The sequence below is a fragment of the Desulfarculaceae bacterium genome (genome assembly GCA_020444545.1).
Lineage (GTDB): Bacteria > Desulfobacterota > Desulfarculia > Desulfarculales > Desulfarculaceae > Desulfoferula.
Genome location: JAHLKT010000002.1, coordinates 287746 through 345416 on the forward strand (window position 1 = coordinate 287746; position 57671 = coordinate 345416).

General features: G+C 63.6%; 46 protein-coding genes and 1 tRNA gene (2 of these 47 only partly in view). 14 read left to right on the forward strand and 33 right to left on the reverse strand.

Going from position 1 to position 57671, the window contains the following annotated elements:
* A protein-coding gene (locus KQH53_05785; GenBank protein ID MCB2226171.1) for a hypothetical protein crosses the window boundary here: on the forward strand, positions 1-164 show its end. It extends 1084 nt beyond the left edge of the window; 164 of the gene's 1248 nt are visible here — the last part of the coding sequence; its start codon lies beyond the left edge, outside the window; its stop codon occupies positions 162-164.
* Between the two features lie 5 nt (positions 165-169).
* On the opposite strand, the gene KQH53_05790 is transcribed toward KQH53_05785, so the two are convergent.
* The 7 genes from KQH53_05790 to KQH53_05820 all read right to left on the reverse strand — a co-directional run bounded on the left by KQH53_05790 (position 170) and on the right by KQH53_05820 (position 12927).
* Positions 170-2833, reverse strand: a complete 2664-nt coding sequence (locus KQH53_05790) for a discoidin domain-containing protein (GenBank protein ID MCB2226172.1) — start codon at positions 2831-2833, stop codon at positions 170-172.
* A 3-nt stretch (positions 2834-2836) separates the two neighbouring features.
* On the reverse strand, positions 2837-5110 hold the full coding sequence (locus tag KQH53_05795; protein MCB2226173.1) for a hypothetical protein: 2274 nt from the start codon (positions 5108-5110) through the stop codon (positions 2837-2839).
* Between the two features lie 163 nt (positions 5111-5273).
* Positions 5274-7922, reverse strand: coding sequence for a hypothetical protein (locus KQH53_05800; protein ID MCB2226174.1), 2649 nt, complete (start codon positions 7920-7922; stop codon positions 5274-5276).
* A 5-nt stretch (positions 7923-7927) separates the two neighbouring features.
* Entirely contained in the window at positions 7928-10852 is a 2925-nt protein-coding gene (locus KQH53_05805) for an alpha-hydroxy-acid oxidizing protein (protein ID MCB2226175.1), read from the reverse strand.
* A 45-nt stretch (positions 10853-10897) separates the two neighbouring features.
* Positions 10898-11833, reverse strand: coding sequence for a methylenetetrahydrofolate reductase (locus tag KQH53_05810; GenBank protein ID MCB2226176.1), 936 nt, complete (start codon positions 11831-11833; stop codon positions 10898-10900).
* A 2-nt stretch (positions 11834-11835) separates the two neighbouring features.
* Positions 11836-12507, reverse strand: coding sequence for a methylenetetrahydrofolate reductase C-terminal domain-containing protein (locus tag KQH53_05815; GenBank protein MCB2226177.1), 672 nt, complete (start codon positions 12505-12507; stop codon positions 11836-11838).
* A 6-nt stretch (positions 12508-12513) separates the two neighbouring features.
* Positions 12514-12927 (reverse strand): hydrogenase iron-sulfur subunit, encoded by a 414-nt coding sequence (locus tag KQH53_05820; GenBank protein MCB2226178.1) that lies wholly within the window; start codon positions 12925-12927, stop codon positions 12514-12516.
* A 496-nt stretch (positions 12928-13423) separates the two neighbouring features.
* Between KQH53_05820 and KQH53_05825 the strand changes: the two genes are divergently transcribed.
* From KQH53_05825 to KQH53_05850, 6 genes are all read left to right on the forward strand, one after another.
* Positions 13424-14413, forward strand: a complete 990-nt coding sequence (locus tag KQH53_05825; GenBank protein MCB2226179.1) for a DUF128 domain-containing protein — start codon at positions 13424-13426, stop codon at positions 14411-14413.
* Positions 14410-15126, forward strand: coding sequence for a potassium channel family protein (locus KQH53_05830; GenBank protein MCB2226180.1), 717 nt, complete (start codon positions 14410-14412; stop codon positions 15124-15126). Before KQH53_05825 ends, KQH53_05830 begins: the two co-directional genes overlap by 4 nt.
* A gap of 142 nt (positions 15127-15268) precedes the next feature.
* A complete protein-coding gene (locus KQH53_05835; protein MCB2226181.1) occupies positions 15269-16726 on the forward strand; it encodes an efflux transporter outer membrane subunit in 1458 nt (485 codons plus the stop codon).
* A gap of 36 nt (positions 16727-16762) precedes the next feature.
* Entirely contained in the window at positions 16763-18058 is a 1296-nt protein-coding gene (locus KQH53_05840) for an efflux RND transporter periplasmic adaptor subunit (GenBank protein MCB2226182.1), read from the forward strand.
* A gap of 13 nt (positions 18059-18071) precedes the next feature.
* Positions 18072-21266: a multidrug efflux RND transporter permease subunit gene (locus KQH53_05845; GenBank protein MCB2226183.1), complete on the forward strand. Its 3195-nt coding sequence runs from the start codon at positions 18072-18074 to the stop codon at positions 21264-21266.
* Between the two features lie 11 nt (positions 21267-21277).
* Positions 21278-22207 carry a DMT family transporter gene (locus tag KQH53_05850; protein ID MCB2226184.1) on the forward strand — a complete coding sequence of 310 codons (930 nt, stop codon included), beginning with the start codon at positions 21278-21280 and terminating at the stop codon, positions 22205-22207.
* A 364-nt stretch (positions 22208-22571) separates the two neighbouring features.
* Here KQH53_05850 and KQH53_05855 read toward each other — a convergent pair whose 3' ends face one another.
* The 5 genes from KQH53_05855 to KQH53_05875 form a co-directional block, all read right to left on the reverse strand.
* Complete coding sequence (locus tag KQH53_05855) at positions 22572-24272, reverse strand: sensor domain-containing diguanylate cyclase (GenBank protein MCB2226185.1); 1701 nt, start codon at positions 24270-24272, stop codon at positions 22572-22574.
* Positions 24273-24423: 151 nt separating this feature from the next.
* A complete protein-coding gene (locus KQH53_05860; GenBank protein MCB2226186.1) occupies positions 24424-25113 on the reverse strand; it encodes a complement resistance protein TraT in 690 nt (229 codons plus the stop codon).
* 84 nt (positions 25114-25197) lie between these two features.
* A complete protein-coding gene (locus tag KQH53_05865) occupies positions 25198-26355 on the reverse strand; it encodes an iron-containing alcohol dehydrogenase (GenBank protein MCB2226187.1) in 1158 nt (385 codons plus the stop codon).
* A 119-nt stretch (positions 26356-26474) separates the two neighbouring features.
* Positions 26475-27692, reverse strand: a complete 1218-nt coding sequence (locus KQH53_05870; GenBank protein MCB2226188.1) for an OprD family porin — start codon at positions 27690-27692, stop codon at positions 26475-26477.
* A 76-nt stretch (positions 27693-27768) separates the two neighbouring features.
* Entirely contained in the window at positions 27769-28758 is a 990-nt protein-coding gene (locus tag KQH53_05875) for a DUF3089 domain-containing protein (protein ID MCB2226189.1), read from the reverse strand.
* A gap of 546 nt (positions 28759-29304) precedes the next feature.
* Here KQH53_05875 and KQH53_05880 point away from each other — a divergent pair.
* Positions 29305-30534 carry a site-specific integrase gene (locus tag KQH53_05880; protein ID MCB2226190.1) on the forward strand — a complete coding sequence of 410 codons (1230 nt, stop codon included), beginning with the start codon at positions 29305-29307 and terminating at the stop codon, positions 30532-30534.
* Positions 30535-30887: 353 nt separating this feature from the next.
* Here the strand turns inward: KQH53_05880 and KQH53_05885 are convergent, their stop codons facing one another.
* The 18 genes from KQH53_05885 to KQH53_05970 form a co-directional block, all read right to left on the reverse strand.
* The gene (locus KQH53_05885) at positions 30888-33476 is read right to left on the reverse strand and encodes a response regulator (protein ID MCB2226191.1); all 2589 of its coding nucleotides are present in this window, start codon (positions 33474-33476) and stop codon (positions 30888-30890) included.
* A gap of 204 nt (positions 33477-33680) precedes the next feature.
* Positions 33681-36425 carry a PAS domain-containing protein gene (locus KQH53_05890; protein ID MCB2226192.1) on the reverse strand — a complete coding sequence of 915 codons (2745 nt, stop codon included), beginning with the start codon at positions 36423-36425 and terminating at the stop codon, positions 33681-33683.
* 154 nt (positions 36426-36579) lie between these two features.
* Positions 36580-37947: a B12-binding domain-containing radical SAM protein gene (locus KQH53_05895; GenBank protein ID MCB2226193.1), complete on the reverse strand. Its 1368-nt coding sequence runs from the start codon at positions 37945-37947 to the stop codon at positions 36580-36582.
* Positions 37948-38106: 159 nt separating this feature from the next.
* Positions 38107-38604 (reverse strand): sel1 repeat family protein, encoded by a 498-nt coding sequence (locus KQH53_05900; protein MCB2226194.1) that lies wholly within the window; start codon positions 38602-38604, stop codon positions 38107-38109.
* A gap of 119 nt (positions 38605-38723) precedes the next feature.
* Positions 38724-39164 carry a hypothetical protein gene (locus KQH53_05905; protein MCB2226195.1) on the reverse strand — a complete coding sequence of 147 codons (441 nt, stop codon included), beginning with the start codon at positions 39162-39164 and terminating at the stop codon, positions 38724-38726.
* 111 nt (positions 39165-39275) lie between these two features.
* Positions 39276-39455: a hypothetical protein gene (locus tag KQH53_05910; GenBank protein MCB2226196.1), complete on the reverse strand. Its 180-nt coding sequence runs from the start codon at positions 39453-39455 to the stop codon at positions 39276-39278.
* A gap of 57 nt (positions 39456-39512) precedes the next feature.
* Positions 39513-39698 carry a DUF1328 domain-containing protein gene (locus KQH53_05915; protein MCB2226197.1) on the reverse strand — a complete coding sequence of 62 codons (186 nt, stop codon included), beginning with the start codon at positions 39696-39698 and terminating at the stop codon, positions 39513-39515.
* A 98-nt stretch (positions 39699-39796) separates the two neighbouring features.
* Positions 39797-40306 carry a hypothetical protein gene (locus KQH53_05920; protein ID MCB2226198.1) on the reverse strand — a complete coding sequence of 170 codons (510 nt, stop codon included), beginning with the start codon at positions 40304-40306 and terminating at the stop codon, positions 39797-39799.
* A 121-nt stretch (positions 40307-40427) separates the two neighbouring features.
* A complete protein-coding gene (locus tag KQH53_05925) occupies positions 40428-41378 on the reverse strand; it encodes a PAS domain-containing protein (protein ID MCB2226199.1) in 951 nt (316 codons plus the stop codon).
* A gap of 364 nt (positions 41379-41742) precedes the next feature.
* Positions 41743-42150 carry a hypothetical protein gene (locus KQH53_05930; protein ID MCB2226200.1) on the reverse strand — a complete coding sequence of 136 codons (408 nt, stop codon included), beginning with the start codon at positions 42148-42150 and terminating at the stop codon, positions 41743-41745.
* Positions 42151-42395: 245 nt separating this feature from the next.
* Entirely contained in the window at positions 42396-43916 is a 1521-nt protein-coding gene (locus tag KQH53_05935) for a PAS domain S-box protein (protein ID MCB2226201.1), read from the reverse strand.
* Between the two features lie 559 nt (positions 43917-44475).
* Positions 44476-44739: a hypothetical protein gene (locus tag KQH53_05940; protein MCB2226202.1), complete on the reverse strand. Its 264-nt coding sequence runs from the start codon at positions 44737-44739 to the stop codon at positions 44476-44478.
* Positions 44736-44963, reverse strand: coding sequence for a hypothetical protein (locus tag KQH53_05945; protein MCB2226203.1), 228 nt, complete (start codon positions 44961-44963; stop codon positions 44736-44738). Before KQH53_05945 ends, KQH53_05940 begins: the two co-directional genes overlap by 4 nt.
* Positions 44964-45191: 228 nt before the next feature.
* Positions 45192-45461, reverse strand: coding sequence for a hypothetical protein (locus KQH53_05950; protein ID MCB2226204.1), 270 nt, complete (start codon positions 45459-45461; stop codon positions 45192-45194).
* Positions 45462-45954: 493 nt separating this feature from the next.
* Positions 45955-48345: a DUF3987 domain-containing protein gene (locus KQH53_05955; protein MCB2226205.1), complete on the reverse strand. Its 2391-nt coding sequence runs from the start codon at positions 48343-48345 to the stop codon at positions 45955-45957.
* A gap of 2 nt (positions 48346-48347) precedes the next feature.
* The gene (locus KQH53_05960; GenBank protein ID MCB2226206.1) at positions 48348-48806 is read right to left on the reverse strand and encodes a hypothetical protein; all 459 of its coding nucleotides are present in this window, start codon (positions 48804-48806) and stop codon (positions 48348-48350) included.
* A gap of 2 nt (positions 48807-48808) precedes the next feature.
* The gene (locus KQH53_05965; GenBank protein MCB2226207.1) at positions 48809-49057 is read right to left on the reverse strand and encodes a helix-turn-helix domain-containing protein; all 249 of its coding nucleotides are present in this window, start codon (positions 49055-49057) and stop codon (positions 48809-48811) included.
* A gap of 389 nt (positions 49058-49446) precedes the next feature.
* A tRNA-Asn gene (locus KQH53_05970) sits at positions 49447-49522 on the reverse strand.
* 192 nt (positions 49523-49714) lie between these two features.
* Here KQH53_05970 and KQH53_05975 point away from each other — a divergent pair.
* Complete coding sequence (locus KQH53_05975; protein ID MCB2226208.1) at positions 49715-51316, forward strand: sodium:solute symporter family protein; 1602 nt, start codon at positions 49715-49717, stop codon at positions 51314-51316.
* 60 nt (positions 51317-51376) lie between these two features.
* Entirely contained in the window at positions 51377-52105 is a 729-nt protein-coding gene (locus tag KQH53_05980; protein MCB2226209.1) for a flavodoxin family protein, read from the forward strand.
* A 43-nt stretch (positions 52106-52148) separates the two neighbouring features.
* Here KQH53_05980 and KQH53_05985 read toward each other — a convergent pair whose 3' ends face one another.
* The 3 genes from KQH53_05985 to surE all read right to left on the reverse strand — a co-directional run bounded on the left by KQH53_05985 (position 52149) and on the right by surE (position 54221).
* Complete coding sequence (locus KQH53_05985; protein MCB2226210.1) at positions 52149-52766, reverse strand: hypothetical protein; 618 nt, start codon at positions 52764-52766, stop codon at positions 52149-52151.
* A 189-nt stretch (positions 52767-52955) separates the two neighbouring features.
* Positions 52956-53135, reverse strand: a complete 180-nt coding sequence (locus KQH53_05990) for a hypothetical protein (protein ID MCB2226211.1) — start codon at positions 53133-53135, stop codon at positions 52956-52958.
* Positions 53136-53453: 318 nt separating this feature from the next.
* Positions 53454-54221 carry a 5'/3'-nucleotidase SurE gene (gene surE / locus KQH53_05995; protein ID MCB2226212.1) on the reverse strand — a complete coding sequence of 256 codons (768 nt, stop codon included), beginning with the start codon at positions 54219-54221 and terminating at the stop codon, positions 53454-53456.
* Positions 54222-54340: 119 nt separating this feature from the next.
* Here surE and KQH53_06000 point away from each other — a divergent pair, with 119 nt between their 5' ends.
* From KQH53_06000 to KQH53_06015, 4 genes are all read left to right on the forward strand, one after another.
* Complete coding sequence (locus KQH53_06000) at positions 54341-54829, forward strand: GNAT family N-acetyltransferase (protein MCB2226213.1); 489 nt, start codon at positions 54341-54343, stop codon at positions 54827-54829.
* A gap of 51 nt (positions 54830-54880) precedes the next feature.
* Positions 54881-56260 carry a trypsin-like peptidase domain-containing protein gene (locus tag KQH53_06005; protein MCB2226214.1) on the forward strand — a complete coding sequence of 460 codons (1380 nt, stop codon included), beginning with the start codon at positions 54881-54883 and terminating at the stop codon, positions 56258-56260.
* A 391-nt stretch (positions 56261-56651) separates the two neighbouring features.
* Positions 56652-57203 carry a hypothetical protein gene (locus KQH53_06010; GenBank protein MCB2226215.1) on the forward strand — a complete coding sequence of 184 codons (552 nt, stop codon included), beginning with the start codon at positions 56652-56654 and terminating at the stop codon, positions 57201-57203.
* On the forward strand, positions 57200-57671 hold the 5' portion of the coding sequence (locus tag KQH53_06015) for an HD domain-containing protein (GenBank protein MCB2226216.1). 116 nt of this gene lie beyond the right edge of the window; the window shows 472 of its 588 coding nt (coding positions 1-472); its start codon is at positions 57200-57202; the stop codon falls past the right edge of the window. Before KQH53_06010 ends, KQH53_06015 begins: the two co-directional genes overlap by 4 nt.

The following is a 57671-nucleotide window of genomic DNA, read 5'->3' on the forward strand; positions in this document are numbered from 1 at the left end:
GCGTGGGGGCCATGCTCGAAGCGGGCCTCACCCGGCGGGAGCAAATCCTGGCCGCGCCCTGGGGAGGCCAGCCCCGCGACCCCGCGCGCAAGCTGCGCGCCGTGGGCCAGGCCCTGTGGGCCGGTCCGCTCAAGGGATTCCTGCGCGCCCGTTTGGGGCGCTGAGCAGCCTACTTTTCTTGGTACAACTTGAGGCGCAGGTTCGGAGGCAGGGGAGCCCCCGCGCGGGTCAGGCGCAGGCGCGTTGCCTCGGACGGGATCTCCAACTCCAAACGGGCCGGGCCCGGCCGCGCGGCCAGGGGCACAAGCCCGCTCCAGAACAGGCGCGGCGGCCAGAGGCCACGGACGGACGCGGGCAGGAAGGGGCCTTGCGCGGTGGCCAACTCCAGCTTGATACCAGCCCAACTCATCTCCGCGCCGGGCGGGGGGGCCAGCTCCAGGGCCTTTATGCGGGCCGCTCGGGGCAGCTCGGCCACAAGGCCCTCGCCATCGGGGCGCAAGGCCACTGTCTCCGAGGCCCCTCTTGATGCGGCCTCGGGCGGCACCGCCCTGAAAAGCACGTAGCCGTGCCGCTCCTCGCGGCTCAGCTTCCAACCCGCCGCGAAAAGGGCCGCCTCGGCCAGGGGGGCGCGCCCCGCCTCCGCCGCCACATACAGCGGCTTGCCGTCATCCAGCAACCAGGCGGGCTTGAGGGAGCGGGGCAGCCATTGGGGCCGGGCGTGGCGGCCGGGCTCGGGGCGCATATCCTCGGAGAGCCAGGCGGCCAGGGCCGGGCCGCACCATACCCGGGTTTCTCGTCCCAGGCGGCCGCGCAGCCAGGCGGCTGCTTGCTCGGGCTCGGGGCGCTGGGCCCCGGCCACGCCCACCATCATCTCGCGCACCGACCAGTTCCAGTTGGGCCGTTTGCCGGTCTGCTCCAGGCGCAGATAGCGCAAGGCCCGGGGGGTGAAGCGGAACTCCTGCCAGTTGTTCCAACGCAGGGCCACCAGGCTTTCGCCGGTCCAGGCAAAAGGCACCGGCAGCCCCTCCACCTGGCTGATCTCCTCCCAGGCCTGGCCGTCGCGGCTGCCCATGACCCTCAAGTGGTGAGGGCCGTTTTCGGCCATGCCGTTGAACAGGAGCAGGGAGCAGACCTGCGGCCGCACCTTGCCCAGGTCAACCTGTAGCCATTGCCCCGGCTCTTGGCCGCCGGGAGTGTGCCAGGCCAGATTGGCGTTGTAGTCCGCCGCCTGCCAGGCGGCATCCGGCGCGGGGGAGGCGCTGATACGCCAGCCTTTCGGCGAAAGGGCGCGGGGCACGTCCGGCGGCGGGGTGATGTCCCAGAACACGCACCAGGAGCCCACCTGCTTGCGCCGGGGGCGCGCCCCCAGGGCGGCTAGGTTGGCGGCCATGCGGTCGCCCTGGCTCTTGCCCGGAATGACCATGGCGAAGCGCTTGGCCCGAAGGATGGCCCGCTCGAACTCGGGGTTGCGGTCCTTGCGGCTCACCACGTAGACCACTTTTTGCTTGCTGTCAAAGGTGAGCAGCGGGGCCAGCCAATACTCGGGCAGATAGGCGTGGGTCACGCCGTGGGAGGACAAAAAGCCGGTGAGCTGCTTGGCGGTATCCATGTCGTGGGCGTAGCGCTGTTTCAGACTGGGATCACCCAGGGGCGAGACTTGATACACCCCCACGGCCAGCAAAAGGGCCACCGCGCCCAGGCCGCCCCAGGCCAGGAGCTTGGCCCAGCCGTTGAAGGCCATGAGCCGGTGGAAGGCCCAGGCGATGAGCAGGGGATAGACCGCGTACAGGGGCACCAGATAGCGGTGGGTGCCCGAGGAGGAGAGCCCCATCATCCCGAAGATAAGCACTACAGCGGCCACGAACAGGATGAGCAGCTCCGAGCCGTCGCCCTGGTCGCGGCGCGCCAGTCGGGCCAGCAGGTTTTTGCCCCAGGCCAACAAGGCCCCCAGGCCGGCCAGGCCCAGAAGCAGGCTGACCGCCTGGCTTAGCCAGGGCACCACCGCCGGGGCCACCTCGCGGCCCGCGAAATGATGCGCCCCGGTGAGCACCGGCAGGCTGTAGCGCCAGATGAAGCTGACGCTCTGCCAGAAGGGCTCCTTGGGCTTGGGGTGGAACATGAAGTAGTAGGTGGACCAATCGGTGAGCAGGTTGTGCACCCAAAAGGGCAGGCTGCCCAGGAAAAACGCGGCCATCATCAGGGCGAAGTCCGCCCGGATGAGCAAACGGGGATCGCGCCGCCACCAGAGCAGGGCGCAGGGCAGGATGAAGTACACCGCCAGCATGTGGCCCCACAGGGCGAAGCCGGTCAGGAGCCCGAAGGCCATGCAGAGCCAGGGATAGCTCGGCGCTTCCGGTCCCTTGCGCAGGGCCTTGAGGGTCAGCCACATCAGCCAGACCCCGGCGGCCAGGGTGTCGATGTAGATGGCGCGGGGCAGCACCGAGTGCCAGATAAGGTAGAAGGGCCCCAGGGCGGCGATGAACAGGGCGCAGAGCCCGGCCCGGCGGCCCCACAGGTCGCGGCCCAGCAGATACACGGCCCACAGATAAAAAAAGGACATGAAGGTGGGCGAGAGGTACAGGCTTTGGCGGCTAACCCCGAACAGGGCGAAGAAGCCCGCCGCCACGATGGACTCCAGGCTGCCGCCGTAATCCTGGCCCCAGAACATCAGGGGTAGGTGCCCCTTAAGGATGTCCATGCCCATGAGCCCCACCACCGCCTGGTCCGCGTCCAGTGTAGGGTAGATGAAGAACAGGGCGCGCACCGCCGCGGCCAGGAGCATCAGCCCGGCGACGCCCCAGGCGACGGTTTTGGAGGTCAGCTCTCGGGTCATTGCTCAGCGCAGTTCCAGATAATCCAGCCCCAGCACGTCGCGGCCGTTGTGGCTCAGCATACGCAGCTCCAGGGTGTGCACCCCGGGGGGCAAGGGCGCGTCCAGGCGCACCAGGCTCCATTTCAGACCGGTGATGGGTAGGCGGCCCAGCTCCTTGCCGTCCAGGAACACGCCCAGCACCGGCGGCGGCTGGTCAAAGGGCGGCCCGGCGTGGCTTACGATCTTGATGTCCAGTCCCCGCGCCCCGGTCGGGATCACCACCCGGACCCGCCCCACGTCTTTGGTGGAACGCAGCACCAGCTGCACCGGCTGGTCGTAGATGTCGCCGTATAGGCGGCTCTGGCTGGTCAGCAGGTTCTCGGCTTCCAGGTGCCCGCTGCTCACCACGCGGCCGGCCAGGGAAAGACATATTACCACGGCCAGCAGGCCTCCGGCGGCCGCCAGACCGGCGCGCCGCGGGCTCCAGGAGCGGGCTCCGGGTCGTGGCTCCCGCCATAGATACACCGCCGCCGCCGCGATAAAGGCCAGCCAGATAACGGCGGGGAGCATGGGCTGCCAGGCGTGGTCGTTGAACGAGGGCAGGAAGTGGTAAACCACGCCGTTGATCTGGTCGCCCCACCAGGCCAGCAGGTTGTTCATGCCGGTGCGGCGGTGGAAACGCCATTGGGGGATCAGGGTGAAGACAAAGGCCAGGCCCAGGCTGAGCATCCCCAGCCAGGCCAGGACCACGCGCCAGGCCCGGCCCGCCCGGGCCAGGGCAGGCAGGGACCACAGGGCCAGCACGGGCAGCAGAGGCGCCAGGAAGCGGCCCGGCGGGGTGAAGCCGCCGAACCATTGCAGCCAGCGCCAGGCGATCACCGCCAGGAAAGCCACGCCCCCGGCCAACAGGGAGTAGAGGAACAGGCGCGGGTTGTCGCGGCCGAAGCGCGCCGCCCCGGCCAGACCCAACAACAGCCAGGGCGCAAAGGCGATGATTCCGAACTGCTGGTCCAGGAGCATGGCCGGCAGGGTAAGGGACATCAGGCCCAGGTCCAGAGGCGGCATGTTGCGCAGCTCGTGGCCCACCCGCCACAGCGCTTGAGGGCCCACTCCCCAATAGGCGGCCAAGATTATGGCGGCGCCCAGGGCGCCAATCAGGGCCGCGCCGAGCCCGGTCCAGATGCGCCGCCGGGGCAGCTCCAGGTAGAGGCTAACCACGGTGGCCATGATCAGGCCCAGGACGGCCGGGGCCAGGCGAAGCTTGATGAGCACCAGGGCCAGCCCCAGCCCAGCCAGGCCCGCCAGTCGCCAACCGGCGCGCTGGGGCAGCCCGGCCAGCAGCACCAGGCCGCAAACCACCCCCAGCACCCCGAACACGCCGGGGTACACATGCTGGGTGAGCTGCATGAGCGGCAGGGTGAAGCCCAAGAGCCAGGTGGCGGCCAGGGCCACCCGGGCGCGGTAGCCCAGGCTCAGGGCCAGGGAGCAGAACAGGCCCAGGGACACGGCCCCGGCCAGGCCCAGCACGGCCAGGGCTCCCAGGCGTCCGGCCACCAGCCAGCCGGGAGCCAGGATGAGGCGCAGCAGCCAGGCCTCGCTCAAGGGCGCGGCCAGGGCCTTGCTCCAGCCGCCCCAGTAAAATGCCAGGCGGGCGGCGGGCTGGGCCGCGTTGCCGGCCGAAAGGCCGCAGGCGGCCAGCAGCCGGTCCACGTCGATCAGGTAGATCGTCTCGTCGCCGCAGGTGCTCACGGCCTGTACCACCCAGGCGGCCAGGGCCCAGAACAGGGCCAGGCCCAACAGGGCGCTGCCCCAGGCCAGCAAACGGCGAGGCGCCGAGGGCGCGGCCCCTGCCTCCCAGAGCAGCCCGGCGCATAGCCAGGCCTGGTAGGCGATGGCGGCCAGATAGACGGCCCCGGCCAGCAGGGACCACAGGTGGGTGGCGGCGTGCAGGGCCGTGCAGGCGACGAGCAGGGGCAGGGCCAGATAGGCCCCCCAGTCGCGCGCGCCCAGGCGGGGGCCGGTTTGCGCGGCCGCGCCTCCGGCCCAGCGGGCCAGCAGGTGCCCGGCGGTGCTCATGCCCAGCAAGCCCAATGGGGCCAAGGTGGCCAGGAACTTCCACCAGAAGCCGGGGCGGTCCAGGCCGATGAGCGGGGCCAGCTCCGTGGCCGGCGAGTCGGGCAAGCCCAGGCCGGGCAGGAGCAGGCGCAGGGCCAGCACCCATAGCACGGCCAGACCGGCCTTGGACGGCCAGCCCGAGAGACGGAAAGGACCAAGGTTGTAGGGCAGAGACAGGCTCATTTCCCAAGGCCTCGTAAAAAGGCACGGATATCGGACCCCCCGGGCATAAGATACCAGCCAGGCCTCGGGGGCGGCAAGGGAAGCGCCTCCCGGAGGCGGGGCCAAAAAGACGGCCCGCCGCGCAGGATACGCGGCGGGCCGGTGGGGTCGGGTCGGAAGGGTCCTATTCGGGCACCGCCTCCTTGGCCAGCACGGCCAGCTTGACCGCGCCTACCTTGCGGTAGACCTCCAGGGGCGAGCGCTTCACGCCGTCCACGGTGAGCAGGTCGTCGATGCTGATGCCGAACAGGCGCTGGTTCTCCTCCAGGTAGGGCAGGATCAGATCCCAGTCCTCCTGGGTCAGGTCGAAGTAGTGGCCGCCGTTGAGCTGCTCGTCCACCAGCTTCTTGTGCGGGTCGCGCACGAAGATGGCCCCGCCGCTGGCCAGGGAGAACAGGTTGGAGCCGGGGTAGGGGGAGGGCAACTCGATCACCTTGCCCTCGGCGTCGAAGGTGACGCCGTTGAGCACCACGAAGCCGCCGCCGTTGTAGGGGTCGCCGGCCATGAAGGACTCGGCCAGGAAGTCGAGGCAGGTGCCGTTGATTACCACCCGGGGATGGCCCACCGCGTTGATCAGGGGGCGGCCCGCGCCGTTGCCCATGATGTACACCTCGCCGCCCTTGGCGCCGTACATGAAGGCCTGGCCCACGTCGCCGTGCACCACCAGCTTGCCTTCCTTCATGATCTGGCCCAGCTGGTCCTGCCCGTTGTCGTGGATCTGAATCTCCATGCCGTCGATGCCCGAGGCAAGGTAGTCGCCCGAGGCTCCGTAGAGGTCGAAGCGCACGTCCTCGGTGGCCGGTCCCAGGCCGCAGCCCTGGAAGCGCTGGCCTTTGAGGCCGTAGACGATGAAGCGCTTCCAGCCCAGCTCATAGGCCTTCACTTCCAGGCGGGCGTCGCAGTCGTCGCCCTCGGGCGGGAAGTGGTGGGCGTAGACCACCAGGACCTTTTCGTCACCGGCCGGGGCGCGCAGGTCGTCGCGGGTCTCCCAGTCGATGCGGGCGTAGCGCTTGCCCGCCTTTTCGGCGATGGCCGGGGCCGAGTCGAGGATGCGGTTGATGGCGGTGCGCAGCAGCTGCAAGATCACCGAGCGCTTCATTTCGCCGGTGGCGTAGCGCCGGTTGTTGAGCAGGCTCAACAGCTCCAGGGCCCAGTCCACGCCATCGTCGCTGGCCGCCGCCTTGGCCTCGGCCTTTTCGATGAGCCAGCGCACCTGGGCGAAGTTCCAGCCCTTGACCGCCGGGGCCACCGCGTCGAAGACCTCCAAGGGGCTGCCGCCGTCCAGCAGGGCCTCCAGGCCGCCGGGCTCGGCCGGGGCGCTGGTGGCCTCGGCCGCGTCGAAGCGCCACTGGCCCGCCTCGCCGGTGATGGCCTTGCCGAACTTGTCCTCGCAGCTTAGCTCGAAGCCGTTGCCGTTGCCCTGCACGTTGAACAGGAAGGCGCCGCCGTCGGTGTGGCTGCCGCCCCGGGCGTTCCAGTAGCGGTCGGCCACCAGGCGGAAGCGGGGGTCTTCCTCGTTGAGCGAGAGCAGGGTGGCGTCGATGGCCTGCTTCTCCGAGCCCACCAGGCCGATGGATACGTCGCCCTCCTGCAACGCAAAGACCTGGGGCCTGAGCATGGAGGTGTCGGTGATGCCCAGCAGCTGGTACAGGTCCTTGTCCGGGTTGGAGCGGGCGATGATGAAGAACCAGGGACCGTCCGGGCTGCCGTGCATGTGCAGGGCCTGGATGGCGCGATAGGTGGTCTGCCGCTCCGCGCTGAGCTGGGCGAAGTCCAACTCGGTGGTGGGGGCCATGGCCTCGATCACGTACTCCAGGGGGTAGTGATAGACCCGGGTCCACAGGTCGAACAAGAGGACCGCCACCTCGGTGTCGGTGAGGAACTGGGTGGCGATGCCGTGCTGCCTCAGGTACTCGCTCACGCTGAAGTAGTTGGCGAAGTCGCCGTTGTGCACCAGGGCCTCGTTCAGGCCGATGAAGGGGTGGCTGCCGCCGGGGTGCCACACGCGCCCCTTGGTGGGGTAGCGCTGGTGGGCGATCCACACCTGGGCCTTGAAGTCGTCCATGCCGTAGTACTGCACCACCGTTTCGGCGAAGCCCACGATCTTGAGGATGACCAGGTTGCGGGCGTGGCTGAGCACGAAGGCCCGCTTCTCGCCCAGGCTGGTGTAGAAGGTAGCGTTGAGGCGGTTGGTGTTGCGGTAGATGAACTCATCTTCCAGGGCGCGCCCCTCCAGGCCCACCAGGCCTTCCTCCTGGGCGAAGCGCTGCAGAGCGCCGTCCTTGGCCCGCACGAAGTAGCGCACCACGTCCGGAGGCTTGACCTCCAGGCCGAAGTCGCGGTAGTCGCCCATGGTCTGGACCCGCGCCTTGTGGTGCACTTCGAGGTAGGGGGTGATGCACTGCTGCTCGACCTCGGCCTCGGCCGAGTCGTCCAGCAGGGCCACCTGCAAGATGTAGTCGTTTTTCAAGGTCGCCGCGTCCACGCCCAGCTGCCCGGCGTCCAGGCAGGCCGCGGCTATGCCGCCGCCCTTGCCGTTGCCCCGGTTGTGCATCTGGATGGAGGGCTCGAAGATGTGACGGCCGCGCACCGGCACGGAGGCCGCGAAGCCCACCACCCCGCAACCGCCTTCTTCGGCGGCCTTCATGGGGCTGATGGGCGCCGCGCCCTTGATGGAGCGCCGGCGGGAGGCCATGATGGCCTCGGTCATGCGGGTAAGCTCCTCCCGGCTGGGGAGGCGGCCTTGCTTTATGCTTTGAGTCAGGCTGGCCATTTAAATCACGCCTTCTTCTGGTAGTCCAGGTGGGTGAGCAGATCGCTCCGGCCCACCAGCTCCCTGACACTCTTCAGGCCCAGGCGCCACAGGATTTCCCGCAGCTGGATGCCCCAGGAGCGGTACATGTTGATGACGCGCCGGGAGCCCCAATCCGAGTCGTAGTGCACCGACAGCTCGGGGTCGGTGGTGGCGATGCCGCGGGGGCAGCCCCGCCCGGACTCGCAGTTGGCGCAGCGGATGCACTCCAGGGCGATCATGTCGGCGGTGCCGGTGACCACCCCGTTGGCTCCCAGGGCGATGGCCTTGGCCACGTCCCAGGCGGTGCGCAGACCGCCGGAGACGATCAGGGTTATCTTGTCGCGGATGCCTTCTTCCACCAGGAAGCGGTGCACCATGGGGATGGCGTACTCGATGGGCATGGCGATGTTCTTCTTGGCGATGTCCGGGGCCGCCCCGGTGCCGCCGTAGCTGCCGTCCAGGTGCACGATGTGCGCCCCGGCGTAGTAGGAGCCCACGGCCACCATGTCCACGTCGATGGGGGTGGAGACCTTGACCGACACCAGGGTGGTGGGGTTGATCTGCTTGATCCAGTCGACGTGCTTTTTGTGGTCTTCCACCGAATAGACCGAGTGGAAGGGGAAGGGGCTGAACAGGGCGTTGCCCTCCACCGCCTCGCGCATCTTGGCCACGGCCGGGGTCACCTTGTCGCCCAGGAGGTGGCCGCCCAGGCCGGGCTTGGCGCCCTGGGCGTACTTGAACTCCACGATGCGCACCCGCTGGATCGTCTCCTCGCGCACCCCGAACAGGCCGGTGGCCACCTGGGTGATCACGTGGTCGGAGTAGTTTTCCAACACGGGCGGGAAGCCGCCCTCGCCGGTGCAGGTGAAGGAGTTGAGCGAGGTGAAGGCCTTGGCCCGGCTCTCCATGGTGGCGCCGCTCACCGAGCCGAAGCTCATGCCGCCGCCATACACCGGGAAGTCGATAGTCACCTTGGGGCGGCCGTCGTCGTCGCGGTGGTTCAGGTCGATGGACAGGTCCACGTCCTCGGGGCCGAAGCTCTTATCCGGCGGCTCGGTGGGGAACACGATGTCCATGCGGTCGAAGCCGCCGCCGCTGGCGCCCTTGCGGTACTCCAGGCCGTTCTCCGGCGGCTTGCCGGTTTCGGCCTGAATCCAGGTGCTCACCAACAGATCGGCCGGCCAGCGGGGGTCGCCGAAGGTGCGCCAGACGGGGTTGAGGCCCACGCGGATGGCGCTCACCGGGCAGGCGTCGCCGCAGTAGGAGCCGATGGAGCGGCAGTAGTCCGCGCCCCGGCAGTGCTCGCTCTTGGGGGCGAGCATCTTGTCGCCGCTCTTGAGGTGCACCCCGAACTGGCAGGTCTCGGCGCACTTGCCGCAGGCCACGCAGGTGGTCATGCGCTCGGCCTTGAACTTGGTCAGGGCGTTGCGGTAGCGGCTGGGGGCCTGGGTGATCTCGCCGCCCAGGTTGGCGTACTCGCCGGGAGCCAGCACCGGCTCCGGGGGAGAGGGCGCGGGCTCGTCGTCGTTGATGCGCTCGCCGAAGATGGGCGCGAAGCTCATCTTCTCCAGATCCTCGAAGATCATGGCCCGGCCCACCTCGCCGCGCAGGCGGCGGGTTTCGCGGATGCCCATGGCGCCCATGAGCTCGATGAGCTGGGAGTGGAAGGCGCCCATGAGGTTGATCACCCGGGACGATCCTTGCTCTTCGTCTATGGTGTCCAGGCCCACCGGGCAGTCGAAGCCCTCGGAGCAGGAGCCGCACATGCGGCACTCCATGGCCACGTTCAAGACCAGGTCCAGCCCCACGCCGTCCACGCCGCAGAGGATGATCTTGGCCACGTGCTCGGCCAGGGCGATGCCGCCGCTGGCCAAGAGGGTCACCTGATCGCGGCAGGCCTCGTCCACCAGGCGCAGGTGCACCTCGCGGACCAGCTTGGTGACGAAACGATCCGCCGCCTGGCCCAGGCCCTGGCCCTTGTAGCCGGCCTGGAGGTGAATGACCTCGGCGCCGGCCTTGGCCAGCTCGGCCACACGGTCGGCCGCGTTTTCGTCCAGGGCGGTGCGCACCGAAGTGACCATCTCCGGCATACGCGCCTTGAGGGCCGCGATCTCTTCCAGGACCGTGGGCGAGTCGATGAACTCGGCCAGGGCCGCGCCGTCCAGGGGCGAAAGGTCCTCGGGCACCCCGTCCAGGCGGACGATGAGGTGGTCCTTGAGGTCGGCCAACAGCTCGGCCGCCTCGTCATAGGTGGCCACGGCCAGGGTGTGGGAGGCCTTGGCGCCCAGGGCCACGGCCCGGCGGGTGCTGGGGCCGATCTTGCCCCAGGGGGCCATGTCCAGAATCATGGGCACCGGCAGTTCCACGAAAGGCGGAACGTCGATGGCCAGCTTGCCTTCTTCGTCGAACACCAGGCGCTCGGGGCGGCGGCCCAGCTCGATGACCGTGGAGATGTACTCACGGCCATGGATGCCGTCGCGGGTGGGCCGCACGATCTCGCTCATGTCGGTCCACATCTGATCGAAGCCCGGCCCGCTGAAGCGGCCGCGGTAGCCGGCCCCGGACACCGGGATCTTGCCGGTGGTGGCCTGCTTCCACAGGGTGGAGATGATGTCCGGCCGCCAGTAGTCGTCGCCCATGGCCTCGAACTGGGGGTTCATGGCCCGGGAGAGGATGCCCTTCTTGCACTCCTGCACGCAGCGCATGCAGTTGAGGCACATGGCGTCGGTGGTCTCCACCACTTGGTCGGCGTCGAAGGTCTTCTTGCGGTAGACCTCGTAGATGCAGGCGTCGCGCTTGACGCACTGCAAGCAGCCCAGGCACCCCTCGGTCTCCATGGCCGCCAGGCGGGCCACCGGAGTGAAGCGGGGGGCGCGGGGCGCTACTTCGACGTGATACTTGTCACTCATGATCTATCCCTGCTAGGGCGAGGCGGCGCGCCGCCGGGGGCCTTCCTAGACCTCCGGCCGCGGGCTCAGCCCGGCCTGCTTGATGATGTCGGGCAGAAGCTCTTCGGCTTCGATGGCCTGCAAGTGCACGCCCTTCACGCCGTCCAGCTCGCGGACCTGCTCGATGAGCTCCACGGTGACCTTGAGGCCCTCGGCCGCGGGATCGGCCGCGTCCTTCATGCGGGCGATCAGCTCGTCGGGCACCACCACGCCGGGCACGTTGTTGTGCATGTAGCGCAACATGCCCGCGCTGCGCGGCACGATGATGCCGGGCAGGATGGCGGTCTTCTCGGTCAGGCCCATGTCCACGGCCTTTTTCAGCTGCTCGGCAAAGGCCTTCACATCGTAGACCGCCTGGGTCTGGATGAAGTCGGCCCCGGCGGCAACCTTCTTGGCCAGGCGCAGCACGCGGAACTCGATCGGCGGTCCCAGGGGAGTCCAGGCCGCGCCGATGAAAAAGGCGGGCTTGCTGCTCAGGGTGTCGCCCCCGGCCTGCACGCCCTCGTCGCGCATGTTCTTGATGATGTTGATCAGCTGTATGGAGTCCACGTCGTACACGCCCTTGGCGCCGGGATGGCCCTTGAGCTTGCCGCTGGCTCCGGCCTGCTGGTGGTCGCCGCTGATGGCCAGGATGTTCTTGAGGCCCAAGGCGGCCGCGCCCAGCAGGTCGCTCTGCATGGCGATGCGGTTGCGGTCGCGGCAGGTCATCTGGGCCACCGGCTCCAGGCCCGCGTCATTGAGCAGCTTGGAACCGGCGATGGAGGACATGCGCACCACCGCGGTCTGGTTGTCGGTGACGTTGTAGGCGTCGGCCACATCACGCAGGACCTCGGCCTTCTTGAGCACCTCTTCGGCATCGGGGCCGCGCGGGGGGCCGATCTCGGCGGTGAGGGCGAACTCGCCCGCGGCCAATACCTTCTCTAACTTGCTTCCCGCTTTCAGGCTCATGACCGCAGATCCTCCCTAAGCATTCTCTTGGGGCCGCCCGCGGGGGAGTTGGACCAGTTCTTGGGCGGCTTCACCTCCACCAGGCTCTCAAGCTGGCCGCGGGCGGTGGCCCGCTCCACGATGAGGCGCCAGATGCAGGGGGTGTCCTCGTTGATTTCGCACATGCCATTCTCGCGGGTGCCGCCGCAGGGGCCGTTCATCAGGCTCTTGGCGCAGCGGGCCACGGGGCACAGGCCGAAGGTGAGGCCTAGCACGCAGTCGCCGCAAGCGGCGCAACGGCTGGTCCACAGGCCCGGCTCCTCGCGGATGGACAGGCTGGTGGTGTTGACCCCGGGGAACAGGGGGGTGTCGGCATAGGTGTCGGCGACCAGCTGCATGCCGATGCCACAGGAAACGCTCACGATGGCGTCGGCATCGGCTGCCTGGTCGGCAATGGTGGCCACGAACTCGGGCTCGCACTGCCGCTCCAGGGTGGCGCTGGTTATCTCGATGGGGTTGCCGTCGTTCTGCATAGCCATGGCCAGCAGGGGAGCCAGGGTCTCCACCTCGCGCTCTCCGCCGGCGGCGCACTCGGCCACGCAAGTGGCGCAGCCGATAAGCAGCACCTTCTTGTGGCCGCGCAGGTAACCCACCATCTCTTCAATGGGCTTCCACTCTGCGGTGATCATCGGCGCTCAAACTCCTTTCATGGGGTTGGGCCCCAGGGCCCGCACGGCTTCGGCGCGGCGGCCGGCCATTTGCAAAAGATCGTCCAAGCTCTGGCCGGCTCCCCGCTCCAGGCCCAGGCGCTCGGCGCCCATGCCAACGGTCTCCAGCAGGCTTTGTCCATATTTGATGCGGTTCTCGGCCCGGTTGCTGCCCACCAGGTGCTGGCAGGCGGTCTCGGGACAGGCGGCGATCTGCACCGCGTCGCTGCCCTTTTCCAGCAGGCGCATCAGATGGGGCAACTGCACCTTGCTGCTGCAGGGCAACACCACCAGGCGGGCGCTGAAGCCCTCGCCGGAGCGGCGGCCCTCTACCGGCTTGACCCCGGAGGCCAAACACTGCCGGCAGTAGAGCAGGGTTATTTCGGGTTGGAAGCTATCCATGGCTTGGTTCACCTTGTCTAAAGCGAATCTGCTCGGCCGGTCCCTGGCATGGCTGCTCGGGGCCGGCCCCTCGTGGACTTTTCAGGCAACCGTGGGCAAGGCCAACCGCGACGAAAACCCTCCCGCTTCGCCCCGAAGGGAAGCGGCCGAGGGCCTTTAGCGCGGATTGTAGCGGTCGTCCGCTTCGCGGGGAAGAGGACGGGGGCTGGAAGGCCCGTAACCAAAACGGCAACCGTTGCCTTTATGACAGAGGATTACCTTATTGTCAATACCTCTGCGCTCTCCAACGAAAAGGTGTAACCCCTTACCTGTATTGTATGGAGTCAAGTGTTGGATCGGGCAGGGCCAACAGGCGCGGCCCGGAAAAACCCGGCAAGGCGAACCCGGCAAAATTGCCGCATCAAGCCTTGACAATCCGGTAGGGTCCGGCTAGGTTGGGGGTCGATCCGCCCCCCTGGAGCGGAGAGCCAACCCGGCAGCCGTGGAGACATGCGAAGTGGACGAACGAAGCAGGCGCAAAATTATTGATGTTTTACGGGTGTTGGCCGAGTCGGAAAAGCCTCTGGGGGGGGCGCGCATAGCCCAGGCCCTGGCCCTGGCCGGCAAGGACATGAGCCAGCGCACCATCCGCTACTACCTGAGCTTCACCGACAACGAAGGGCTCACCGAGCAGGTGGGCCGCCGAGGCCGCCGCCTCACCGAGCTGGGCCGCCGCGAGCTGGAGACCGCCTACGTGGCCGACAAGGTGGGCTTCGTGGCCGCCCGGGCCGAGGCCCTTATCTTCGGCATGGACTTTCGCCTCCGGCAGGGCAAGGGCAGGGTGGTGGTGAACATGTCCACCCTGGACCAGGCCGACCTGCCCCGGGCCAAGGAGATCATGCGCCAGGTGTTCGCGGCGGGCTACTCCTTGGGCGACCGCCTGATCATCGGCCAGCCCGGCCAGCGCATGGGCAACTTCATGCCCCGGCCCCACGAGGTGGTGGTGGCCACGGTGTGCTCGGTGAGCGTCAACGGGGTGGCCCTGGCCGAGGGCATCCCCATGACCAACCGCTTCGGCGGCCTGTTGCAGATATCCGAGCACAAGCCGGTGCGCTTCACCCAGATCATCAACTATGACGGCACCACCCTGGACCCCCTGGAGATCTTCATCAAGGGACAGATGACCTCGGTGTGGCTAGCCGCCCAAAGCGGGGAGGGCGTCATCGGGGCCTCCTTCCGGGAGATACCCGCTCCGGCGGCGGAAAAGGCCCGCCGCCTGGCCGCGCGCCTGGAGCGCCACGGCCTGGGCGCGGTGCTCCTGGTGGGCCGTCCGGGCCAGCCCCTCTTGGAGGTGCCCCTGCCCCAGGGCAGGGTGGGCATGGTGGTGCGTGGGGGCCTCAACCCCATGGCCGCGGTGGAGGAGGCGGGCATCGCCACCAGCAACCGGGCCTTTGGCCAGCTCTTTCCCTTTGAACAGCTTCGGCCTTACCGGGAGGTGCTGGGATGAGTCCGTTGCCCAAGGAGGGGCCCAGCCGGCGGCGCTACCACATCCCCTGGTTCAAGTCGCAGCACTTGTGGCTCTTCGTCACCCTGATGATCTACTTCCTGGCGGTGCCCTTGGTGGAGCAGCTTTTCCCGCGCACCAAGACCCTGCTGGACCTGTTCATCGTGGCCGTGCTGGTGGCCGCGGCCTACGCCGTGATCCACCGCCGCCGCTCCTTCTTCGTTTCAGTCGTCTGCCTGCTGGGCGGCCTGGTGCTCACCCTGGGCGACTTCGGCATGCGCTCCAACAGGTTGGAGGTGCTGGGCTGCGTGCTGCTCATCGTATTTCTGATCATGGTGCTGGTGGGCATCGGGCGCGACGTAATGAGCACCGAACGGGTGACCTTCGACACCATCAGCGGAGCCTTGAGCGGCTATCTGCTCATCGGCATCCTGTGGGGCTTCGCCTTTCAGGCGGTGGAGATGGTCTGGCCCGGCTCCTTCGAGTTCAGCGACGGTGTGCTGACCACCATGAAGGCCAGCGACTACGCGGGCCACAACTGGTCGGTGTTGTTCTATTTCAGCTTTGTCACCCTGACCACCACCGGATACGGCGACATCACCCCCCTGAGCAACGTGGCCGGCCAGCTGGCCAACACCGAGGCGGTGGTGGGGCAGTTTTACATGGTGGTTTTGGTGGCCCGTTTGGTGGCCCTGTATTCCCGGCGCGAAAAATAATGCTCCGCCCGTTCAGCATAAATACATGCATCCGTCCGGTAAATATTGACAATAACCGCCCTGTCGCCGAAGATGGCCTTACGCTAGGGAGGACGGATCAATGCGGCACCGCGGAGTTATAGCGCCAGGGACAATCAGATGGGTGCTTTTGGGGCTGGCCGTGGCGGCGTTGCTCCTGGCGGCCGGGTGCATGAAGGTGGGCCCAGACTACAAGCCGCCGGAGAAGAAGGTGCCCCCGTCCTGGCAACAGGCGGGCGACCCCTCCCTGCGACGTAGCGAGTCCAACCTGGTGACCTGGTGGCAGGTCTTCGACGACCCCCTGCTCACCAGCCTGATCAAGCGCGCCGACCTGGGCAACCTGACCCTCAAGGCCGCGGTTTCGCGGGTCAAGCAGGCCCGGGCCCAGTTGGGCGTGGTCACCGGCGAGCTCTATCCCCAGGTGGACGCCAACGCCGACGGCAGCCGCCAGCAAGCCAGCCAAAAGGCACTGAGCAACGTGACCCAGCAGGGCATCACCGGCGAGCAGTTCGACATCGGCGCCAGCGCCTCCTGGGAGATCGATCTCTTCGGGCGCATCCGGCGCTCGGTGGAGGCGGCCCAGGCCGACCTCCAGGCCAGCCAGGAGGACCGGGCCGACGTGATGGTCAGCCTCTACTCCCAGGTGGCCCAGACCTACTTCACGGTGCGCACCCTGCAAGCGCGCATCGCGGCCACCCAGGAAAACATCACCTCGCAAAAGGGCGTGCTCAAGCTGACCCAGGCCCGCTTCAAGTGGGGCCTGGCCACGGACCTGGACGTGTCCCAGGCCGAAACGGTGCTGGGCTCCTCCCAGGCCGAGCTGCCTCCCCTGCGCACCAGCCTGATCCAGTCTTTCAACACCCTGGCCCTCTTGTTGGGCCTGCCGCCCAGCTCGCTCAGGAAGGAGCTGGAGAAGCCCATGCCCCTGCCGGCCCTGCCGGCCAAGGTGGCGGTGGGGGTGCCGGCCGACCTGCTGCGCCAGCGGCCGGACATCCGCCGGGCCGAGCGCCAGCTGGCCGCGGCCACCGCCCGCATCGGCGTGGCCACCGCGGACCTCTATCCCCGCTTCACCCTGCTGGGCAGCCTGGGCACCTCGGCCTCCAACTTCTCCGACCTGTTCGGGGCCGGCTCGCTCACCTACAGCTTCGGGCCCAGCATCTATTGGAACATCTTCGCGGGCGGCAGCATCCGCAGCCAGATCAAGGTGCAGGACGCCCTGACCGAGCAGGCGCTGTTGACCTACGAGAACTCGGTGCTGTCCGCGCTCAAGGAAGTGGAAGACTCCTTGGAGGCCTTCAAGCAGGAGAAGCGGCGCCAGGTGGCCCTGGCCCAGACCGTGTCCTCCTCGCGGCGCTCGTTGGACCTGGCCATCCGCCTGTACAAGGAGGGCTTGCAGGACTTCCAGCCGGTGCTGGACGCCCAGCGCAACCTGTTCAATTACGATAATCAGCTCGCCGCCTCCAAGGGGCAGGTGGCCATCGACCTGGTGGTCATCTATCAATCCCTGGGAGGCGGATGGGATCCCAACCAAACAGCCGTTCCGGCTCCCAGCGGAACGGCCTCGGCCTCGGCCAGACCATAAGGGCCCTTCGGCGGCCCGGGGGAGGGCCCCAGGAAGATGCGACAGATGCTATCGGCTAAATCCCGCATGTTTGTCTTGGCCGCCGCGGTTCTGTGCCTGACGGCGGCTTCGGCCTGCGATGGAGACAAAGAGAAGTTCCACGCTCCCCCGCCGCCCATGGTCACCGTGGCCGAACCGGTGATCAAGACGGTGACCGACCACAGCGTGTTCACCGGCAACACCCAGGCGGTGTTCTCGGTGGACATCATGGCCCGGGTGGAAGGCCAGCTACGTAGCGTGAACTTCGAAGTGGGCAGCCGGGTGGACAAGGGACAGCTCCTGTTCATCATCGAGCCCGAGCCCTACAAGGCCAAGGTGGACATCGCCCTGGCCAACCTGGCCGTGGCCAAGGCCCAGTACCAGCTGGCCCAGGCCACCCTGGTGCGCAAGGAGAACGCCTACAAGGACCGCGCGGTGAGCGAGGTCGAGGTCATCCAGGCCAAGGCCCAGTCGGCCGAGGCGGCGGCCCAGATTGAGGCGGCCAAGGCCCAGCTGGAGCGGACCAAGATCGACTACGGCTACACCCACGTGCACGCGCCCATCAGCGGGCGCATCTCGCGCAACCTGGTGGACGTGGGCAACCTGGTGGGAGCGGGCCAGACCACCAAGCTGGCCAGCATCGTCATGGACGACCCCATCTACGCCTACTTCACGGTCAGCGAGCGGGAGATGCTCCAGTACCGCGACAGCCAGCGCCTGAAGGAAGTGCCCCTGGACGACAAGGGGCGCCCCCTGGCCGCGCTGAGCCTGAGCAACGAAAAGGGCTTCCCCCACAAGGGCTACCTGGACTGGATCGACAACAAGGTGGACCCCAACACCGGCACCATCCAGGTGCGCGGGGTGTTCCCCAACAAGGACATGAGCCTGTTGCCCGGCCTGTTCGTGCGCGTCCAGGTGCCCACCGGGGTGATCAAGGACGCTCTGATGGTGCCCGAGTCCTCCCTGAGCCGCGACCAGCGGGGCAATTACCTCTACACCGTGAACCAGGCCAACCAGGTGGAGTACAAGCCGGTGGAACTGGGCCCCTTGCAGAATGGCCAGCAGGTGATCCTCAAGGGAATCAAGGCCGGCGACCGGGTGGTGATAAACGGGCTCCAGAGGGTGAGGGCCGGGGCCAAGTGCACCCCGCTGACCGTGGAGCAGGCCAAGCAGATGGCCGCCCAGCAAGAGGCCCAGATGAAGGCCAAGCTCAAGGCCGAGGCCGCTTGCGAACAAAAAGAGGAAGCCAAGGGCAAGGCCAAGGACTCCTCAAAAGCCAAGGCCAAGGATTCTTCCGAATCCAAGGCCAAGTAGGGGCGGCGCTTAGATGTTTTCCCGCTTTTTCATCAACCGGCCCATCTTCGCGGCGGTGGTGTCCATCGTGATCGTGCTGGGTGGCCTGCTCACTTTGGTGGGCCTGCCCATCTCCCAGTACCCCACCATCGAGCCGCCCACGGTCAACGTGACCGCCAGCTACCCCGGCGCCAGCGCCGACGTGGTTGCGCAGACGGTGGCCCAGCCCATCGAGCAGCAGGTCAACGGCGTGGAAGGCATGCTCTACATGTCCTCCAACAGCGCCTCGGACGGCTCCTACAGCCTTACCGTGACCTTCGAGACCGGCGTGGACCAGGACATGGCCACGGTGCTCACCCAGAACCGGGTTGCCGTGGCCACTCCCTCGCTGCCCGACGAGGTCAAGCGCCTGGGCGTGACCACCAAAAAGAAGTCGCCCAACTTCGCCATGCTCATCACCCTGGTGGACAGAAGCGGCCTGTATGACGACGTCTATCTGAGCAACTACGCCTCCATCAACATCCGCGACGAGCTGGCCCGGATAAACGGGGTGGGCGACGTGCAGGTGTTGGGCGCGGGCGACTACTCCATGCGCGTGTGGCTGGACCCCCAGAAGCTCAAGAGCTTCAGCCTGACCACCGACGACGTGGCCAACGCCATCAAGGAGCAGAACGTCCAGGTGGCCGCCGGGGTTATCGGCCAGCCGCCCGCCCCCAAGGGGCAGAGCTTCCAGCTCACGGTGAACGTGCTGGGCCGCCTCAAGGACGTGGACCAGTTCGCCGACATCATCGTCAAGACCGGGCCCGATGGCCGTTTGGTCAGGGTCAAGGACGTGGCCAAGGTGGACCTGGGGGCCAAGACCTACACGGTCAACTGCCAGCTCAACCAGCAGCCCACCACCACCATCATGGTCTACCAGCTTCCCGGGGCCAACCTCTTGCAGCTCTCCGAGGCCTGCCGCAAGGTGCTGGCCGGGCTGGCCGAGCGCTTCCCCGAGGGCCTGGAGTCGGTGGTGGCCTACGACGCCTCGGACGTGGTGCGCGCCTCCATCGAAGAGATCGTTTCGACCCTGCTCATCGCCATCGTGCTGGTTATCCTGACGGTGTACGTGTTCCTGCAGGACGTGCGCTCCACCCTTATCCCGGCCATCACCATCCCGGTGTCGCTCATCGGCACCTTCGGGGTCATGGGCATCCTGGGCTTCTCCATCAACACCCTCACGCTCTTTGGACTTGTGCTAGCCATCGGCATTGTGGTGGACGATGCCATTGTGGTGGTGGAGAACTGCGCCCGAAATATCGACGAGCACAAGCTCACGGGCAAGGAAGCGGCCATCCGCTCCATGGAGGAGATCTCCGGAGCGGTCATCGCCACCACCTTGGTGCTCCTGGCCGTGTTCGTGCCCACCGCCTTCATGGGCGGCATGACCGGCATCCTCTACAAGCAGTTCGCCCTGACCATCGCGGTGGCCACCATCTTCTCCTCCATCAACGCCCTGACCATGAGCCCGGCCCTGTGCGCCCTGCTTCTGCGCCCCAGCAAAGAGCACCGCAGCTGGTTCTGGCGCGGCTTCAACAAGTTCTTGGGCTGGGCCACCGCGGGCTACGAAGGCATCGTCAAGCAGGTGGTGCGCAAGCTTTTCTTGGCCATGCTCGTCTACGGAATCCTGGGCGTGGCCGCCTTCTGGATCATGGGCCACACCGCAACCGGCTTCGTGCCCCAGGAGGACCAGGGCTACGCCATCGCCAATATCCAGCTGCCCGACGGCGCCAGCCTGGAGCGCACCCAGGCGGTGGTGGACCAGGCCAACAAGATCGTGGCCGCCACTCCGGGCATCGCCTACAACATCGCCATCACCGGCTACAACCTGTTGGACAGCACCGTGGCTTCCAATATGGCCGGCTTGGTGCTGGTCTACAAATCCTGGGGCGCCCGGGCCGACAAGCCGGAGCAGTCCCAGGACGCCATGCTGCAACACCTCAACATGGCCTTCTACGGCATCCAGGAGGCCCAGCTGGTGGCCTTTCCCACTCCGGCCCTGCCCGGGTTGGGACTGTCTGGCGGCTTCGAGTTCCAGCTGCAGGACCGCGGGTCCCTGGGCCTGCTGAACCTGCAAAAAGTGGCCGGCGAATTCATCCAGGACGGCAACAGCCAGGCCGGACTCACCGGCATGTACACTTCCTTCCGGGCCAACGTGCCGCAGTTGTTCGTGGACGTGGACCGCGTGAAGGTCATGAGCCTAGGCGTGCCCCTGTCCACGGTGTTCGACACCCTCCAGGCTTACCTGGGCTCGGCCTACGTGAACGACTTCAACAAGTTCGGCCGCACCTACCAGGTGAACATCCAGGCCGAGGCCCAGTTCCGCGACCAGGCCGACGAGATCCTTTCCTTGCAGGTGCGCAACCCCGAGGGCCAGATGCTGCCCCTGGGCACCCTGGTCAATGTAACCCCCTACCTGGGCCCCCAGATCGTGCCGCGCTTCAACCTGTATTCCGCGGCCACCATCCGGGGCAACGCCGCGCCCGGCTACAGCTCGGGCCAGGCCATCAGCCTCTTGAAGAGCATGGCCAAGGAAAAGCTGCCTTTGTCCATGGGCTACGCCTGGAGCGGCATCTCCTACCAGCAGGTGGTGGCCGGCGGCACCGGCGCGGTGGTCTTCGTGGTGGCGGTGGTGTTCGTGTTCCTGGTGCTGGCCGCTCAGTATGAGAGCTGGAAGCTGCCGGTGCCCGTGGTCCTGGCCGTGCCCTTGGCCCTGCTGGGCGCCTTCATCGCCCTGCATGTCAGGGGGTTGGACAACAACGTCTACACCCAGATCGGATTGGTGCTTCTCGTCGGCCTTGCCACGAAGAACGCAATTCTGATCGTGGAGTTTGCCCGCGATCTGAACGAGCAGGGCAAAAACATCCTGGACGCGGCCATCGAGGCCTCTCGCCTGCGCTTCAGGCCCATCCTCATGACCGCTTTCAGCTTCATCCTCGGCGTGATTCCGCTGTTGATCGCCACCGGGGCCGGGGCCGGGGCCCGCAAGGCCTTGGGCACCGCGGTGTTCGGCGGCATGTTGGCCGCCACCTTCCTGGGCGTTTGCTTCGTGCCCGGCCTGTTCGTGCTCTTCCAGCGCATGGGCGCCAAGAAGCGGGCTAAGGCCCAGGCAGCGGCGAACCCGGCTCCTCCCGCCGAGGAGCAGACCGCTCCCCAGCCGCCCAAGGACGGCGGCGAGGGGGGCGCCTAGCCGGTTCGGCCATGAACCAATCCCGGAAAGCAATCCCGGGGGCGGCGGTAAACCCGCCGCCCCCGTTGTTTGGCGCCCTGGCCTCGGTGTCGGGCGGGGCCTTGCTGATCAGCTTCGCGCCGGTGATGGTGCGCCTGGTGGAGGTGGGCCCCAGCGCAAGCGCCTTTTGGCGTATGCTCATCGGCGGGCTGGGCCTGTTGCTCTGGGCCGCCTGGCGGGGCCAGGCCTTGTGGGGCGGCTGGCCGGCTCTGGCCGGGGCGGGCTTGGCCGGTCTGTTCTTTGCTCTGGACCTGTTCGCCTGGCACCGGGCCATCCTCAGCCTGGGGCCGGGTCTGTCCACCATCCTGGCCAATTTCCAGGTGTTCTTCATGGCCCTGGTGGGGGTGGTCTACTTCAAGGAGCGCCCGGGATGGCGCTTGGGGGCGGCCATAGCCTTGGCCATGGCCGGGCTCTGGGGCCTGGTGGGAGCCTCCTGGCCTGAGCTGAGCTCGGCATCGCGCCTGGGGGTGTTGCTGAGCCTGCTAGCGGCCGGGGCCTACAGCGGCTATCTCCTTACCATGCGCTGGTCCCTGCGCCGTATCGGCGGGCTAAAGCCGGTGGCCAGCGTGGCCCTGATGTCCTTGGCCTGCGCCTTGCTGCTTTTGCCGGCGGCCCTGGCCGAGCCCGGCGGCTTGGCCGTGCCCGCCCTGGCGGACTGGGGCTTGCTGGGCGTATACGGGCTGGGCTGCCATGCCCTGGGCTGGGTGCTCATCTCCCGGGGGCTGATGCTCCTGCCGGCCTCCCGGGCGGGCCTGGTGCTGCTGCTGCAACCCACCATGGCCTTTGTGTGGGACATCGTTTTCTTTGGGCGGGCCACCAGCTGGCTGGAAGCGGGGGGAGCTTTTTTGGCTTTGGCGGCTATTTACCTGGGGTCGCAGAGCCGGGCCTCGCGGGCGGGCTGAGGGCAGGGGTCGCCCGCCGGGATGCCCCGGCCGGCTTTGGAAGGCGCCTATGCCCATCGGCGGCGGGTCAGAAGCTGAAAAACCGGTGATAACAATCCCGGCAACGGTAAGGATTGAACCCTAAAATGGACAAGGCTCTTTCCAAGCTGTTGCGCCGGTGGGAACGCCTGACCAAGGTGCTGCCACAATGAGGGCAGGCGAGTTTGCCAAACGAAATAAATCGCACAGCGGACCTTTTGAGTTCAAGTTTGTTCGAAATCCCAGACTAGCACAATAATCGAACATGCGAAATACCCCCACCATGCCTGGGGCATTAAAACCAGTTTACAACTTATCGTCGACGCTCCGGCCGCATGGTTGCTTCTTAGTTGTCCAGGTACACGGTCTGGTTTTTGCCCCGGGCCTTGGCCCGGTACAGGGCCTGGTCGGCCCGGCTGACCAGGGATTGCGACGTGTCGCCGGAGATGAGCTGGGCGGTGCCCAGGCTGACCGTAACCACCGCCCGGTTTCCGTTGCCCGGCTGGAACACATGCCGGGCCAGGCTGTTGCGGATGCGCTCGGCCACCTCCCGGGCTCCCTTGCCCGTGGCCCCGGGCAAAAGCAGGGCAAACTCCTCCCCGCCATAGCGGCAGGCCGAGTCAGCCGGGCGCACCGTCAGGCGCAGGATGCGGCCCAGCTCGGTGAGCACCTTGTCTCCCTCGGGGTGACCGTAGGTGTCGTTGAAGCGCTTGAAGTCGTCCACGTCCAGGATGACCAGACTCAGAGGCTCGTTCAGCTCCTGGGCGTGCTTCACCTCGCTGTCCAGCTTGCTCCAGAAATAGCGGGCGTTGAATAGGCTGGTGAGTTCGTCGGTGATGCTTAGTTGATGGTAGCGGCGCTCCCGCTGCACCAGCACCTGGCGCTCACGGTGCAACACCCGCACCCGGTCAGCCAGGGCCATGGACAACAGCACGCTCTCCAAGGCGGCGGCCAGGGTGAGCAGGGAGCGGGGCAGAGGCACCAGGAACTGCCATCCCATGGACCAGGCCCCCCAGGCCATGCTGCCCAAGAGCAACACGATCCAGGCGGCAAGATAGAAGCGCGCGGGCCTAAATCCCCGGATCAGGGCCAGGATGCCCGCCGCGATGCCCAGGACGGGACCCAAGAGGGCCATGCTGTGCGCCACCCAGGTGCCCAGCCAAATCTGCTGGCCCAGGACCAGAGCCAGCATGGCCAAGGCCATGAACTGGTAGGTCCATAGCAGGCGATCCACCACCGGGGCGTTGCTCTTGGTGTCCAGGAACACGCGGCAGAACGCGGCCCCGAAAAAGAACAGGGCCGCCGAAACCAGCAGGCTTATCTCCGGCACCCAGGGCCACAGGGCGTGGGGCAAAAACAGAGCCTGGCCTTGCAAGCACATCTGATGGAGCGTGATGCTGGCCAGATAGAGCACATAGAGCAGATAGGCCCGGTCGCGGGTGGCCAGGAGCACCATGAGGTTGACCAGGAACATGGCCCCCAGCACACCGTAGAGCACCCCATAGAGGTACCCATCGTGCACCAGGTCCTCGACGAATTCGGCTTCGGGCCACAGGCGGATGCCCGCGTTGAGCGAAAGTTCGGACTTGAGGCGCAAATAAGCGTAGCCGGTGCGGGGGGTGTCGGCCGGGGCACTAAGGGCGAAGCAGCCGGGCGCTGAATCGGGGCCGGGCTGTTGCAGGCCGGTGTACAGGTGCTCCCAGCCGCCGCCGGGGCGGGGCAGGTACAGGTCGACCTGGTCCATCCAGGGGGCGGCCACCGACAGCACCCAGCAGTCCTCGGTCGGGGGGACCTGGTCCAGGGCCAGGCGCACCCACAGGGCCGAACGGCTGAAGCCCATGGACATGCGGTTGCCCTTTTGCCGGACATAGCGTTCCGCCCTGGAGGGGGCGGCGGCTTGCTCGATGCCCGCCTGGCCGCCGGCGTCTTCCCACAGGCCCACCTCGTTGGGCGGGTGGTTCGCCCGGGGGGACGTATCGCACCCACAGGCGGAACAAACCGCCAAAAGCAGAACCAACAGCAGGAAGGGCGGGCGCCTGGAAAACATGCGAATCCCTGCGAGGGTATAGGTTATACGCTGGCTAACATAACCCAAAACAGTGTCAACGCACCAAAAAAATTACATTTCCCCTAAAATGCCACGAAATATTTAGGTGATTTCAGGCCGCAGCGGATAGGCCCGCCCGGCGGCGAGCCGCCTAGAGGGCGCCCTTGGCTGGGGGGCGCTTGGCGGCGGCGGGCGGGCCGGGGTCGAAAAGCTCGGCAAGGGAGTCGGTGATCTGGTGGCCGAGCAGCTTGGAGGCTTCGGCGTGGCTCAGGCCGGTTTGTTGGGCCGAAACGGTAAGGGTGGCCTGCCGCTTTTCCCAAAGGGGCGGGGAGTCCGTTTCCACCGGATAGCTCCGGGTCCGCTGCCAGAGCTGCACCTTGGCCTCCAAGGAATAGTGGTCCACCGGAAACAGGGCCGCGCCCAAGGTTTCCAGCCAGGCGTAGACCATGATGGCCGCCGCGCCGGCGGCCCCTTGCCAGGACCCGCCCGTGGCGCTGGCCATGTTGGCGGCTGCTTGGGTGGTTTGGGACTGCGCCTCGGGGTCGGCGCCGGCGGTGTTGGTGGGGTGGGCATCGATGCCCTGCAAGGAAATCCGCAGCCGATAGTCGGCTTGGGCCGGGTAATCCACCAGCCGGTACCCCGCCTTTCCCAGCTTTTGGGCGAGGGCCGGCTTGAGACCGCCGCAGATCTGGTTGGGGTCCAGAATCTTGAGGTAAACGGTGCGGGAGCGCAGGGAAAGGCCGGCCACCTTAATTTCCTGGTCGAGCTTGCTATCCGTGGCCAGGTCGCGGTGCTCCATGGCGTGGTAGGCGCTGAAGCAGCCGGATAGCGCCAGGAGCAAGGCAAGGCAGGCCACTGTAAGCCAAATTACGCCTTGCCTTGCACCGGAGCCCATCAGGGTTGGCCGAGCCTTTCCCCGTCTAAACTATTTGGGAGCCTCCAGAAGGCCCACGATCTCCTCGGGGCCCGAAACCCGGGGGTTGGCCTGCTTGGTGGGCACCGAGAGAATCTCCTCCAGAACGTCTTCGTGAATCTGGAAGTCCTCGATGCCCATCTCCTCGTAGCTCATGGCAAGGCCCACGTCGTCGAAGAGATCCTGCACCGCCTCCAGGGCGGCCATGGCGGCGTCGTGGTCGCTGAGCCCGTTCACGTCCTGGCCCAGGGCCTCGGCGGCCATGCGGTACTTGGGCGCGGCGGCCAGGATGTTGAAGTGCATGACGTAGGGCAGATACAGGGCGCAGGCCGCGCCGTGGCTGATGTGGTAGTGGGCGCCCAGGGGGTGGGCCAGGGAATGGGTGAGGCCCAGGCCCACGTTGGTCCAGCCCATGGAGGCCAGGGTGGAGGCCAGGAGCATGTTGGCCGCGGCTTCCGGGTTGCCCGGGTCGCCCACCATGGCCCTGAGGTTCTGGCCGATGAGCTTGATGGCGTGCAGCTCCAGGGCGTCGGAAACCGGCTGGGCGTTGCGGGTCACCAGGCCTTCCATGGCATGGGACATGGCGTCGGCCCCGGTCTCGGCCGCGATGCGCGGGGGCAGACCGGCCAAGAGGTCCGGGTCCAACACGGCCAGCTTGGGCACCAGAGCCTGGTTGCGGATGACGATCTTGCGGGTGGTCTGGTTGTCGCTGATCACCGCCGAGTAGGTCACCTCGCTGCCCGTGCCCGCGGTGGTGGGGATGGCCGTGAAGGGGGGCAGGGGAGCCTCGATGACCCGGCCGGTGGCGTATTCACGCACCGAGCCGGGCTGGGACACGTCCACGCCCACGCCCTTGGCCGCGTCCATGGGGCTGCCGCCGCCGATGGCCATGATCGCGCCGCAGCCCTCGCTCCGGTACAGCTCCGCCGCCTGCATGATCTGGTCCAGGGGCGCGTCCTGGCTCACCTGATCGTAGACCACGTATTCAACCCCGAGGCGCTCCAACTGGTCGGTGGCCTTTTCCACCAGGCCCGCCGCCCGCAACCCCTGGTCGGTAACCACAAGGGTCTTGGCCCTGCTGGGGAGGAAATCGTCCATCTGCCCCAGGCTGCCCTTTCCAAAGAGCAATTGGCCGGGATTGAGGTGGTTGTAGATCTGCAGGGGATTCATGAGAGCTCCTCGCGCCGCCGGTCACCGCCGGATAAGGGTTGTGTAAAACCTGCCCCATTCTACTGCCCTGATCACAGAGAGCAAATCATTAGCGCACAGGTTGCGATTTTTTCTCTTACCTAAAGGGAGAAGTCGTAGTTCACGATGAAACGCAGGTCGGTGTAGGTGTCTCCGCCCATGGTTATGTCCTGGTCCACGTAGCCGCCCCTGAGGTGCAGCCACAGCGGCTTCAGCTCGTCGCTGAAGTAGTACCTGAGGTCCACGTCGGTCTCCACCTGGTCGGGCTTGGCGAAGTTGCGCCCGTCGGGCACCGTGGCCCGGGTGTGGGTCAGGGTGGCCGTGAGGCCCGGCAGGCCGTACTGGGCCATCTCCGCCCCCAAGCGGAAGAGCCAGGTGCGCTGCCCGGCCAGGTCGTTGGACAGCTCCATGATCGCAGTGAAGCCGGGCCAGGCCGCCCAGGGGTTGACCATGTCGTGGCCGTCGCCGGTGTCGGTGTAGGCCACGGTGAAGGTGGTTTCTTTCCAGCTAAGCGCCGCCTTGAGGCCGGTCTGCAAGGCCCGGAAGCTGCCGATTTTGGCCGCGCCCACGTCCTGCTGGGCCATGATCTGCAACCCGCCGGCAAGGCGCCAGTCCGGGGCCAGGTCCCAGCCGCCGTCCGCCTGCGCGTAAAACGAGTTCATGTACTCATGGCACACGTAGTCCCACACCTGCAGCTTGTACCCGCCCCAGGCATAGGCCGCGCCGCCCAGGGTGACCGGCTCGTCGCCGCCGCCCAGCCCCGGCGCGCGGCTCATGGGCTGAAAGGTGGTGTCGTTCCAGCTCTTGTAGCCTTGCACCTGGGCCAGGTTGAGGCTGAGCCCGCTCGAGGTGTAGGCCAGGCTCAGGGCCTCGTAGGTCACCGGGGTCATGCGGAAGTCAAAGGGGTTGATCAGGGGGTTGTCCAGGGCCTGGCGGCCCAGGGTGGCGCTGAAGCCGCGGTAGGCGGCCTTGATATAGGCCTGGCCCAACACGGTGTAGCCGGTCTGGCTGTTGGTTAGGAGGTCCGTGCCCGCGCGGTCCAGGGGGGCGTAGAAGAACGGCTGCGAGGTGTAAAGGCTCGCGCCCATGGACAGGCCGTGCCAGGGCCGGGTGGCGTAAGACAGCTCCCCGCCGATGGCCCAGGCCGATTGGTCCGGCTTGTCGTTGTAATCCCGGTCCATGTAGAAACTGCGCAAATGGATGTTCAGCTCGCCTCGGCTCAGGCTGGCCCACAGGCCGCCGGTGGCCTCGGCCCACGCGGTCGGGCAGGGGAGCAGGGCGGTCAGCAGAAGCAGACCCCAGAGGAGCTTGCGCAACATGGATGTCTCCGCGAGGGGCGGCGGGGGCAAAAAGGCGGCGGGGAGGTACGGGACCTCCCCGCCGGTGTCTTGGCGTTTATTTGGCCTTGGGGTGCTTGGCGCTCCAGGCGGCGCAACGGGCTTTCACGTTCTCCCGGAAGTTGTTGTAGAAGAAGTCGTAGTCATAGCGATGGTAAACGCCCTTGCCCATGGGCATGCTCAGCTTATCCTGGATGGCGGGCACCGGGATGACCAGGCCGCCCTGGTCGTCGATCTGGGCCGAGGTGAAATGGGGCACCTTGAGGGTCTTGCCGTGGCCCAGGTCGATCACCGCTCCCAGGTTCAGCTTCTTGGGCTGGTTCTTCTTGGTCTGGGTCCACACCAGGGGGTTGATGCACAGGGCGGGCGGGAAGAACATGGGCGGCTTGCCGCCCTTGCTGATGGTGTTCCAGGTGATCAGGCAGCAGTTCTGGTCGGGCCGCTGGGAGAAGGGCATTTTCATCTCCGTGCAGTCCTTGGGGGTGATGGTCCAGCCCACCAGATAGGCCGCGATGATCTGCTCGTCCTTGAACAGATCGCGGTGCTTCTTGAGCACCCGGGTGGTGACCACCGAGCCCTGGCTGTGCGAGGCGATGACATAGGGGCGCCCCTGGTTGTAGTGCTTCAGGTAGTACTTGAAGGCCTCCACCACGTCCCCGGCCGCGATGCGCAGGTAGGGGTCGCGCTCGGCGAACTTCTTGGGCAGCACCCCCCGGTTCACCTGGCGGTAGCGCGGCGCGTAGATGTTGCAGATGCCCTGGAACACGCCCATCTGCTGGGTGTTGGTGTCGTTGGTGGTGGCCCGCACCACCTTGTTGTCGAACGATGCGTTGGGCCCGTCCACCTCGTCGAAATAGGTGGTGGGGTGCACGTAGAACACGTCGTAGGGCAGATTCGGTTCTTCGGTGCGCTCGGTCCAGTAGTAAGGGTCGCTGTAGTCCGGCGGGGCCGGGGCCTGGTCCTTGGCCGAGGCGCTTGCCGCCAGGCTCAGGAAAAGAAACGAGGTGAGCAGCAAACCTCGGACCGCTCGCGTGGCGATGCTTTTCATGTGTGTACTTCTTCCCAATTGATGAGGGTTGCCCAGTTGCGGACCTTTGCCTGTTTGGTTACCGCCGCCTCGGGGGAAGCCGGCGGAGCTAGAATGGGTTTTGTCTGGCTAACTGGTTGTAATTGCTAAAGTGCCTGGCAGAAGGGGCAGTAATAACCAAAATGTTAGCCCATTGAATCGGGCTCAGCAAGCAATGCCTTTAAAAAATAGGGGGAAAGCGCAACAAGATGGGGGGGCGGCGCCATGGGCACGCGGTTGTCATGAGCGCCCGCAAAAAAAGGGCCCAGGCATGATCGCCTGGGCCCTTGAACTCTCTGGCTCCCCGGGACGGATTCGAACCGCCGGCCCGGTGGTTAACAGCCACCAGTTTTGCCTTCTTTGTAATTCTCTCTGGTACTCTAAATAATGTCGCTATCCATTAAATAGCATAGTTAAGGCTTGTAATAATACCGTGCCATACGTTACTCTACTCGCGTATTCCTTGCCTGTTGCTTACCCAATGCTTACCCGGACGATTCGGGTGCCCTGCTTACCCGGGAGGGGACCATGCCAAAGGTGAAGTTAGCCAAGAGACTGCTTGATGGTGTCAAGGCCGAAGGCTCTGACATGCTTTTCTGGGATACGGAGCAGGTGGGCCTTGGAGTGAGAGTGAAGCCTTCTGGCGTCAAGTCGTTCTGCCTTCAGTATCGTAATGCTCAGGGCCGGAGTCGACGCATCACCCTGGGCAAGTACGGCCGCATGACTCTGGATCAAGCCCGTAAAATCGCCCGAGAGAAGCTATCGGCAGTTGACCGGGGTGGAGACCCCGCCGAAGAGCGCAATGCAGCCAGAGGCGCTCCCACGGTCGCCGAACTGGTTTCTCGTTACATGCTCGAGCATAGCGAGGTCAAAAAAAAGGCGGAGAGCATCCGGAAAGACCGTTTCGTTGTTGACCACTACGTATTGCCCGCCCTGGGCCGCTATAACGTTGATGAGGTTAGCCGCGAGCAGATAGCGAAACTTCACCACAGCCTGCGAGAAAAGCCCTACCAGGGCAACCGCGTCTTGGAGATCGTCCGCAAAATGTTCAACTTGGCCGAAGCATGGGGGCTTCGGCCGGATGGCACCAACCCTGCCAGGCACGTTGAGAAGTACCGAGAGCAAAAAAGGCAACGATACTTGTCCGAGGATGAATGGGCCCGGTTGGGAAAGGCGCTGGCCGAGGTTGATCAGGACAACTCGGAGTTGCCCTCCGTGATCACTGCCGTGCGCTTGTTGATTTTCACCGGCTGCCGCTTATCCGAGATTCTAAATCTCCGATGGGCAGACGTTGATTGGGAGCGGGGGGCATTGAGACTTGAGGATTCGAAAACAGGCCCGCGGCTCATACCGCTCGGCCAGGCCTCCCTGGAGCTTCTGGAGAACACAGAGCGCGAAGCCGGCAACCCATTTGTCTGCCCGGGCGCCAGGCCCATGAGGCCGCTGGTAAATCTCCAACGTCCTTGGCGGCGGATACGGCAGCGGGCAGGGCTGGAGGATGTCAGGTTGCACGATTTAAGGCACTCGTTCGCTTCCGTGGGCGCTGGAGCTGGTATGAGCTTGCCGGTAATAGGGAAGCTGTTGGGCCACAGCCAGGCTCAGACCACCATGAGGTATAGTCACCTAGGGGATGATCCTCTCAAGCAAGCCGCGAGTCAAATCGGGGAAAGAATTGCCTGGGCCATGGCCCGGGAACCTGAGAAAAAGGTATTGCCGTTTGCAGGCGGCAAAAAATCAACCAATGGTGCGAAGAAGTAAGGGCGTTCTCCGGGGAGGAGCAGACAGTGGGCATCACGCGAATTGGGCATGAACAGGATGACTGGCAGGCTGGGCTGGCAAGCCGGCTGTTGGTCCGCCTGGAGTATTCATGCAAGCAACCCAAGGTGGTCATGCAGGATACAAAATCAAGAGCGTGGAATCGGCCCAGATAATGGTAAGTATGATGCACTGCCCTGATGGCTAACCCGAAATTAACTTATAAATCCTAGGTTGATTTTGGATGAGGCTGCTTGAGTTAAGCTTTTAGCCGATATCGTTCACTAGCCCCATTAGGGCACAAATCAAAGCAGCTTTTACAAGTCTATATTTTCGAGAAGTGACCTATCAGAAAATTAGGCATCCAGCACCTGGCGGACGATCTCAAGCATCTCACGTATTTTGAAAGGCTTGGACAGCAAGGCGGCAGCGCCATCCGACATGGTCTCATCGAGATCACCGTCGCGGGCATAGCCCGTGGAAACAATGATCTTGAGCTCAGGAGATAGGGAAAGCAACTCCCGCAAGCACTTGTGCCCCCCCATGCCAGGCATGCTCAGGTCAAGAACGACCAAATCGATTTTCCGGCCAAGGTTACGGTAAATGCCCACTGCCTCCTCGCCGGTCGAGGCGGAAAGCACCTTATACCCAGCGCCGGTCAACACCTTTCCCCCGATGTTTACAATCGCCGGCTCGTCATCCACCAGAAGAATTGTTTCATCACCACCGGCTATGATTTCTCCCACCGCGGTCTGGGTTTCTGGTTCGACACTGCCTTCCAGTTGGGGCAGGTAGATGTCCACCGTTGTGCCTTCTCCCAGGGCGCTCTCTACCACTATGTGACCGCTGTGCCCCTGGACTATGCCGAAGATCATGGAGAGGCCCAGCCCGGTGCCCTTGCCCACCTCCTTGGTGGTAAAAAACGGATCGAATACCTTGCACAAGGTTTTCCGGTCCATGCCGGTGCCGCTGTCCTTGACCCGAAATCGGATGTATTCGCCAGAGAACCTGCCGGCGCAGGCTGTACAGTGGAGGTCGTTTGCATTTTCCTTAGAGGTCTCAAGCAACAAATTGCCGCCTTCGGGCATTGCGTCGCGTGCGTTGGTGGCCAGGTTTATAATCACCTGCTCGAACTGGGTATGGTCGCCTTTGAAAATGCCGACATCCGCGCCCAAGTCGGTTTGCAATTCAATCATGCGGGGCAAGGTGTCACGCAGCAAGACCGCTGTATCGGCCACGATGCGGTTGAGGTCCAAAGCCGTGACCGCCGCACTCATGCCGCGGGAGAAAGTCAGAATGCGCTTTACCAGATTACTGGCCCGCACGGCTCCCTTGAGAATTTCCGCGATATCCGTTGATGCGTCCTCGCCGTCAAGGATTTTTTCCTGGGCGAGTTCCCCATAACCCATGATGGCGGCCAGGATGTTGTTGAAGTCGTGGGCGATGCCCCCGGCCAGGGTCCCCACGGCCTCCATTTTTTGGGACTGGCGCAGTTGCGCCTCCATGTCCTGCTTGCCCTCCTCCAACTGTTTTTGTTGAGTGAGGTCATCGTACATGGCCACCAAATCACCGTTGGGCAGCCTGAAAACGTAGTTTTCTACCCACTGGATGACGCGCTCATCCTCGTAAAAACTGATGGGGTGGTGCTCGGCCTCACCAGTGCGCCAAACCCGCTGAAACACCTCGAACAGGCCAAATTTTTCCACTCCAGGGAAAGCCTCTCGGACCTCGTGGCCGATCACATCTCCTTCTTCATATCCTGCGCTACGCAGCCCCGCCGGGTTGATGTGGCGGAAAACGAACCGCTCGCCATCCCCTTGCGCCTCGTAGATGGCCACGCCGGTGCTCATGTGGTTGAAAAGCTCGTGGAAGCGTTTCTCGCTGTTCTTCAGGCCATCAAGCAGGCGAATGTTGTTCAGGGACATGGCCGCGATGTCCCCGAATGCTTCCACCAGGCGGGCGTCTCCCGAAGAGAAGCCCCCCGGCTTATTGGCCAGGCCCATGACCCCCACGGTCCTGCCTTGCACATTCAGCGGAGCGAAAAGCACGTTCTCCAGCTTTACGTGACCCGGAGGCAAAAGCTTATGCCAGTTGCTTCCCGCGAAGTCATTTTCGTAGACCGGCTTGCCGGTTTTGTAACACTGGGCCCGCAGGCCCCGGACGGGCATGGGCAGTTCCGGGTCCACCAGGCAGGGCAAGCCGCCCGCCTCCAGGAACAACAACTCATTTTCCTGGCCGTCCTCCGAGAGCATGGCCACATAACCGGCGGGTACATCCATAACGCCGGAGCATATATCGAAAAGCTCCCTGGCCGCCACCTGGAAGTCATGGCTGGTCTGGACCTTTTGCGATCCTTGCAGCAGGGCCCTTACTTCCTTTTCGCGGCGTTGGGCTTGGGTCAGGGCCTGGGCGCGTTCTTCCTCGGCTTTCTTGCGCTTGGTGATGTCCACCATGACCAAGCGGAAACCGGTGGAATTCCCCTGCTCGTCAAGCTCGGGGATGCCCTCCAGGCGGGCGTGGATGGCTGGCCCTTTCTTGGGGACCAGCCCCACTTCACAGGTTTGTTTGGAACCTGAGTCGGTCAAGGCTTTTCGGAACAGCCTGAAAGTGTTCGCTCCCTCTTGGTCCATGAAGGTGCCAAGCGGGCGTCGTATTAAAACGCTGCGATCCAAGCCCAGCAGGTTGGCCGCTGTGAGGTTGGCCCTGGTGATAAAGCCTTTTTGGTCAAGGCTCAAGTAGCCCACCGGAGCAAGTTCGTACAAGTCAAAGTAGAGGTCGCGCGCCTGGCCCAACTCCACCTGGGCCCGGCGCAGTTCCTCGTTCTGGATCTCCAGTTCGGCTTGGTGCACCCGCAACTCGTGCAAAATTTCTGTAAGGTCCCGGGAATCTAGACGGGAGACGTCTTCAGGAGCGGAGCACAGAAGTTCCTCGGCCTTGCGCCGCAATTCAGCGCCCTTGGGCGGGGGTTTTGGGTGCGGACCCATATCTATAACCTTAAACTATTCTCATATTAGAGCATATCCTTGTATTATTTAGTAAATTTATAACGCTCTGTTTGCTTGCGGCCATTGACGGTTGGCTTCGGCGCTCCCAAACCTCGGCACCCATACCCTGCCCTAACGAACCCGCTCGGGCCGCCCCCGGCCCGCTTAACTCTTCTTTCTATCCTCGCCGCCGGAAGTCTCGCTCAACTCGGCCAGCGCCTTTTTCAGTTCTCCGTCACGAATTTTAAGCAAGCTTTTCAGATCAGCCCCTGATTCCTTGAGAGCCTTGTTTAGCAGCGACAAGGCCTCCTGGGCCTTTTTCTGCTTGTCAATGTTGCTGAAGGTGACCACCACTCCGTCTATCCTGTTGTCCATGGTGCGGTAGGGCATGATGCGCATCAGGTACCAGACCCCGTCCTTGGTGCACACCTCCTTCTCATCGGCTTTAAGGCTCTTGATCACTGCGCTGGCATCGGCCACCAGATCGTCGTAAGCAAGGTTGGTAACCAAGTGACGCAAAGGGCGCCCCACGTCACTGGCGATGAGATTGATCAATTTGACGGCTTCGGGAGTGAAGCGCTTTACGGTCAGGTCGTTGCCCAGGAACACTGTGGCGATTTCGGTGCTGGTCAGCAGGTTTTTCAGGTCGTCCTGGGACTGGGCCAGTTCGTCGATCTTGGCCTGCAACTCGGTGTTGACCGTGGCCAGTTCCTCGTTGAGCGACTGCTGCTCCTCCTTGGTGGCTTCAAGTTCCTCGTTGGTGCTTTGCAGCTCCTCGTTGGCCGACTGCAACTCCTCGTTTATGGACTTTAGCTCCTCGTTGGATGTCTCCAGTTCCTCAATGGCCCCCTGGTGTCTCTCCCGGGTGTGCTGCAGTTCCTGCTCCAGATCGGCCAAGCGCTCGACCAAATCAGCGTCCGGTGTTTGCCTGCCTTTGGCCTGGACATTTGTCGGGGGCTGCCTTGTCTCCTCAAACACTACCGCCAGTAGTCCCCGCATGGGCTCTGGTTTATCCAGGGGCTTGACCGTGAGGTCCACATACTGGTGCCCCCCGTTGATCTTGACCTCCACTCCGGCAGAGCGCACCACTTGACCGCTGGCCTGGGCCTTACGGAGGGCGGCGGCCAGTTCCAGGCGCAGCCCCTCACGGGCCATGGCTGAAATCTTATGGCTGGCTCGGCCTACCGCTGGTTCCAGGAACTTGCCGGTATGGCCGTGGATGTATTGCACCTCGCCTTTTGGGTCCACGATGACCGTTGCCGGAGAAAACTCCGATAGCACCAGGTTACGGGCTTCCTTGGCCAGATCGGCCTCACCGGCAACCCTTAGCGGCTGAGCCATTCCTTCACCCGCCGAATCGCGGGTGACCGGCCCGGTGGGAAAGTCGATAATCTGCCGAATCGCCCCGGAGGTTGGCTTGCGGGAATATATCTTCCACTTCTTGTCCCACACCTTGAATAGGTCGGCAAAGCCCCCGATTGATTCGGAAGAGCCCAGGAAAAGCATCCCTTGCGGCTTAAGCGTGTAGTGAAATAAAGGGAGGAGCTTTTTTTGGGCCGCCCCGTCCAGGTAGATGAGCAGGTTGCGGCAGCAGAGCAGATCCAGCTTGGAAAAGGGCGGGTCTTTCATGACGTCCTGCACCGAGAACACCACCGGATCGCGCAGTTCCTTGGTGACCCTGTAATAGCCGGGCTCTTCGCTGAAATAGCGTGCCAGCCGCTCGGGGCTGAAGTCCGCGGCAATGCTGGCGGGGTACAGCCCCGCCCGGGCCTTGTCCACCGCCACCTTGTCGATGTCCGTGCCAAACACCTGCAGAGGTACTTCTTTCCCCGCCCTGGCCAGGCACTCCTTTATGATAATGACCAGGGAATACACCTCCTCGCCGGTGGAGCAGCCCGGCACCCACACCCGCAGGGCCTGCTTGGGCTTCAGTTGTTCCAAAAGTCTGGGGATGACCTTTTCCTTGATGGCCTCGAAAGCCTGGGGGTCCCGGAAGAAGCTGGTCACTCCAATCAATAGATCCTTGAACAAGGCGTCCAGCTCGCTGGGATTGGACCGGACGTAGCGAAGGTATTTTTCTATTCCGTCGATTTGCTGGATGCTCATACGCCGCTGGATTCGTCGTGTGATCGTGCTTTGCTTGTAACAGGTAAAATCGTGGCCTACCCGGTCTCTCAACAGCACCAGGATCTTTTGCACGGGCTCCCCGCCGGATCCATTTAACTCGGCTGGCTGAGCATCTTGGGCGATCGGCACATGCGGGGCGTTGAAATAGTAGATTAGCTTGGCAGGCATCTGGTCGGGCGGAAGAACCAGGTCAACCAAGCCAGTGCCCATGGCGCTGGAGGGCATGCCGTCATACTTGGCCGAGGAAAGCTCCTGGGCCATAACCAGCCCACCCGCGCCCTTGATGTCCCTGAGGCCCAGGGAGCCGTCCGAGCCGGTGCCGGATAGAATTATGCACCCGGCCCTATCACCCTGATCCTGGGCCAATTGCCGGAAAAAGAAGTCGATGGGAAGCCGATGGCCCCGGGGCGACTCCGGGTCCAGCAACAATATCTCGCCCTTCAAAAGGGCCATGTCCTTGTTGGGTGGGGCCACGTATACCCGGTTGGGACTAACCTTGGTCTTGTCCTCGGCCGCCTTCACTTCCATGGATGTGTATCTCTGGACTAGTTCGGGCAGGATGCTGGTGTGGTCGGGATCAAGATGCGTCAACACCAGAAAAGCCATACCCGAATCCGGGGGCATGGCCTCAAAGAACTGCTTGAGTGCTTCCAGTCCGCCCGCCGAAGCTCCCAGGCCCAGTATGGGGAAGCTCTCATCGCGTGGGGCGGCGGATTTCTTGGCCTTGGCTTTGGCCGAAGCCGGTTTGCCAGCGCGGGTAGGCTTGCCTTTGTCTGGGGGCATATGGGCCCTCTCAATTTCTTTCTGGGACGGAAATCGGCGTGTGGCGGCAGGGTGCGCTCTGTCTAAACATCAGGGTATCACAGGTAGATCGCGGCCCAGCCAATAAGGTCGGTGGTGACGGGTGGCTCCACTCGTCCGCTCCGCTGGAAATCCATCAGGTCAAACCCTTGGCTTCCGCGTACGACTGAAAGCCTGCATATGACTTCCGGTTCAGGCGAAGATTTTTCTTGTATGAGAAATTGCCCGCCAAGCTGACCAGCGGTTTGCAGCGTCGCCATATGCTGCTCCAAGCTCTGCACAGAATGCGCCGCATGGAATAAAAATTCCAATCGCAGGCGATCATCTCTTGGATAATGCCCTCCAGAGACAAATTCTTATACCGGGCCACCGGGAAGGTGAGCGTGAAATATTTCCAGTCCTCCGGGAATTCATTAAGGGCGATGCGGTTATCAGATTTCATCTGGTCCCAAAGGCGAGTGCCGGGCAGGGGGGTCAGAAACAGCGCATTGAGATTGTCCACGCCGTATCGCCTAGCTGTCTCGGCTATAAGCTTGCCTACACCCGGTTTGTCTGTGTCCAGTCCGATGATAAAGGAACCCGCGACCAGTATGCCGTGCCTCTGGATGCGCTGCACCGAGCCGGGGAAATCCCGGTCCTTCTGAAGGTTGAATTTCTTGCCTATTTCCCGGAGCCCCTCGGGCGTGGGGGATTCGAAGCCGATGAAGACCCCGATGCAACCGGCCTTGGCAGCTAGCGTTAGGAGTTCATCGTCATCGGCGAAGTTGATGCTGGCCTGGGCAAACCACTGCTTTCCCAATTTCGCCTGTGCCATGGCACGAAAAAGGTCCTTGGCGCGGGCGACGTGCTCCCGGCGGGTGCCTACGAGATTGTCATCCACCACCAGCACATGCTTTTCTCGAATCAGCTGAAATTCCCGCACCACATCCGCTATGGGTCGTTGCCGGTAATGGGCTCCGTTAAAGGCCGTCACGCTACAAAAGCTGCAGTTCAAGGGACAGCCGCGCGTGGTCTGAATGGCCCCGCAGGCATATCCCCCATTGAGCAAATCATGTCGGGCCATCGGCACGTCCTTTATATCGGCAAGCCCTCCGTCATACCGTTGTCGCAGCCTGCCGTTTTGGGCGTCTTCCAAAACCTCCGGCCAGATGCCCTCTGCTTCCCCCGCAACCACCGCATCCACGCGCTCCATCGCCTCTTCTCGGCACATGGTTGCGTGAATGCCGCCCATGACCACGGGTACGCCTAGACGCCGGAAATGAGCGGCCACCTCGTAGGCGCGGTTCGCCTGGGAGGTGAAAGCGGTTATCCCCACCAGGTCCGGCCGGGGCAGAGCCGTATAGTCCGGCGCGCCGAGGTTCTCGTCTATGATCTGGATCTCCCACTCCGATGGGGTCAGGCCAGCCAGAACCATTAGGCTGAGCGGCTTCCACACTCGGTAGCGGTTCCAACGGCTCTCTTTAACATTGACGATGCTTACGAGCGGGTTGGATGGATTGATCAAGTAAAGTCGCATCCTGTCCTTTCATTCCTGGGTAGGCATCATATTTGGTCATGTTTGGTCATGGCTTTTTCTCCTACGCGGCGCTTTTACGGGAGGCCACCCCAGCCAAGCAGGCATTAGTACCAGAAGCAAGGAGCTGGAAAGACCACCCACTGACGATCATGGTTTGGGGATACCCTCGGGATGGGGCTTCCATTGGGAGGTCCGCGTCTGTACCCTTTCTACTTCCTCGCTAGTCAGCTTGGAGTGCAGCCGATTCCGGAGATACACGGCCTGGCCGATTCCTTTGGATGCAGCCAGGGTGTACCAGAAATAGGCCTGCACCAAATCCTTCGGGCCGCCCTTGCCTTCCACGCAAAGAGTCGCCACTTCCCACATGGCTTGGGCTGAGCCTTGTTGAGCCGCCCGCAGATACCATTTCCGCGCCCAGCCGAAGTGCTGAGGTGCATTAATCCCCTTGAGGTACCGTTCTCCCAGGAGTTCTTGTGCCTTTAGATCGCCAGCCTTGGCTTTGGAAAGCAGGTCTGCGATGGATTTTTTCTGTTCCTCGCCTCTGTAAGGCAACTGGTAGCCATAATCGTCCCGAGCACTGGCTGCCAGCGGCGGCAGACAGAAAACCAAAACCAGGACGATGATCGCTAAGTGCTTAACAGACATAAAAAACCTTCAATTACCCCTATTGGTTGATTCCACAAACAGATTGCTTTAATCCCATCGCCTACCAGCCGATGTGATTTCGCTATCGGCAAGGCCCACCACCGAATACTCACACAGGCTTAACCGGCCAGTTCGGCCTTTGCCTTTTGGTAGGCCTGCTTAAGATTCTGCAACGCCTCATCCAACTCGACCTTGGCCTTTTCCCAGGCCTTGCCGCTGGCCGATTGCATGGCCTTCAGCTTCTCCTGCACCACCGCTTGCCTCTTTTGAAGATCAGCCAAGACCTCCTTGGCCTTATCCTGCCCAGCGGCGGCCTTTTCCTTGGCCTTGTCCATCAACTGGGAGGTCTCTCGCTCCAGTTCTTGGTATTGGGCCTTGGCCTGGGCCATCAACTCCTCTTGTTTCTGCTTGCTATAGGCCACGGCAGTGTTCACGGCCTCCTTGGCCTCTTTTTTCACTTGCTCGGCAGTGACCTTCTTGTCCCCATTGTCCCCGCACCCCGCCAAGGCCAAGGCCCCCAGGGCGATGAGAGTGATTAAAGCCGCTAATGTCCTTTTCATGCATCAACCTCCGCGTTTCCGATTGATTCGATGGTTTGAAACCCGATGCGGCGCGATCCAAGGTCTACTCCAGCCAACCCCAAAGGCTGGCTGGTGCATGACACCTACGCTCTATTTCCCCACTACCTTCTCGATCTCTCCGGTCTTTTCCTGAATTTTGCCGGCCCTGGTTTCGTCCTTGCCTTTGCCTTCCAGCTCAGCATTCAGACCGGCTTTTCCTGCAAGCTCCTTGAGCTTGCCCTTTATTTTGTGAAATTTGCCTTGCGCTTGGTTTTTGGTGCTGGATTTCATGAGGTTCTCCTTAAGGGATTCAGGTTTATTTCAACGTAGCCTTGGCAAAGCCTAATTTCAGAGCATTTGGTTCTGCGCCCTGCGACGGAACAGCAGCCAGCCGATAAGCGCCAAGAGAAAAAGCACCAGGAAAGCCAAGAACAAGATTTCAGAGATGTCTGGCACAGCTTTTGAGATATTGGTGAAAGCAAAAACGCCGGTCACTAAAGTTATTATCAGTAATCCAAAGGTCAACTTGAGCATTTGTGTCTCCCATGAAGTTGGCTTGTTCCCGCTCGGGCCAAGAGATGGCCTAGTATTTCCCCCAGACTTTGTGGCAACCGTTGCCTCCCCTCTCTTTTTTATTTACGTGGCGGCGGCTTTATCACATCCGCCGCGCCTTTTATTGAAGTTATCAGGGCGCTCCTCACGGCCTGTGAAGCATCCGCCCCGATTGCGTCGCCGGCTTCAATTGCTCCGGTGACCGCTTCCTTGGTGGCCGTGCTGATATCGGTGCCTGCCTTGGCTCCTGACTTGATGGCCACTTCAGTCGCCGCAACAGCGGTCTTGCCCACGTCCGCCCCTACCTCCGAGCCAGCTTTCACGATTCCAAAGACCGTACTTTTTATGGTCACGTATAAGTCGCCACCAATTTCGTTTGCAGCCTCGATTGTCCCTGAAACTATCTCTCCCACTCTTTTTTCGATTGCCACCGTCAAATTGCCAGCTCCCGCAATAGTCGCCTTCACCATATCCGTAGTGGTTTCCACGACGGCTTGGGCTAATTCGCCTGTGCCCTTAAGGGCTCCAATGACAGCATTCCTGGTAACTCTGGTAACTACCGATAATGTGCTTTCTTTGCTTTCCACCATCTCTAACCTCCTGTCTTTTCTATCCTGATATAAAAGTTATTAACTTGGTTAATGCGGCGTACCTCGCTCTTCTATAGGCTTGAGTCTTTTGGGGCTCCAGGTGAACGTTGTTGCCACACAGTTAAAAAGAGGTTGCCAGACGAGGGGATCTGCCGCCAAACATTCCTCGGAACCCCACACACTTTCCATGGCCATCAATAACAGGGGTCCCGTTGGTTTCCAAAAAAACCCGTCCGCCTTCCTTGCGGAGATAGGTGGTTTTCAAATGAAGCAAGGGCTCTTGGTTGTCCAAGGCCAAGCGAAACAAGGGCCTGACCCGATCGGCTTCAGCTGGGGGCATAAGATCAAATAAAGTCTTGCCAATTATCTCTTCCGGATCATAGCCCAAGGAATATTTAACTTTGGTGCTGACTTGCAGGTATCGGCCGTCTTGGTCAACTTCCCAAAACCAGGCACCGATTGTTTCCAATAGTTCCCGGTATTGTTCAATCTTTTTCGCGGTGCTCGCATCGCCTTTCTTGCGTTCGGTGATCTCCAGTATGGCCAGATGGTATCTCTGGGTTCTTTCCCATTGATCAAGCTGGGCAATGCATTCCACATGCAGGAAGCGGGAGGGGCCTAGTTTTGGCCTGAGCTCCACTTCGCACGCGCGCTTTTCCCCGGCCTTTCCCGCGGATTTGAGGGAGTTATGCAACAAAAGTTGGTGCTCGCTTGAGGCAAATTGAAAAATACTGACCCCGATCAAATGACGGCACTCCCGGCCCAACATGGCCGCACCGGTCGAATTGATTTCGCAAATAGCGCCATTTCGTTCCAGGGAAATGAAACCCACCGGCGCCAATTCGAACAAATCTTGATACTTGTCCCTGGTTGCGGCTAATTCGGCCTGGGACTGACGGAGTTGTTCGTTTTGGGTCTCAATCTCGTACTGGAAAGCCTCCAGGTCCCCGATAAGATCCAAAGGGCTTCTTTTAGGCGAAGTGCCTTTCGTATCCTTTTGCAAAAGCAACAGCTTCGCAGTGTGTTGCCGCAGTTCTTCAAATTCGGCGGCGTTTTTTAAAGATGTCTTCATTGCCTTTCCTAGCGGGGCGATTGAATGGGCAAGGCCCATATGATTGTTTGTCTAAATCTTCAGGCTCATCCCTCCGCCCCAGATGTCTTCCCATCCCAAGGCCTCCCTGCTCAAGTTGTCCAGGCCAATGGGACGCCGGTTCTTGCGGTGTGCACAGAATTCGCAGGTGAAGCGCGGCCACTGGGCGGAAGCGACCAAGTCCAAACAGGCCGCATAATGGGGGCAGTCAAGATTGCGGCGGCCGCTGTGATTGATGGGATTATTCCCCATTGGTTCCCTGCTAGCCTTTTTTTGCATTACTTCCCCCATTGCGCGCCTGCCACCAGACCATTACTCGCCATGGCGAGTTGGCTTATGCCAAACCTCAGCCTTCCATGCGAATCTGGCAGTTTGGCACTCTCGAAGGATTATCCGGGCTCTGGCTGTGTAAAACGTTCTCCACTATTATGGGTAGTGCGTCCGGCAGGGGGCTCATCATCGCGTAGTGACCATTCGGGGAGACATGCACCGCCCCCCAGTAATTAGCATCCGTACTGAAAACCACCGCGGGACGAGGTTCAGGCAATGCCTTGACGCTTCGCCAAAGCAAATCAGACGGAGCGTGTTCACCAGACAGATCGGCCACAATCACCTCCGGCTGGAAAGAAGTTATCTCTTCTGTTAGCTGAGGCGTGAAACCGGTGCTCCTTACCAAATGCTCCCCGTTGCTGAGTTGGTAAGCATGGAAATTACGGGACCACCCATAGCTGGCAATCAAGAGAATCCTGGCCATGGTCCCTCCCTTACCCAAGGTGTGAAGATGGACGTAGGAAACAATCGAAGCGTCGAACTGGTTGCCCAGTAAAATGTCACTTCTCAATGGTCGGTAGGCTTGCCTGGGCGAGGTTGGCCGAAGCTTGACCACGGGTGGCAAGAGGGAGCAAGCGGCGCCCGCTTTGTCTCTATTAAATTATCCCTTGAATTCCAGGAAACGCACAGATGAGAAACAATTGAAATAATGGCTAGATAAAATCACCATTATGAGAGTTGGGATAGGTGGGCGTTCAAGCTGATCTTTTTCCCTAATATACCAATCTTGCGGCGTATACTATGCCGATAGGTTGCAACTGTGTCTCCAGAGACTTTCAATACCTCGGCGATTTCCTTGGTTGCCAAACCCTCGCGAATCATCATGGCTACCTGGATCTCTCTAGGCGTGAGACCGAATTTGGGGGAGTTCAACCGCTGGGCAAAAGAAGAGGTGATCTGCCTCAGCTGAGATATCAACAACTGCACCACTTTTTGTTGGTTCTGATCGAGCCCAGATTCCAGCAGCCCCTGCAGGCGAGGAACAAGGAGCCTGTGGGTTTGCTGGGTAATGGCGTTTTCCAACTCTTTCTTGTCTTCTTCGCCTCGGCGCATCAAAACCCGCAAGGCGGTGTTTGCCTCTTCCAATTCCGCAGTTTTGAATTCCAGGTCGATCTTCTGTTCGCGCAACTCCGCAGCATCCTTCTTGCGCTTTTCCAATCCTTCTTGCAGGGACCGGTTGGCTTGGGACAATTCCAGGGTCCTTTTCTGCACCTCGGCTTCAAGGGTGTCGCGTGAGTTGCGTAATGCCCACTCGGCCTTCTTGCGTTTGGTGATGTCGCGTCCCATTGCCCAGACGCCGGTAACTTTGCCAAACTCAAACTCAGGCTCTACAATGAAATAAACAATCAAGTAGTCGCCGGCGCTCGATAAAATTCTTGTTTCCTCGGCTATTCTTCCTTTCCCAGCCAGGGCGGTCTTTATCAGCTTCTTGGCCATGCCCAAATCGTCGGGGTGAAGCAAGTCCCAAAAACTGCGCCCCAGCCAATCAGCCCTGTTAAAACCAGTGATTTTTTCAAAGGCCGGGTTTAGAGAAGCAATCGCCCCATCCGGCAAAAGGGTGAAGACCCCGTCCGGCATGGTCTCTACTAGGCGGCGGTAACGCTCTTCGCTCTGGCTTAGTTGGTATTCAGTTCGCTTGCGCTCGGTTACATCGACAATCGCCATTCTGAATTGCATGGGGAGATCGTCATTATCCAGTTGTGGCGCGCTTTCCAACTGGGCGTGGAATCGGGAGCCGTCTTTTCGGATCATTTCGATGGCCAGGGTCTGCTTGCCCCTGTCTTCTGCCCCTAAATTCAGGAGATCAAGCATAGCCGTGTGGTGGTCCCGGGCCGCGAAGAGATAGAGGCTTTGCCCCACCAGGTTTCCGCGAGGCAGGCCCAGCATGCTGGACGCAGTCAGGTTGGCTTGGAGGATTCTCCCCTTGGCGTCCGTGGTTAGATAGCCTACCGGAGCCTGGTCATAAAGATCGAAATACTGGTCCCGCGATTCCTCAAGCTCCTCCCGGGTGCGTCGCAGTTCCTCATTCTGGATCTCCAGTTCTACCTGATGAACTCGCAGCTCCTGAAGGATAGAGGGAAAGTTTTCCGGGCGCAGTTCGGAGTCGTCAGTAGGACTTGCTTGCAAGCGACCCTCAGCCATCCGGCGCAATTCTTGTGGTTCGGTTTGGCCCCGAGTGGGCTTTTTCATCCTTGGCTCCGCACCCGTTCCCCCTTTTCATAACTTGCTGACATTATCATTATGCTTGAAGGCTGCTGTCCAGGTCATCGGCGCAAACCGGATACTATGCTAGATTTGGTCGTTTCGAATGTAAGGAAGGTGCGGCAAGCTACAGGTCGGGCGGCCAACTTAGAGTGCAAGTAGTGCTAAGAATGTGAACTGCAGATCCACCTAAGCAGGCTTCAACTTACAAATCCTGCCTTCACTCATGGCGGTGACAGACTTGATCACAGGGGATCTGAAAAAGCACCCGGACCGGGACGGCGAGGTTTATCTAAAGAGGATGTAGATGCACGAAGAAGCGCGGATGTCGGCGGACGAGACCACCTTGCCGAGGTACGTCCTGCTGCCACCCGTAGGTTAGGGCACCACCCTCGTGAATGGCGCCCCGGGTGGCGGCGGCTTGTAAGCTTGGCCGGGCACCTACTGACCTCTAATTAATCGTCCTCAAGGCCCTTTGCATCGCCGCGTTGACCTTCCTCTGCTAGAGGGCGGACAGAGGCGCGCCCTACATGGTCTTTCGATATTCTCATTTCCTCGCTTTATAGTTGGGGTTGACCTGGCATAAAAACTCATCGAGCATCCGCCGCACCTCCGGGTCTCTGACGGCGTACCTGTCGCCCTCTCCACGCGCCGGGGCTGTCACTTTGTATTCCTCGGTGGTGTCGGGGGGTATGCCCAAATATCGGTCAAGTTCCCGCCTCAAAAAGGCATCCCTCTCGGCCGACTTGGCGTCTTCGCAGGCATGGACGACCCCCTCAAGGCTTCTGATCCTGGTTTGTAGCTTGTTCATCTGTTCTTCTCCTGCTCCAGGGCGACGATCCGCCGTTCAAGTTCTTCAACCTCCAGGGCCCGTCGGTAGGATTCCAACAGTCCCGCCACGGCCTGGGCCTCGGTCGGTGTTAGCTCACCCCGGCCCACGGCCTCCAGCAGGGCGGATAGCGCCTTGACTGCATCCTGGGGGCCGGCGATAGAGGGGAGCTCCACATTGACCGGGGAGTCTTTTCTGGGCGGCACCAGCCGCTCCAGGCACAGCCGCAGGGCCGTTGTATCGCCCCCCAGGGCCAACTCCACGGCTTTGTGGGTTAGGGGCCTCGGCTTCGCCGTCCAGGAGCACCTGGGCCGCCACGGTGGCCGCGTTGCGGGTGCCAGGCGGTCTCCCCGCGCGGTTGCCGCTGTACCCCGGCTTGAACCTTCCGTCTTTGCCGCGCCCCTGCTCCGTGCCTGTTTTTTTAGGCGTCGCCATCAGTAACCGCGCCCCTGGACCACCCGCTCCAGTAAACCTTCAATGCTTATGAATGTGCTGTTCATGACCCCAAGCTCCTCTAACACCCCGGCCTGGAATCGAAGCTGGGCCGCGTGCCACAGATAGTCCAAGCTGGGCTCGCCGAGTTCGCGGCTCTGGACCCCAGCCTCCTGGAATACCTTGGCTAAGTTCAACAAATCACTATAGGGGGCCACTTGGCGGGGAGCCGGGGCCTTGCTCTTGCTGCTGGCTATTACTCGCTGTTCCATTAAAGTCCTCCGCTAGTTGTATAATTCGCGCAATGATGGGGGGCCCGCGGCCACTGGCCTTCGTGCCCATCCCAAGGCCGCCCCAGGCAGCGGCCCAGGGCATGTTGACTGTCGCCCACGCCTGGTTGAAAATGTTGACATCCGCAACAACAGACGATGTTGTCTCGGGCTTCTTCGCGACACCGGGTTGTCGAGGCCGGTGCGGGCACCCACTCGGCCTGCGCCCCGGGACCAAAAACATCCTTGGCCGCAGTTACCGTCTCCGCTTGGCACTCGGCGGGGCCAGGGGCGAGGATGCCCTTCTCAGAAGAACCATCACAAGGAGTGGACCCTGGAGGGCTATGGACAGAATGGACTATATGGACAGAATTGCCTTCCGCTTTAATTGTGTCCATATTGTCCAATTTGTCCGGGGGGGGCTGCCCCCAGCTTTTCGGTCTATCTGTCTCCGGCTGGGGATAGCCTAGGGATTCGGCCAGGGTCTTGCGCCAACTCATGATCCGGCCTCCCACAGCTTGGGGTTGACCACGTAGGTGGGGCTTGGGGCTCTGCCTGGTCCCCGTTTCTCTGGCGGCACCTCCCGCCAAATGAAGGCCCTATCTTCCAGGATTTCCAATCCCCGGCGGATTTGCTCGGCCTTAGGGTATGAACCCCGCACGGCCCGGTGTGCATCGCGTGCCGTGAACCTGTCCACGCCTTCACACTTCAACCAGGCCAGCACCTTCTTGGCGGCTTCTTGGTCTTGGTCCGTCCCCATGACCCCGAAGGCGGCCAGGGCATGGCCCGCCAGGGCCCCGGCCAACTCCAGGGCGGCCTCCATGGTCTGCCCGGATATGGCGTGGGCGGGAGCCTCGGCCAAGTGCTCCATGACGTGCAGGAGTCCAGCCAGGCGGGCGGCCAAGCCGGGCAGCTTGCCTGCCCAGTCACGCACGTTCTCAAAGCGGCCACCGTCCACGAGCTCGGCTTCGATGGCGCCGGAGAACTCAGCCCAGGCAGTATGGGCGGCTGGCTGCAGCTGCAGGCAATGCTCCAGGGGTTCGCCCTCCGGGCCGGGGTCCAAGTCCAAGAGATCACCCAGGGCCGCCGCATAGGCGCGGCTCACCTGCTCAGGCACGGGCTGGCCCTGGGGCTTGCGGCGGCCCAGGCGGCTCTCCGGCAAAATATATGCAAAGCGGGCCAGGAGACCTCGGCCCCGGAAACCGGGCTTGCTCGGCAGACTGGCCAGCACGTCGGGTTGAGGGCTGATACAGATGGTCAGGGCCGGGGCCTGCATCATCACCGGCTGGCCGCTCTTGCGGTCCACCCGCACCGGCTCACCGGGGTGCGCCTTGAGGATCAAGTCCAGGTTGGGCACGCCATTCTGATAGCGGCCCCCGAGCGTGTCAAACAGTCCACCCTCTGCACTTATCACGGCCATGCGCTCGCCGTTGTTGGCCATCAGGGACGCAAGGGCTTCGGCGGTCACGTCATCAGCCACAAGGCGTGGCGGCCGGGGCGCTTCTTCGAGCCCCAGCTCCAGCTCCTCCACCTCGGCCATGAGTGCGGCGCGATCTTCAGTCTTGGCCTTGGCCAGCTTGCCCCGCAACCCCGAGATTATGGCCTCCTGGCTTTTGCGTCGGCTGGCGGCGGCCCTGATTTCGTCCCGCATGGACTCGGCCCGGTCGCGCTCCCACTGGAACAGGGGGGACAGGCAGGCGGCCTGGGCCGCGCTCTTGCGTTCAGCCGGCGGGGCCGGAACCAAAAGGTAAAGGTTTACCGGCTCCGTGTAGCCCTCGTGCACCTGCACCCAGAAGCGGCGGGCCGCACAAGCGGACACCGCGCCAAAGACGTTGGCCAGGACCAAGCAGGGGGCCACCTGGATTTGCTCAGCCGCAGCTAAGACGAATTCCCGCGCCCAGGCCGACAGACCTTCCACGGGCAGCGGGGGCGCGTTGTGCGTCCCGAAGGGCACTAGCTCGGGCCAACCGGGGGAGGTGGCCGGTTCGGCTCTCGGCGGCTGGGCGGCTTCCACCTGCGCTTTGACGGTTTCCAATCCTTCCGCCTGGTGCAGGTCGTTGAAGTCGGTCCCTACGCCCGGTTCTCGGAACACTGGCAGGGCCACCTTGCCACCAACCGCCCGGGCGGCGGCTTCGGCCTTGGTCCGGCCGGGGTTGCCAGGCGTGGCGTGGTCATCATCGCCGCAGATGATGATGGGCCGGCCGGGATACCTCTCCCTCGCCATGCGGGCCACGGCCTCCAGGTTGCCGGCATTGCAGGCCACCAGCACCGTGCCTCCTGTGGCCTCATGCACAGAAAGACTAGTGCTCAGCCCTTCGCATATGTGCAGGGGACCATCCTTGCGGCCCTTAATTGGAAAGTACCCGCCTGCCGTCTTTCCGCCGCTGAGGAACTTTTTGTCGCCGTCTGGCGTGATCGCCTGAAGAGATTGGGCTTTATTGTCTGGTCCCAGCACGGGCATCAGTAGCTCGCCGCCCATGCCTACCATGAGCTGCGGGCAGGGCTCGACGCCCTTGCTCGCCAGGTAGGGGTGACGCTGGCAGGGTTTGCCCTTGGCCAGGATGTCGCTGGCGCGGTTCGCCGCCTCGGCATGGCGGCGGGCCTGCTCGACTTCGCGCTTCTTGCGGGCTGCCTCGGCCTTCTCGGCCCGTTCGCGGCGTTCCTCGGCGCTCAGGGGCTGACTGCTGGTGTGGCCCCAAGTAACCTCTTCGCCCGTGCGATGGTTTAAGGCCCATCCACCCCCATCGGGATAACAAAAGTAGGCTCCATTTCGCTTATGGGGCTTATCCTCGGTCGGGCTGCGATGGATTGCGCCGTCGGGGATGATCTCCCCGGGGCATACCCCGATCGACTCAAGCTGGGCCCGGGGCCCCGCGGAATTATGCATGCTCATCGCCTCCCCCACAGCCCCCACACAGGGTCGGCGGCGTATGGCACCCAGCTCATAATGGAGTTCCAGGCCAGATCGCTCACCATGGAGTTGTCGATGCCCCGCAACGCTCCGGCTGCGGCCCCCAAGGGCCAGGCCATGTCGCCCAGGATGCCGCCATCGGCGGGCGCGCCGGAAGCTTCGCCTTTTAGGAATCCCCGCGCGGACCTGGCCTTATGGCGCAGGAACGGGTCCATGATGGGGATGCTCGCACCCTTCGTGTTCAGATTGACCGGCTTCGCCCCCAGTATCTCCTCCTGGAGTGAGGCCAGAAGGAGCCGGCTTTCCTCTGTGGAGGGGAGGGCGCCTTTCCGGCCGGGTTTGGCCGAACTGCCGGTCATGGAATCGTCGCCCAGCAGGCCGCCGATTAGGCCGATGCCTCCGGTGACCGCCGCAGGGATAACATCAGGCCGCCCCATAACTATGCGCCTCCAGGGCCCGGACCAGCCGGAGAGGCCGTGGACTCCTGCAAGCCGGCCTCGACCCAGGCGTCCAGGTCTTCGCGCCGGTATCGCACGGCGGAGCCGAGCTTAATGAAGCGGGGGCCGCCACCGCGATACCGCAAGTTTTCGAGGGTGCGCCGCGAGAGGCCCAGATAGTCGGCCGCCGGGGAGGTCTTTAAGAGGAGGGGGGTGTCGGGAGGATTGGTCTGCGATGGGTTCTTGCACATAAAAAGCCTCGCTCGCCCACGATCTTCGCAGGCATGCCAGGCTGATATTAACCATGCCCCAGCAACGTCTTACCGGGGCTCTCCAATTCTCTCTCTTACGTCTACTTTACACCCCGCCGCCAGCCACCCCACCGGAAAAATGGCTTTGCTCCCCAAAAAAGTTACCCCGTTCTAATGACGGCGTCTATTTTTATAGATATACCGGTTGGTTGCTGCCGGGTGTAAGTATGGTCCAGCAGGCCGCCGCAGCTCTCAAAGCGAATGCGGCCCGGGCCATCCGGGCCAAAAGGACTGGCGGTATTTCACCAAGACTTTGTTCCTGATGCTTACCTCTTGCTTACCTCAAAAAAATAGGGGTTAGGCCAATTAGCCTAACCCCTTGAACTTTCTGGCTCCCCGGGACGGATTCGAACCGCCGGCCCGGTGGTTAACAGCCACCTGCTCTGCCAGCTGAGCTACCGGGGAATTTGTAGGGCGATTTTTACCACAGGGTCTCCAAGCCGTCAACAATATTGGGCCATAAGCAGCGCCAAAGGCCGAGGCTTGCCAAGCCGCCGGGCATGGGCTATAAAGGCGGCGCAGGTTATGCACTAGGCCAACGGCCATCCCGGCTTGCACCGGGGTGGCCGTTTTTTTATTTTTCCGAGGGGTTCAACGATGCTTACCAAGATCCTGGTCCTGGCCGCCTACTTCGTGGCGGTCATCATCCTGGGCCTTTTGGCCAAGAGCCGCCTCAAGGACGGCCCGGCCGACTACTTTTTGGCCGGGCGCGGCCTGGGCACCTTCGTGCTAGTGGGCACCATGGCCGCCACCAACTTCAGCGCCTTCACCGTGTTCGGGGCCTCGGGCGCGGGCTATCGCGACGGGCTGAGCTTTTTCCCCATCATGGCCTTCGGCACCGGCTTCATGGCCCTGACCTTCTGGCTGCTGGGGCGCAAGGTGTGGCAGTGGGGCCGCACCCACCGCCTGGTCACCCCGGCCGAGCTGGTGGAGCAGGTCTACGGCAACAAGTGGCTGGCCGCCCTGTTCGCCCTGGTCATGGTGGTGTTCACCGTGCCCTATTTGGCCCTGCAACCCCTGGCCGGGGCCAAGGTGCTGGGCCAGCTCTTCGGCCTGCCGCCCTGGGCCGGGGCCAGCCTGATCACGGCCATCATCCTGCTCTACACCCTCAGGGGCGGGCTAAAGGCTGTGGCCTGGACCGACGTGTTACAGGGGCTTCTTATGTTTATTCTGATGGCCGTGGCCCTGTTCATGGTCACCAGCCACTTCGGCGGCTGGTCCGAGGCCTTCGGCTCGGCCCGCCAGGCCGCGCCCGAGCTGTTCAGCCGCCCCGGGCCGCGCGGGGTGTACACTCCGGCGGCGTGGTTCAGTTTCCTGGCCTTGTGGTTCTTTTGCGACCCCATGTTCCCCCAGCTCTTCCAGCGCTTCTACTCAGCCAAGAAGGAGCGCTCCCTGGCCCGCACCATGGCCCTGTACCCCCTGATCTGCACCCTGGTCTTCGCCCTGCCCGTGGCCATGGGCGTGCTGGGGCATTTGGCCTTTCCGGGCCTGGCCGGGCGCGCCTCGGACAACATCGTGCCCCTGTTGATGACCGAGCTGGCTGGCGATTTCATGGGCACCCTGGTGCTGGCCGCCGGGCTGGCCGCGCTGATGTCCACCATGGATTCGCAGCTACTAACCCTGAGCTCCATTTTCAGCCGCGACCTTTTCCCGCTCATCAGCGGGCGCAAGTCCGAGAGCAGCCTGGTGGGACGGGTCTTCGTGCTCTGCCTGGCCGTGGCCGGGCTCTTGGTGGCGCTCCTCTCGGACGCCACCATCCTCTCCCTGGGGCTCACCGCCTTCACCGGACTGGCGGTGTTGTTCCCCACCGTGTTCTTCGGGCTCTACCTCAAAACCCCGCGCGCCTCGGCGGCCATCGCCTCCATCCTGGTGGGCGAGGCCTTGGTGGTGGCTTATCATCTCAAGCTGCTGCCCGCCTGGGGCTTCCTGCCCGCCATGCCGGCCATGGCCGGGGCGCTGATCGCCTACTTGGCGGTGCAACTTATGTCCGGTGGCCTGGGCTTGCCCCGTTTCACCCGGCGCGGCTGGCTGGCCTTATTGCTTTTCGGGGGCGTGTTCCTTTTGGCTCAGGACTTTTGGGCCTGGGGCGAGGTGGGGTCCACCCTGGCCGGGTGGCCCTTGTGGGCCTGGTATTTCGTGGGGCTCAGCGCCTTGCAGACCGCATTCATCGCCTGGTGGCTGCGCACGTCAAAAGAATGACGCCAAGGGTCGTATCCATCCCGGGCGGCCTGTGCTAAGCTGGCCGGCGTGGAGGTGAACATGCAAGCATTGGTGCTCAACGGCAGCGCGCGGGGAGACAAGGGCGTAACCGGCAGGCTTTCCAGGGCCTTGGCGGCCGGGTTGGAGCAGGGCGGGGCCTCGGTGGACACCATCCTGGTCAAGGACCTGGAGATATCGCCCTGCGTGGCCTGCCTAAGCTGCATGCACCGCCATCCGGGCCGCTGCGCCCAGCGCGACGGTATGGATCAAATTTACCCCTTGCTGCAACAGGCCGATCTGCTGGTCATTGCCGCGCCGGTATACACCGACTCCATGAGCGCCCAGATCAAGGCGGTGATGGACCGCTGCGTCTGCGCCATGCAGGCCTTTCTGGAAAAGGACGCGGCCGGGCGCATCCGCCATCCCATGGCCTGGGACTTGCCCGCCCAGACGGTGCTGGTGAGCACCTGCTCCTTCCCGGAGTACGCCACCTTCGGCCCGCTCATCGCCACGGTGCGGGCCCAGGCGGCCAACTTCGGCGGCCAGTGCGTGGCCGAGCTGTGCGTGCCCGGCTCCCTGGCCTTGCAGATGGCCCCCGCCGAGTTGGAGCCGCATCTGGAGCTGATCGCCCAGGCGGGCCAAGAGCTGGCCAAGGAGGGCAGGGTGCGCGAGACCACCCTGAGGGCCATCCAGAGGCCTCCGCTCAGCGTGGACCGCTTCCGCGAGCTGGCCGGGCGCTATGAGCAGTGGTGCCGCAAGCAGCTGGCCAAGGCGGCGGACAATTCGTAACCGTCAGATATATTTTATGATTAATTAACGGAGTGTGGCGGGGCTAGAGGCTCTGGGCCCAGCGCTTGGCCGCGGTGCCCGCCTTGGCCAGAAGCTCGTGGGCCTCGGCCTCGTCGCCGCCCAACAGGGCCTTGGTAACCGCCACCTTGAGCCCCAGCGCCTGCTGTTGTCCCAGAGCCAAGGCGGCCACCATGTAGGCCAGATCGCCGCCAAAATCGTGCAGCCGCTCCAAGCCACCAGGCAGGTCTTGCCCCAACTCTTCGATGCGCTCTTCCAGGGCATCCAGGGCCGCGTCGTCCGGGGCCGGCCCCACGGGCTTTACGCCCTCGCAGTAGGCCGGGGCCGGAGCCAGCACCTCGGGGGGCAGCTCCACCCCCAGGCCGCGCCAGGCGTCGGCCACCGCCTCCTGGCCCGCGGCGGCGTCGGCGGCGCGCTTGGCATAGGACGCGGGCGACCACAGGCCATAGGCCCGGCAGCCCAGGAAGCGGCGCTCGTACACCGCGCAGGCGTCCTTCAGGGCCCAGGGGCAGGGGAGCCGCCGGGCGGCGTTGGTCAGAAAATGCTCAACCAGCTTGCGGGCTTGGGCCGCCTTTTCGCGGTAGGGCAGTTCCAGGAAGGCCCAAAGCCAGGCGGCCAGCTCCACCGCGTGCAAGGGGGGCAACAGGCCGCAGCATTCCCCCCGCCGCTCGCAGGTGGTGGCTGGAAGGTCTTGATATATTTGCTCTAACTGGGTGAATCTGCCCTGGGCGGCAGTTTCGGAGAGGGCACGGCGCAGCCCGCCGCCAGACGGAGCGCCCATCAGGCGCCCGCCCCAAGCGGGCTCACGGCGTTGCGAATATCGGCAATATGGCTAGGAGCCTTGGCCGTCGGCCTGGTGCATCGGCGAATAGGAGGCCAGCAGGGAGTCCAGGTCGCCTTGGCGCACCATGACCTGACCGCACTGGTCGCAGATGACCGTGTGATCATCCAGGCCGCCGATGCGTTGCTCGACGGCCTCGCAATTGCTGCAGATGTAGTCGTAAGCGGGCATTTTCTATCTCCAAAACGCGAAGGTTGGAAATTCAACGTTGCGTGCCCTCCTATTAAGCAAGCCGCGTGCCATAGCGGCGGCACGGCTATATTTGATAATCAATATTAACTGTAACGTGCTGCAATAACGCTGAAAAATAAAGGGAATCGCATCCGGGGTACTTGTGGGGAGAATTTTCACAAACTCAACAAGGTTGCCCGAGCATGGTGCATAATCCCCCCTCTTGGGGAAAAATGCCCCATTAGCGATAGTTCAGACTTGACAGCCCCTTACGTTACCGTATGCAACAAAATGGCTCTCCTACCGAATGGTAGGCGCCTAAACGGGAGGCAGCTCCAGGCCCCGGCCGCGCAGGGCCTCCAGGGAGCGGTCGTGGGTCAGGTCGTGCTCCACCGGGGTTATGGTCACGTAGCCTTCCAGCAGGGCGGGGTAGTCGGTCTGGCCATCGCCCTCGGTGCCCATCTTCTCCCCGGCCTGCCAGTAGTAGGTGTGGCCCCGGGGGTCCTCGCGGCGCAGAAAGCTCTCGCTGAGCCGGGCCTGGGACTGGCGGGTGAAGCGGATGCCTTTGATGCGCTGGGGGGCTAGGGCGGGCACGTTCACGTTGAGCGAGACCCCGGGCGGCACCCCCAGGCCCTGCCACTCGCGCACCAGTAGGGCCCCCACCGAGGCGGCGTAGGAGAAGTCAAAGGGCTCGTGGGTGGCCAGGGAGAGGCTCATGGCCGGCAGGCCCATGATGGCCCCCTCGGTGGCCGCGCTCACCGTGCCCGAGTAGAGCAGGTTCACCCCCACGTTGGCCCCCTGGTTGATGCCCGAGAGCACCATCTGGGGAGGCGCGGGCAACAGCTCGCACAGGGCCAGCTTCACGCAGTCGGCCGGGGTGCCGGTGACCGCCCAGCCCTGCATCCCGCTCTCCGGAGTCAGGGGATGCACCCGGATGGGGTCGGCCAGGGTGATGGCGTGGCCCACGGCGGATTGCTCGGTCTCAGGGGCCACCACCCAAACCTCGTGCTCCGGGGCCAGGGCCGCGTACAGGGCCTTGATGCCCGGCGCGTAGGCCCCGTCGTCGTTGGTGATGAGCAGCCGCATAACGCCGGGAAGTCTACCCCGGCGCGGGCGAGGGCGTCAAACGTCGCGGCGTTGACAGGCCGGTGCGCCGCTCCTAGAGTTGAAGCCTTGTTGCCTGCCCCCAGCTCTGGAACAGAACCATGCAAAAGACGGCAATGGAAATACGTCCCCTGAACGCTGACGGATATGAAGATGCCTGCGCCCTGGTGCGCCGGGTGTTTGCCGAACACGTGGCTCCGCTCTTTCCGCCCGAGGGGGTGGAGGAGTTTTTGAGCTACGTGACGCCAGAGGCCCTGACCACGCGGCGCGAAGAGGGCAACCTGCAATTGGCCGCCTGGCAGGGCGGGGACATGATCGCCTTTCTGGAGATGCGAACCGGGCCACACCTGGCCCTGCTGTTCGTGGACTCGGCCCGGCAGAGGGGCGGCGTGGGCCGTGGCCTGCTGGCCCGGGGCCTGGAGCTGTGGCCCGAGGCGGGATTCAGCCAAGTAACGGTCAACGCCTCGCCCAACGCGGTGGGGGCCTATGCCCGTCTGGGCTTCGCGCCCGACGGCGGGCTGCAAACCCACAACGGCATCACCTTCCAGGCCATGCGCCTGGAAATCGAACCAAACAAGGGTAATACTTAGGTAGTGGCGGCCAGGGGTTGGCCGTTTGGGTTCACTTGCCCGGGATAGACCATGAGCCGTTTGTCGCCCAGACCAGCCATATTCATCTTCCCGTTGCTCATTGCCCTGCTGCTGGCCTCCCCGGCCGCGCCGGGGGCCAGCGAGCGCCGCACCAGCCCGGTGGTGGAGGTGGTCAAGGCGGCCGGGCCCGCGGTGGTCAACATCTCCTCCACCGCCCGCCGTCAGGTGAGCCCTTTCCGCTCCGGCGACGACATGCTGGACCGCTTCTTTCAAGAGTTCTTTCGGCCCCTGGAGCGGGAGCAGACCAACCTGGGCTCCGGCTTTATCATCGACGGCAAAAAGGGCCTGATCGTCACCAACAGCCATGTGGTGGAAGGCGGCAGCGAAATCAAGGTGCAGCTGGCCGACCGCCGGGTGTTCAGCGCCAAGCTGGTGGGCGGCGATCCGTCCTCGGACCTGGCGGTGTTGCAGATAGATCCGGGCGGCAAGCCGCTGCCCCAGGTGAAGCTGGGCGACTCGCGCTCGCTGATGATCGGCGAGAGCCTGGTGGCCATCGGCAACCCCTTTGGCCTGCAGCACACCGTGACCACCGGGGTGGTCAGCGCCATCAACCGGCGGGTGCCCACCGGACCGGGCTCTTCCATGGGCGGCCTGATCCAGACCGACGCCAGCATCAACCCGGGCAACAGCGGCGGTCCACTCTTAAACCTGGACGGCGAGGTCATGGGCATCAACACCGCCATCTTCCAGCGGGCCCAGGGCATCGGCTTCGCCATCCCCGCCAACCGGGTGCGCCGGGTGGTCAACGACCTGCTTACCAAGGGCGAGGTCTTGCCTACCTGGCTGGGCCTGCAACTGCAGGACCTCACCCCCCGCCTGGCCGGTCACTTCGGCCTGGACTCGTCCTCGGGGGTGGTGGTGCTGGCCGTGGAGGCCCACAGCCCGGCCTCCGCCGCCGGCCTGGAGCGGGGCATGGTCATCCTGGCCCTGGACGAGGTGCCCCTGGAGGACACCGCCGACTACCAGGCCCGCTTGGGTGCGGTGGCCCCGGGCGACAAGGTGCGCCTGTGGTTCCTGGACCATGGCCGCCGCCAGACCGCCACCCTGGTCGCCAAGGCCTATCCCCTGGAGCACTCGCCCGAGCTGGTGTGGCAGCGTTTGGGATTGGAGGCCGCGCCCATGGACCAGGCCACGGCCCGCCTCTACGGCGCGCGGCCGGGCGGCGCCCTGATGATCGCCAAGATCCGCCCCGGCTCCAAGGCCGAGCGGGCCCGCCTTAAGCCCGGCGACCTCCTCCTCCGGGTGGGGCGCGAGCCGGTGGAGGACGTGCGCGAGTTCCACTACCAGATGGTGCGCGCCAGGCATCAGCCCGAGGTGGCGATTCTGTTCCAGCGGGGCAGGGCCCGGCAGGTAATTACCTTCGGAAGATAGCGGACAGGAAGCATAAGAGGTTTGGAATAGGGGAGGGCGGGCGAGCCCTAAGGCAAATGGTTCGTTGAGGCCCCTGGCTACCTGCCGGCGAACGGCGGCTTGAGGGCGCCTCCCACCGAACGCCTGGTCGATGGCGGCGCGATCAAGCGGCCTCCTCTCCCCGCAGGAGCAGCGCTCCGCCGCCCGGTGGCGCGGCGACCGCCCATCCACCGGACGGCATCGACCTGCTTCCTGTTATTCCCCAACCTCTTCTCATCTTCATCTTCTTTTTCTCCCCGCACCGCCTTTGTGTCTTTCCCCGTTTTGGCCCCTTCACGCCTTGCCAGGCCCTTGGACCGGGGTTATGCTTTTTGCTGTAATCAACCCCCGAAAACCCACGAGGTGATACGCCATGGATTTGGGACCTCTTCCTGACGACTTGAAACCGGTGGTGGCTTTTCACGGCCATCTCTGCCCCGGACTTTTGATCGGCTACCGCGCGGCCAAGGCTGCGGCGGAGAGCCTGGGCCTGGGCCCGGCCGAGGACGAGGAGCTGGTGACCATCGCGGAGAACAACTCTTGCAGCGTGGACGCCTTTCAGCAGATGCTCTCCACCACCTTTGGCAAGGGCAACCTGATTTGGCGCGATTACGGCAAGCAGGCCTTCACGGTGATCGACCGGGGCCGCAACAAAGCGGTGCGGGTGCGCTTCATCGGCGACGGGCTCAAGAAGACCCAGCCCGAGGGCGGGATGGACCGCGAGGCCTTTGCCCGGGAGCTGCTCACCCGGCCCCAGGACGAGGTGGTGGCCGTGGAGGAGGTGGCCGTTGAGCCGCCCCCCCATGCGCGCATCGAGCCTTCCATCCTCTGCGCCCGCTGCGGCGAGCCCACCCAGGCCAGCCGCACCGTGGAGCTGGCCGGCCAGACCTATTGCCGCCGCTGCGCCGCGGAGATCGCTCAGTGAGGGCTCTGGCCAAGCTGCTGTTCGAAGCGGGCATGCTCAAGAAGATGCGCCGCACCGGCTACCCTTTTCTGGGCAGCGGCGGCGAGTCCATCGCCGACCATTGCTTCCGGGCCGCGCTCATCGGCTATCTGCTGGCCGTGGAGCTGGATGACGTGGACGAGGGCAAGGTGGCGCTCTTGTTGTTGCACCACGACCTGGCCGAGGCCCGCACCGGCGATCTGAACTACATGAACAAGCGCTACTGTACCGCGGACGAGGAAAAGGCCCTGGAGCACGCCACCCGCGAGCTGCCCGAGGCCCTGGCCGCGCGCATCAAGGAGCACTGCCGCGAGTTCAACGCCGGCGAGAGCAAGGAGGCCCAGCTGGCCCACGACGCGGACCAGCTCGACCTGCTTATTGAGTTGAAAGAGCAGCAGGACCTGGGCAACCCCTACGCCAAGCACTGGATCCACTACGCCCTCAAGCGCC

Excerpts from the sequence above, each read along its gene's own strand:
- KQH53_05940 (MCB2226202.1), bottom strand. The coding sequence starts at position 44,739 with ATGAACAAGCTACAAACCAGGATCAGAAGCCTTGAGGGGGTCGTCCAT.
- KQH53_06005 (MCB2226214.1), top strand. The coding sequence starts at position 54,881 with ATGAGCCGTTTGTCGCCCAGACCAGCCATATTCATCTTCCCGTTGCTC.
- KQH53_06000 (MCB2226213.1), top strand. The coding sequence starts at position 54,341 with ATGCAAAAGACGGCAATGGAAATACGTCCCCTGAACGCTGACGGATAT.
- KQH53_05830 (MCB2226180.1), top strand. The coding sequence starts at position 14,410 with ATGAGTCCGTTGCCCAAGGAGGGGCCCAGCCGGCGGCGCTACCACATC.
- KQH53_05850 (MCB2226184.1), top strand. The coding sequence starts at position 21,278 with ATGAACCAATCCCGGAAAGCAATCCCGGGGGCGGCGGTAAACCCGCCG.
- KQH53_05990 (MCB2226211.1), bottom strand. The coding sequence starts at position 53,135 with ATGCCCGCTTACGACTACATCTGCAGCAATTGCGAGGCCGTCGAGCAA.
- KQH53_05900 (MCB2226194.1), bottom strand. The coding sequence starts at position 38,604 with ATGTCTGTTAAGCACTTAGCGATCATCGTCCTGGTTTTGGTTTTCTGT.
- surE (MCB2226212.1), bottom strand. The coding sequence starts at position 54,221 with ATGCGGCTGCTCATCACCAACGACGACGGGGCCTACGCGCCGGGCATC.
- KQH53_05975 (MCB2226208.1), top strand. The coding sequence starts at position 49,715 with ATGCTTACCAAGATCCTGGTCCTGGCCGCCTACTTCGTGGCGGTCATC.
- KQH53_05820 (MCB2226178.1), bottom strand. The coding sequence starts at position 12,927 with ATGGATAGCTTCCAACCCGAAATAACCCTGCTCTACTGCCGGCAGTGT.
- KQH53_05910 (MCB2226196.1), bottom strand. The coding sequence starts at position 39,455 with ATGAAATCCAGCACCAAAAACCAAGCGCAAGGCAAATTTCACAAAATA.
- KQH53_05855 (MCB2226185.1), bottom strand. The coding sequence starts at position 24,272 with ATGTTTTCCAGGCGCCCGCCCTTCCTGCTGTTGGTTCTGCTTTTGGCG.
- KQH53_05930 (MCB2226200.1), bottom strand. The coding sequence starts at position 42,150 with ATGGCCAGGATTCTCTTGATTGCCAGCTATGGGTGGTCCCGTAATTTC.
- KQH53_05965 (MCB2226207.1), bottom strand. The coding sequence starts at position 49,057 with ATGTGCAAGAACCCATCGCAGACCAATCCTCCCGACACCCCCCTCCTC.
- KQH53_05955 (MCB2226205.1), bottom strand. The coding sequence starts at position 48,345 with ATGCATAATTCCGCGGGGCCCCGGGCCCAGCTTGAGTCGATCGGGGTA.
- KQH53_05905 (MCB2226195.1), bottom strand. The coding sequence starts at position 39,164 with ATGAAAAGGACATTAGCGGCTTTAATCACTCTCATCGCCCTGGGGGCC.
- KQH53_05925 (MCB2226199.1), bottom strand. The coding sequence starts at position 41,378 with ATGAAGACATCTTTAAAAAACGCCGCCGAATTTGAAGAACTGCGGCAA.
- KQH53_05840 (MCB2226182.1), top strand. The coding sequence starts at position 16,763 with ATGCGACAGATGCTATCGGCTAAATCCCGCATGTTTGTCTTGGCCGCC.
- KQH53_05845 (MCB2226183.1), top strand. The coding sequence starts at position 18,072 with ATGTTTTCCCGCTTTTTCATCAACCGGCCCATCTTCGCGGCGGTGGTG.
- KQH53_05920 (MCB2226198.1), bottom strand. The coding sequence starts at position 40,306 with ATGGTGGAAAGCAAAGAAAGCACATTATCGGTAGTTACCAGAGTTACC.
- KQH53_05890 (MCB2226192.1), bottom strand. The coding sequence starts at position 36,425 with ATGCCCCCAGACAAAGGCAAGCCTACCCGCGCTGGCAAACCGGCTTCG.
- KQH53_05800 (MCB2226174.1), bottom strand. The coding sequence starts at position 7,922 with ATGGCCAGCCTGACTCAAAGCATAAAGCAAGGCCGCCTCCCCAGCCGG.
- KQH53_05870 (MCB2226188.1), bottom strand. The coding sequence starts at position 27,692 with ATGTTGCGCAAGCTCCTCTGGGGTCTGCTTCTGCTGACCGCCCTGCTC.
- KQH53_06010 (MCB2226215.1), top strand. The coding sequence starts at position 56,652 with ATGGATTTGGGACCTCTTCCTGACGACTTGAAACCGGTGGTGGCTTTT.
- KQH53_05880 (MCB2226190.1), top strand. The coding sequence starts at position 29,305 with ATGCCAAAGGTGAAGTTAGCCAAGAGACTGCTTGATGGTGTCAAGGCC.
- KQH53_05915 (MCB2226197.1), bottom strand. The coding sequence starts at position 39,698 with ATGCTCAAGTTGACCTTTGGATTACTGATAATAACTTTAGTGACCGGC.
- KQH53_05935 (MCB2226201.1), bottom strand. The coding sequence starts at position 43,916 with ATGAAAAAGCCCACTCGGGGCCAAACCGAACCACAAGAATTGCGCCGG.
- KQH53_05950 (MCB2226204.1), bottom strand. The coding sequence starts at position 45,461 with ATGGAACAGCGAGTAATAGCCAGCAGCAAGAGCAAGGCCCCGGCTCCC.
- KQH53_05795 (MCB2226173.1), bottom strand. The coding sequence starts at position 5,110 with ATGAGCCTGTCTCTGCCCTACAACCTTGGTCCTTTCCGTCTCTCGGGC.
- KQH53_05805 (MCB2226175.1), bottom strand. The coding sequence starts at position 10,852 with ATGAGTGACAAGTATCACGTCGAAGTAGCGCCCCGCGCCCCCCGCTTC.
- KQH53_05960 (MCB2226206.1), bottom strand. The coding sequence starts at position 48,806 with ATGGGGCGGCCTGATGTTATCCCTGCGGCGGTCACCGGAGGCATCGGC.
- KQH53_05790 (MCB2226172.1), bottom strand. The coding sequence starts at position 2,833 with ATGACCCGAGAGCTGACCTCCAAAACCGTCGCCTGGGGCGTCGCCGGG.
- KQH53_05815 (MCB2226177.1), bottom strand. The coding sequence starts at position 12,507 with ATGATCACCGCAGAGTGGAAGCCCATTGAAGAGATGGTGGGTTACCTG.
- KQH53_05865 (MCB2226187.1), bottom strand. The coding sequence starts at position 26,355 with ATGAATCCCCTGCAGATCTACAACCACCTCAATCCCGGCCAATTGCTC.
- KQH53_05980 (MCB2226209.1), top strand. The coding sequence starts at position 51,377 with ATGCAAGCATTGGTGCTCAACGGCAGCGCGCGGGGAGACAAGGGCGTA.
- KQH53_05875 (MCB2226189.1), bottom strand. The coding sequence starts at position 28,758 with ATGAAAAGCATCGCCACGCGAGCGGTCCGAGGTTTGCTGCTCACCTCG.